Here is a 56,235-nt window from a genome sequence, read left to right on the forward strand (position 1 = left end):
CTGTCGGCCCCTGCCGGCTTCCGAGCCGGACGGCGCTCAGCCCTGGGAAGGGCCAGGCCTTAGGAAACATGACCTAGTGCCCCGGGGAGGGAGCCTCGGGGGGACGGCCGGCGGCGTGGCGGGCGTCGGCGAGGGCGACGGCAAGCAGTACGAGCCCGGCCACGACCGCAGCGAGCAGCGTCGGGACGAAATACAGAGGGACTGCGGCGACCGCCAGGGCGGCGATGGCGACGACGCGGCGGATGGAAAGCCGGTTGAACACGGCGCGTTCCAGACGGATACGGCCGTAGAGGAACAGTGCCGGACCGCCGAGGATCGCGACGAGCCACGCCGGCTCGGGCGGGCCGTCCGGGTGTTTCAGCACGATTTCGAAGCCGACAGCGGTGGCGACGATGCCCAGCACCATGACGACGTGGGCAGTGCCGATGGCGCGGCCAGCGGCGTCCCTGTCCCCCGCCGCGGCGACGGTTTCGGCGAGGACCTGGCCGGAGCGGTAGAAGTAGATGCGCCAGAGCAGCACCGTCGACAGGAACCCCACCACCAGCCCTGCGGCGGTCGCTGCGGTTACCGGCTGGTTGGTCAGCGTGGTACCGGCGGCGAGCACGGTTTCCCCGAGGGCGATCATCAAGAGCTGCTGGTAGCGCTCGGGCAGGTGGTGACGGCTGTCCGTGGCCCACGCACTGACTGGCGGCCCGGCCATCCCCGGTACCGGCCAGCGCAGCTGCGCGGCGACGACGTCAACGATTACCGCGGCCCCCCACAGGGCGGCCCGGGTGCCGCCGCTGACGGCCGCGCCGGCGAACCAGATCACCGCCGAGGCCGCGAACCACAGCACCGACCGGAGGTAAAGCTGCCGCAGGGGATGTCCGCGCAGCGCGGGCAGGAGGATGAGCGGCCGGCCGCACTGCAGGATCACGTACGGCAGCACGAAAGCCCACCCGCGTCCGACGAACGCGTGCGGCAGCGCCGTCGACATGACCAGCAGCCCGAAGGCACTGGCCAGCACGATCCACTGGATCTTGTGGCGGCGGGGGTCAAACCAACTGGTGATGTGCGCGGTCGTGATCCACAACCAGATCAGCGGCAGCGATAGCACCGGCAGGAAGGCCATCGCCCGCCACCGGACCACAACGTCTTCGCTGACGATGTCCCGCGCGACCCGGGTGACCACCCCGGCCAGAGCGAACACCAACACCAGGTCGACGAACAGTTCCAGGAAGTTGGCCTGCCGCACGTCCTCGCGACGTTGCAACAGGTCCTGACCCTGTCCACCGCCTTCCCGATGCCCCATAGCGCTCATACTCGCCGGGCACAACGCGGGCTGACCGGGGGTTGAACGTCGTACACCCAGTGGGAAGCCACCCACCGGTGACCGCCAACCACTCCTGGCCCGCGTAGCGCCCCCGATCAGGGGACGGCATGTCTCGTCCCACCCTCTCCCGGTTCACCCCCGATACGCCCCCGGACCCTGAGCGACGGCGGGTAGCGGCTGGACTCAGCGGGACCAGACAAGATCGGCCCCTGACCGCATTTCTGCTGATCAGGGGCCGTCTTCGCACCTGGTGGCGGGTAGAGGATTCGAACCTCTGTAGCTTTCGCGACGGATTTACAGTCCGCTCCCATTGGCCGCTCGGGCAACCCGCCAGGGCATACCACCGCCACTCGCGCGCGGCAGCGACGTCAAGGATAGCGGTTGCCCCCGGGGCAGTCACAACCGGGTACGGTCAGGGGGTCGTGCCGCTGGTCAGCGGGCGACGGTAGGTGACAGACCGCCGGACAGCAGGAGCATGAGCATGGCAGCGAACCCGTCGTTCGACATCGTGAGCAAGGTCGATCGCCAGGAGGTCGACAACGCCCTCCGTCAGGCGGAGAAGGAGCTCGCGCAGCGGTTCGACTTCCGCGGCACCGGCGCGGAGATCTCCTGGTCGGGCGAGGAGGCGATCAGCCTCCAGGCGGAGACCGAGGAGCGGGTCCGGGCGGCGCTGGACGTCTTCAAGGAGAAGCTGGTCAAGCGGAACATCTCGCTGAAGTCGCTGGACGCCGGCGATCCCCGAGCCTCGGGCAAGGTCTTCAAGATCGACGCCAAGGTCATCCAGGGCATCGACACGGACAAGGCCAAGGCGATCAGCAAGAAGATCCGCGACGAGGGCCCGAAGGGCGTGCAGGCGCAGATCCAGGGCGACCAGCTCCGGGTCACCGGCAAGAAGAAGGACGACCTCCAGGCCGTCATCACGCTGCTCAAGGGCGAGGACTTCGGCGTGGCCCTGCAGTTCACCAACTACAGGTAAGGAGGCCATGGTTGGCCTGGTGATCGGGCCGACCACGCCTTGTCACCTGGGCATACGTCGTCACCGGTGGTCGTCGTTGGTCGCTCACGATCAGCATCCGACGGCCCGGTGACGGTCTGGACCTGGCCCTCGTCGACCCGTCCGAAGCGCGGGCGCCCCTCGCCCGCCCTCGCTTGCAGCTCTGTACGACTCGGCTGTTCGTATTCGCCCGTGGCGAGCATCGGGTAGCTCGGTGGCAACGGATGTGATTAGCAGTTGATGGCCGTGTCCGTTGCTGTCGCCGCTGCTGTCGGCTGCGGCCCACATCCGCTGCAGGATCGTCGGGCAGGACAAAGACGGCGTGCTCACCGTCTCCACCGCTCCGGACGGTGTCGCCGCGGAGGATGGACAAGCGTTGTTTCGGGCACTTGAGGCCGCGATCGACCGACACGCGGTTCAGGAAGCCGTCGCTCTATCCCCTGAGCTACGAGGGCGCGAGCGCCCCGTGTAGCGACCTACGCGTTGACCCGGGGTGGCAGGGAGTGGTCTGCGCTGACTTGGCGTGACACTGGGCCGTGTTGCCCCGGGCGTGCCCGGCGCACCTGCAGGGCCGCCGCGGACGACAGGACGAGCAGGCCACCCGCTACCTGCACGGGGGTGAGGATCTCGCCGAGCGTGAACGCCGCCAGCGCCGTGGTGACGACCGGTTCGAACGTCGACAGGATGGCTGCAGTCGAAGGGCCCGTCCGCCGCAGACCGGCGAAGAAGGTCAACATCGCCAGGACGGTGGACACGACCGCGATGCACGCGAGCCACATCCATCCCTGCAGTCCGAAGCTGAGGTCGACCCCGTCCATCACGAGGGCGCGCGCGGCAAGTGTGAGGGCGGCTCCTGCCATCACCAGCGCGGACAGCATCACCGGTGGCAGCCGGTGCACGACGGTGTCGGCAACGAGGATGTAGACGGTGTAGGTGACAGCGGCACCGAACGCGAGGGCCACCCCGAGCAGATGGAAGTCCACACCGCCGGTCCCGAGAAGGACGAGCAGCGTCCCGCAGGAGGCGGCCACCAGTGCGGCGCAGCGGCCGGGTGTCAGGCTGTCCCGGCCCAGCAGGACGGCCGTGAGGGTCACCAGCAGCGGGTAGGTGTAGAAGACCAGGGACAGCAGCGAGGCGTCCATCAGCTCCAAGGCCGCGAAATACAGGGATGCCTGGGCGGCGTATCCGACGGCGCCCAGACCGAGGGCCGTCACCAGCACACCCAGGGTCACGTGAGCGGGACCCGTCTGTCGGTCAGGGCCCGCCGGGTCGCGCCGCAGACCCGGTCGCAGGAGCAGCAGCATCGCCAGCAGGCCGGCGGCAAGGCCGAAGCGCACCAAGAGCAGCGCTCCAGGCGAAACACCCGCGGCATACGCGAGCTTCCCGAAGATCGCCATAGCGCCGAAGCACGCGGCTGACAGAAGGCACAGTGCGGGACCCATGCCCTAGAGCATCGGCACCCACACACTCCAGGTCCAGTGATGACATGTGGACCGGAGTCGTTAGCATTTCTGCATGGTCGCGCTGGATCTTCGTCGGCTCCGTCTGCTCCGCGAGCTCGAGGAACGGGGGACTCTGGGCGCGGTCGCCTTGGCTCTCGGCTACAGCCCTTCCTCGGTGTCCCAGCAGTTGAGCGTTCTGGAAAAGGAGGTCGGCGCGCGCCTGCTCGAGAAGGCCGGGCGTGGTGTGCGGCTAACTGACGCAGGGCGACTGCTCGCACAGCACGCCAGAGTCCTGCTGGCAGCAGCCGAGGCGGCGTCAGCGGACCTGGCCGCACTGGCCGGTGAGGTGCGGGGCACCGTGCGCGCCGGCGGTCTGCAGTCAGTGGCTCGTCGCCTGCTGGTTCCCGCAGTGGCACGCATGATGGTCGAGCACCCGCAGGTACGCACCGAGGTCTCCGAGCTCGAGCTTGAACAGGCATTGCCGGGGCTGCGGCTTGGAGCGGTTGACCTGGTGATCAGCGACGAGTACGACGGCCACCCACGCCCCCGGCCGGCCGGGCTGCGGTTCACGCTGCTGCACGAGGAGCCGCTGAAACTGGTCCTGTCGCCCGGGCATCGGCTGGCCAAGCGTGGAGGACCCATCGCACTGTCCATGCTGCGGGAGGAGGTCTGGGTCGCCTCCGCCGTGGGGACCGGCCATCACGACATGGTCGTGGGAAGCTGCCGGTCCATCGGCGGCTACGAGCCCGACGTGCGGCACCGGTCCAGCGACGCGGACGTCCAGCTCGAACTCGTGCGCACCACCGGAGCCGTCGCGCTACTGCCGGCGCTGACACTGCCCGCGGCGGCAGACCCAGCCCTTGCTATCCGTGACATCGCCGAGGAGAAGCTCGGACGTCGACTGTTCATTGTCCTTCGAGACGGTTCCTCAGCTCCCGCGCTTTCGGCTTTCCTGGCCGTCGTGACGGAGCAGGCTCGCAATCTCACAGAACCGAAGACTAAGGCGTGAATGGCTGTGTAGTTCGCAAAGTCGAGTTGCGACGGTCGTCCCCAATCGACGCCACCCACGAACGCAAATGCTGACCCAGCGGCCTGCGGCCTCGGCGGTGACGGAGGGCAGGAGGTGTCGTACGACTTCCCGGACGAAACCTCAGCCCGCTCGACGGTCCACCGGATGATGACAACCCCCGGCCGGCACCTGGCGGGATCTCACGGAGGCCATCCAACAGGAGTCCAACCGCCAGACTCACTGGATGTGGACGCCGCGTCAGGTGGCGTTCGGGTCGCGTGACCCGCGTGGACGCGGCACCTGCCGGCGGCCCTGCGGATCGCGCGTATCGCCCGCGCCACGGCGGGAGGCGTTCTACGCTTCGGACAGATGGGGCACGTGCTTCTTCCGGTCTGGCGTGAGTGCCGCCAGGCGCCCTCGCCGAAGACGCCCCTCGCGTGGCAGGGGTTGAGGCATGCCGTTTGTTCGCGGCAGAAGGGCAGAAAGGCCCGCTCGACCTTCACCAGACTCGAAGCGGAAAGGTGCCCCCCATGGCCGTCAAGACCGAAGCGCGACCACGCGCCGCAGAGATCCGCCCGTTCACCGTAGAAATCCCTCAGGCGGAACTCGATGCGCTGCGTGCGCGCGTCGCGGCCACGCGCTGGCCCGAAAAGGAGACCGTGGCAGATCAGTCGCAGGGCGTGCAGCTCGCGACGATCCAGGCACTCGCGCGCTACTGGGAGAAGGAGTACGACTGGCGCAAGGTCGAGGCGAGACTGAACGCTCACCCGCAGTTCATCACCGAGATCGACGGGCTGGACATTCACTTCATTCACGTCCGCTCGAAGCATGAAGACGCGTTGCCGCTCATCGTCACGCACGGCTGGCCCGGCTCGATCATCGAGCAGCTGAAGATCATCGAGCCGCTCACCAATCCCACGGCCCACGGCGGGAGCCCGTCGGACGCCTTCCACGTGGTAATTCCCTCGATGCCGGGCTACGGGTTCTCGGGCAAGCCGAGCGAGCCCGGCTGGGGCCCGGAGCGCACCGCACGCGCCTGGACAGAGCTGATGAAACGCCTGGGCTACACGCGATTTGTGGCACAAGGCGGCGACTGGGGAGCGATCATCACCGATCTGATGGGGGTGCAGGCGCCGCCGGAACTGATCGGCATTCACGTCAACATGCCCGGCGTGTTTCCACCCGACATCGATTCGCTGCTCCAGTCCGACATCACCGGAGCGAACAACGCACTCGGCAAGCTACCACCGGGGCTCTCGCCCGAGGAAAGGCGCGCGAGCGAGCAGCTGGACTTCATATGGAAACACGTCGCCTACGGCCTCATGATGGCGACACGCCCGCAGACGCTGACGGGGCTCGCGGACTCACCAATTGGTCTCGCGGCCTTTCTGCTTGACCATGACGCAGCTAGCCTGGCGCTGATCTCCCGGGTATTTGCCGGACAGACCGAAGGCCTTACCCGAGACGATGTCCTGGACAACATCACGCTGTTCTGGCTGACGAACACCGGGGTTTCCGCGTCGCGTCTGTACGCGGAAAACAAGCTCTCCTTCTTCGCTACCAAGGGCGTATCCCCAACCATCCCCGTCGCCGTGAGCGTCTTCCCTGACGAGCTCTACCAGGCACCGAAGAGCTGGGCAGAACAGGCGTATCCCAACCTCATCCACTACAACAAGCTCAACAAGGGCGGGCACTTCGCGGCCTGGGAGCAACCGGAACTCCTCGTGGAAGAGGTTCGCGCCGGCTTCCGATCCCTCCGCTAGCTGACCATCTCCGAACGCCCGCACATGCCCTCGCTCGGCGGGGCCATCCGGTCCTCGTGAACTTCTGGACGCTGACGTGCATCAGCTGGCTGCGCCAGGAGCCGTATGTACGGGCGTGGTCGCAGGGCTACCGGAACGACGGGTTGGTCGTCATCGGCGTCCACATGCCGGAGTTCTCGTTCGAGCACGAGGTCGACTGGGTGCGACCGGCGGTCAGGGCGCGCGGGGCGACGGAGAGGAGGAAGAACTGACCGGCCTCGACCGTCGCCCGCCCGGGTAACGCGGGCCGCCCGTTTCCAGGCCACGGCCGCATATCCGAATTCACCAGCGCTGCCGGGTGGTACGAATGCTTCAAGCCTACGACAAAGCCGGCAGAACGGGCAGAAGATGACGACAAGCGGTGCCAAGCTGCTGCGAGGACCCGAGGAGCCGCCGACAAACTTTCTGGAGCTGTTCTTCGACCTGGTGTTTGTCGTCGCGCTCGCCCAGCTCTCGCACGGACTGATCAAGGATCTCCGGTGGAGCGACGCCTTCCAGACGCTGGTGCTGCTGTTGGCCATGTGGTGGGTCTGGATCATGACAGCGTCGACAACCGACTTGTATGACCCACAACGGGCGGCGATACAGCTGCTGGTCACCGTGACCATGCTCGGCAGCTTGGTGATGGTGGTCGCGGTGCCCGACGCGTTCGGCGAGCGAGGTCTGGTCTTCGCAGGCACGTACGTCGCCATCAATGTCGGCCGCCAACTCGTCCTCGTCCTCGCCCTGCGTGGCCACGAGTTGCAGAGCAGAAGCATCCGGGTGCTGTTCTGGTTCGGTGGGTCCGCGGTGCCGTGGATCGCTGGGGCGGTCGCGCACGGTGCGGCGCGTGGGGCGCTGTGGACGCTGGCGGTGGCTCTGGACTACGCGGCCGTCGCGCTCCGCTGGCCCACGCCGGGGCTGGGTCGCTCACCTAAGTCGGATCTGGGCGTCCTGGGCGAGCACCTGGCCGATCGCTTCCGGCAGTTTTTTATCATCGTGCTCGGCGAGTTGATCCTGGTTTCCGGTCTGACCCTTTATGGCAGCGGCTTCGCGGCTGATCGGAACGCGGCGTTCGTGGTGTCGTTCGCCACCACGGTGCTGTTCTGGCGGATCTACATCTACCGCGCCGGGGAACTGTTGGCCGAGGCTACCGCTACGGCCCCGGACCCGACCCGCGTCGGCCTCTGGGCGACATACTCCCACCCGATCATGGTGGCCGGCATCGTCGTCACCGCCGTCGGCGTCGAACTCGTCATCGCCCATCCACTCGGACACACGCAACCGGCCTGGGTCGCCGTCATCCTCGGCGGACCCGCGCTGTTCCTGGCCGGGCGTGGCGGCTTCGAATACACGGTGTTCGGCCGCGTGTCCCGGAATCGGCCGATCGGTGTGCTCGTGCTGGCCGCCCTGGCACCGGCGATGCTGTTCGTGCCGCCGCTGCTGGCCGCCCTCGCCGCGACCGCAGTCCTGGCAGGGATCGCCGTCACCGACGCGGCCCGCGCGAGAGGACGCCCACCCGAGCCACCGTCACCACCTGGCAAGCCGAAAGTGTCACCCACGTCTTGAGGCTGTTCTGTCCCGGATGTCCTCAGCTGATTGACATGATCGTTCTGACCGCGGCGCTAACTTTGCTTGCGTGGGCTACGACATGTTCGTTCAGCGGTTCGAGCGGGGCGATGCTGGCCCGATCGCGGGTGAGGCGTTCCGGGCCGTCTTTGAGCCCCACGTCGACCGCCGGCAACCTGAACTCAGCTACTGGCACATCAGCTTGGACGACGGCGGCACAGCAGACGTCTACGCCACCGTTGCCGACGACACGCTCGACAGTCTGATGATCAGCCGGTTCTCCCCCGGTCTGGTTCTCGACATGCTCGTCGAGTTCATCGGCCTCGCCGATGCGGTTGTGCTTCCACCTGGCTGCCCCACCTTGCTCGCTCACGAGGGACAGCGGCACCACCTTCCTGCAGAACTCCGCGCCGACGCTGTGGTCGTCCAGATGGGCGCGGACGTGGAGCGCGTCCTGGAGAGCTGCTAGGCGATATGTCGGCGCAGCCGAGCGGTACGGTCCGACCATCGGCTCAGCGCGAGAAGATCAACAGCAGGATCACCGTCAGGATGGCGCTGATCAGGATCGAGCCGAGACAGCCGACCCGGTTCGAGAAGAAGAGAAACATGGCGGTGAGGTACCCCGCCGAGTCCGGTTGAGACCCGCTCGGCCGCCCCGGGCGACATCATTCGGTGACCACGCGCACCTGGTCGAACTCGAACTCGCAGTTGTCGCCGCGCAGCCCGATCGCGCCGGCGCCGGTGATCGGCACCGAGTCGCCCTTGTCGGTGGCGGCCACCAGCATCCGGTCGTCCTGTCGCACGTCGATGCCGAGCCCGACGGGGTGGTCGCGATGGCCACCTCGAAGGACTGCCAGGCACCCGTCCGCACCTGGTAGGGCGCCTGGCCCATGGTCACGTACGTCCCGCCGTTGACGTCGCCACCGCTCAGCTTCTTCTTGATCACTATCCGGTCGTCGCGCCGGTTCAGCGACACCACGTACAGCTCGGTCTCGTCCTTCCAGCGCAGGAAGAGGTGCACGCCGTCGGTCTCCGACGCCGCCTCCCGCCCGGTGTCGGGCAGTCCGAGGTTGCGCAGCCGCAGCCGCCCGCCCGGCCGATCGAAGCGGCACCACGGACACCGTCACCGGCGCAGTCGTGATCGGACCGGAGACGCGGCATCACCCGAGCCTCCGGGCACAGTGACCGTCCGGCCCGCTGCCGGTTCCGGCAGGCCGGCGTACTCCCGGGGGCCGGTCAGGCGGCGACGGGCTGCTCGGCACGTACCGCGGTCGCCTCGGCGCGGGCGATGGGGCCGGCGGGCAGCGCGGCCACCGCGGCCCCGACGGCCACCGCCGCCCCGGCGAAGAGGAACGCCCACGGCACGCCGCCGGCGTGGTCCACGATCAGCCCGGCCACCGCGCCGCCGGCGGCGCTCGCCGCCACCGACATGGTCACCACCCAGGTGTACGCCTCGTTCAGCATGCCGGGCGGGGCGATCCGCCCGACCAGGGTGTTCTCCAGGGTGAGCGCCGGCGCGATGGTGGCGCCGCCGACCACCAGCGCGACACCCAGCGCCGCCGGCCCGGGCATCACCGCGAAGACGGCGAAGCTACCGGCCACCGCGCCGAGCAGCCAGGCGAACTGGCGGGTCATGTTGGCCGACGGCTTGCGTACGCCGAACCAGAAGCCCCCGGCGGCGCTGCCGACGCCCCAGACGGCGAGCAGGATGCCGGCGAGGCTCTCCGGGTCGGCGGTGGGCTGGCCGCCGGCGAAGGCGGGCACGATCACCCCGGCCGCGCCGAACGCGATGCCGAGGCTGGCGACGCACAGCAGCAGCGCGGGGAAGCCGCCCACCCGCAGCGGGCCGAGGCCCCTGGCGTGGTGCTCGCGCGGGTGCGGCTGCCAGCCGCGCATCACCCGCCCGAGCGCCACGGCGGCCGTGCCGACCAGGGTGACCAGTGCGGCGCCGACCAGCGCGGCGGCGGCGTCGGCGACGAGCACGAAGCCGGCCACCAGCAGCGGGCCGAGCACGAAGACGACCTCGAAGAGCGAGGTCTCAGCGGCCAGCGCAGTGTTGCGCAGGTGGTACCGCCCGGAGTTCGGGCCGGTGAGGTCGTTCCAGGCACCCCGGATCGCGGCGGTCAACGGCGGGTAGGTCGCACCGGCGATCCCGGCGGCGAGGTAGATCAGGCCGAGGCCACCGGCGTCCGATCGGCTCGCCCAGAGCAGGCCGAAGAGCGCCAGCGGGTGGGCGACGGCGGTGGCCAGCAGCACCCGGGTGGGACCGATCCGGTCGGCGACCCGGCCGGCGACGGGGCTGAGCGCGGCGCCGGAGAGGGCGTAGACGCCTCCGGCGACCGCGGCGAGCGAGTACCGCCCGGTCACCTGCTCGACGACGAGCAGCAGCGCCAGCGGGGTCATGCCGATCCCGAGCCGGCCGATGATGCCGAAGACCAGCAGCATCGGCGCGCCGGGGATCCGCCAGACGCCCAGGTACTGGCGCAGTGCGGCCACGGGTCGACCTCCAGAGGTGTAATGGGTGAGAGACGTTTCGACCCTAACGGCGGGCAGGACCGGAGGGAACCAATTTGTGCCCGGACACACGACTCCGCCCGCGTCCGGACGGACGCGGGCGGAGGTGTCGGGGTGGGTCAGCGCTGGAACTGCACCGGGCCGCTGTTGGCGGCCAGTTGCTCCAGTCGGGCGACCCGCTCCTCCATCCGGGGGTGGGTGGAGAAGAGCGCGGCGATGCCGCCGCCCCGCTTGAACGGGTTGTCGATCATCAGGTGGGCGGTGCTGGTGAGCTGACCCTGCGCGGGCAGCGGACGCGTCTGGGTACCCATGTGGATCTTCTTCAGGGCGCTGGCCAGGGCCAGCGGGTCCCGGGTGAGCTGGGCGCCGGAGGCGTCCGCCTGGAACTCCCGGCTCCGGCTGATCGCCAGCTGGATCACGGTGGCCGCGATCGGGCCGAGGATCAGGGTGAGCAGCAGCACGACCGGGTTCGGGGCGTCCTCGTCGTCGCCACCGCCCAGCGGGATGAACCAGGCGATGTTGGCCAGGGCGGTGATGATGCCGGCCAGACCGGCCGCCACGCTGGAGATGAGGATGTCCCGGTTGTAGACGTGCGACAGCTCGTGACCGATCACCCCGCGCAGCTCCCGGTAGTCCAGGATCTCGGTGATGCCCTGGGTGACGCAGACCGCCGCGTGGGCCGGGTTGCGCCCGGTCGCGAACGCGTTGGGCTGCGCGGTCGGGCTGACGTACAGGCGGGGCATCGGCTGCCGCGCCTCGGTGGCCAGCTCACGGACCATCCGGTACAGCTCGGGGAATTCGGCCTCGCTGACCGGTTGCGCCCGCATCGAGCGCAGCGCCAGCTTGTCCGAGAAGAAGTAGGACACACCGTTCATCAGCAACGAGACGACGACGGCGATGACGAGGCCGCCGCTGCCGCCGAACCAGTAGCCGACCGCGAGGATCAGCGAGGTCAACAGGCCGAGCAGCGCTGCGGTCTTCAGACGGTTGTGATGCACGATCGCTCCTTCGGTGCGCGGGCCACGCGGGACCCGCTGACCGGTCCAACGTCACCGGTACCCGTCAACCATCCTGCTCATGACTGTGAGTTGGCTGGAGGTCGCTGTGGGCGCGCTGCGAGCGCCGCCCCGCGCGCTTTGCGGCGTGTCGCGGCATCCCTCGGCCCGGACACCGCGACACGCCGCAGACCGTGCGGCCGGGGTGCAAGGGTGCGCGGGAGCCGAGACCGTGCGGTGGGGGCGAAAGGTGCCGGCGAAGGTCGCGACGGGTGTGGGCAGGGCGGAGGGGCGCCCGCAAGCAGGAAGAGGGGTCAGCGAGCGGCGAGGTCGAGGACGAACTGCGGGGCGAAACCGACCACCACGGCTAGCGCGGTGGCCAGGGCCAGCGCGGTGGTGACCGTCCAGGCCACCCGGCCGCCGGCAGTCCGCACCCCGCCTTCCTCGCCGGCTCGGTCGTCCCGGGCGTCGCCGGCGTACAGGGTGGCGGCGAGGCGCAGGTAGTAGGCCAGCCCGATCACCGCGTTGACCGCCACCACCAGGGCCAGCCAACCGGCGCCGCCGGTCAGCAGCGACCGGACCACGGTGACCTTGGCGAAGAGACCGGCCAGTCCCGGCGGCAGGCCGGCCAGGCCGATCAATGCCAGCGCGAGGGCCGCCGCCACCCACGGCTGCCGGCGGGCCGACCCGCGCAGGTCGTCGACCGTGCCGCCGTCAGCGCCGGCCGGGCGCAACGCCACCAGCGCCGCGAAGGCCGCCAGCTCCAGCAGCACGAAGAAGACCGCGTACGCGACCGCGGCGGCGTATGCCTCCGCCCGGGCCTCGTCGGTGCGCCCGGCGGCCAACGCCAACGCGCCCAGCGGGGCCAGGATGTAGCCGGCCTGGGCCACCGACGACCAGGCGAGCAGTCGGACCGTACGCCGCTGGCGCAGCGCCACCAGGTTGCCGACCGTCATGGTCAGCACGGCGAGCAGGGCGAGCACCGGGCCGGTGACGTCGGCCGGCAGCGCGCGCTGCACCACGGCGAGCAGGGCCACCACCCCGCCCAGCTTGGAGGCGGTGGAGAGGTACGCGGCCACCGGCAGCGGCGCGCCGTCGTAGGTGGCCGGCGCCCAGGCGTGGAACGGCACCGCCGCCACCTTGAACGCCAGCCCGAGCACCACCAGCGCGACGGCGGCGGTGGCCAGCGGCAGGTCGAGCAGCTCCGGGCGGTCGCCGAGGATCGCGCCCAGCCGGTCCAGGTGCAGCCCGCCGGTGACCGCGTAGAGCAGCGCCGCGCCGAGCAGGGTCAGGGTGGTCGCGACCACGCTGACCACGAAGAAGGTGACCGCCGCCTCGGCGCTGGCCAGGCTGCCCCGGCGCAGGCCGACCAGCACGTACAGCGGCAGGGTGAGGGTCTCCAGCGCGACGATCAGGGTGATCAGGTCACCGGCGGCGCCGAGCACCACGCCACCGGTCATCGAGCAGGCGAGCAGGAAGCAGAACTCCCCCGGCGGCGTCGGCCCGCCGCGCAGCAGCGGCCCGGAGAGCCCGAGCACCCCGAGGGTGAGCAGGGCGAAGACGGCGGCGACCAGAGCCGCCCGGCCGTCCAGGACCCAGGAGCAGTCGGCGCCGACGCAGAACGTCCGCCGGGTCTCCCCCGCGCCGACCAGCGCCGCGCCGGCGGCGGTGGCGACGGCGCCCGCGGCGGCCACGGCCACCGTCGCGCCGCGCCGGGCCACCATCAGGTCGGCCAGGAGCACGAGTACGGCGGTGCCGGCGGCCAGGTACGCCGGCAGCAGCGCCACGTTGTCCACGCTCTGCACGAGACTCATGCCGCCCACTCCCGCCGCCCGGCCACCCGGCCGCCTCCGCCCGCGACCCTCGCGCCGCACGTCCGCCGCGCGACGGTCCACGTCCGCCCACGACTGCGCGGTCCCGCCATGCCGTCCGTACCCACCGCGCGGCCGACGAGCGCGACCGGGAGGGCCCGCGCGCTCACTGGAGCACTCCCACCAGGGCGTCGACCGGCCCGGTGGCGAGGCCGAGCACGAGCGTGGGCGCCAGGCCGACCGCGAGCGCGAGCAGCACCAGGGGCGCCCAGGCGGTCAGCTCGGCCCCGGCCAGCCCGGGCGCGAGCCGGCCCACCGCCGGGCTGGGCCGCCCGTGGGTGACCTGCCGCAGCAGCCGCAGGAAGTACGCCGCGGTGAGCGCCCCGCCGACCGCGGCCAGCACGGCCAGCACGGTCCAGAGCGGCCCGCCCCGCCGGACGGCGGCGAAGACGGCGAACGCCTCACCCCAGAAGCCGGCCAGCCCGGGCAGGCCGAGCGAGGCCACCGCGGCGAAGCCGAGCAGCCCGGCGAGCCGGGGGGCGGTCTCCCGCAGCCCGGACAGCTCGGCGAGCGCGCCGGTGTGGGTACGGTCCTTGACCGCCCCGGCGAGGAAGAAGAGCAGGCCGGTGATCACCCCGTGCGCGATGTTGCCGATCAGGGCCGCCTGGATGCCGGTGGCGGTCAGCGTGGCCACCCCGAGCAGCACGAACCCCATGTGACCGACGCTGGAGTACGCGATCAGCCGCTTCAGCTCGTCCTGCGCGAGGCAGACCAGCGACCCGATCAGGATCGCCGCGACGGCGAGCACGCCGAGCACCGGGGCGGCCCACCGGGCGCCCTCGGGGGCGACCCCGACCGCGACCCGGATCAGGCCGTACGTACCCATCTTGAGCAGCACCCCGGCGAGGATCACGCTGCCGACGGTGGGCGCCTGGGTGTGCGCGTCGGGCAGCCAGGAGTGCAGCGGCCAGAGCGGGGCCTTCACCGCGAAGGCGAGCCCCAGCAGGGTGAACGCGGCCAGCTGGGTGCCCCGGGACAGCCCGGCCCCACCGGTGAGCGCGACGATGTCGGCGGTGCCGGCGGCGGCGACCACCACGTAGACGCCGACCAGCAGCAGCACCGAGCCGAAGAGCGTGTAGAGCGCGAACTTCCGCGCCGCCCGGCGCCGGTCCGCGCCGCCCCAGCCCGCGATGATCGCGTACATCGGGAGCAGGACGACCTCGAAGAACGCGAAGAAGAGCACCAGGTCGAGGGCGAGGAAGGTGCCGAGGATGCCCACCTCGACCACCAGCAGCAGCGCCACCAGTGCCCGCCCGCTCCCACCCGCCGGCACCCGCCAGAGGGTGTAGCCGCAGCAGAGCAGGGTGAGCAGGGCGGTGAGCACCACCAGCGGCCAGGAGATCCCGTCCACCCCGAGGTGGAAGCGCAGGTCCAGGCCGGGTACCCAGGGCAGGTCGAGCTGGTGCCACGGCTGCACCGCCGGCGCCGGGCCGTAGCCGAACCAGCCGTGGTCGCCGAACACCAGCAGCACCGCGCCGACCAGGGTCAACGCGGCCACCGCCGTGCCGACCAGCCGGGCCGCCCGCTCCCCGGGCGTCACCGCGACGAGGACCGCCCCGACCGCCGGCAGGGCCAGCACCGCGGCCAGCAGGAACTCTCCGAGACTCACGGCGCCACCTCGGTTCGCGACTGCGGGGCTCGCAACACCGGCTCACTCCTCGCGCTCACGGCGTCACCTCGGTTCGCGACTGCGAGGCTCGCAACACCGGCTCACTCCTCGCGCTCACGGCGTCACCTCGGCTCGCGACTGCGGGGCTCGCAACACCGGCTCACTCCTCGCGCTCACGACAGCCCTCCGATCAGGACGGTGGCCAGCCCGATCAGCAGCGCGCCGGCCAGTACCGCCGCCGCCGCGCGGGGCAGCGCCGCCCGGTGCAGCGCGGCCAGGCCACCGCCGAGGCCGGAGGCACCCCGGCCGCTCCCCTCGACCAGGCCGTCCACCCCCACCTCGTCACCGGTACGCGCGAGGCGGGCGAGCGCCCTCGCCGGGCGTACGACGAGGGCGTGCTGGACGTCGTCGAGCCGGAACGCCCGGGCGAAGACCGGCCGCAGCGGGCCCAGCGCGCGGGCCGGGTCGGCGGCCGGGTCCCGGCGCCAGCCGGCCCAGGCCAGCCCGGCCCCGAGCAGCAGCAACGCGGTCGGCAGCAGCAGCGCCGGCCCGACGTGGACGAGCAGCGCCTCGCCCGGCGCCAGCGTCGGCACGGTCGGGACGAACAGCCGGTCGGCGAACGACTGCACGAAGCCGACCAGCCCGAGCAGCGCGGCCGGGACCGCGAGCAGCAGCACCGGCCAGCGCATCGCGGCCGGCGGGTCGTGCGGGCGCAGCAGCGGCATCCGGGGCTCGCCGAGGAACGTGCGCAGCAGCAGCCGGGTGGCGTACCAGGCGGTGACCACGACGCCGAGCAGCCCGGCCAGCCAGACCAGCCAGCCGACCCAGGCCGGCGCGGGGCCGGTGCCGTCCAGGGCGGCGGCCTCGGCGACGGCGAGCACGCCGTCCTTGCTCCAGAACCCGGACAGCGGCGGCACCCCGGCCAGCGCGCCGAGCCCGATCAGGGTGCACCAGAAGGTCACCGGCATGTCCCGGCGCAGGCCGCCCATCCGGGACATCAGCGTGCTGCCGACGGCGTGGATCACCGCACCGGCGGCGAGGAAGAGCAGCGCCTTGAAGGCGGCGTGGGTGAGCAGGTGGAACAGCGCGGCGGCCGGCGCGCCGACGGCGAGCGCCCCGGTCATGTAGCCGATCTGGGAGACCGTCGACCAGGCGAGCACCCGCTTGAGGTCGTCCTGCGCGGTCGCCGCGAAGGCACCGAGCAGCAGGGTGATCGAGGCCATCACCCCGAGCACGGCCAGCGCGGTCGGGGTGGCCTCGAACAGGGGATAGAGCCGGGCCACCGCGTACACGCCGGCGGCGACCATGGTGGCCGCGTGGATCAGCGCGGAGATCGGGGTCGGGCCGGCCATCGCGTCCGGCAGCCAGGTGTGCAGCGGGAACTGCGCGCTCTTGCCGGCCACCCCGGCCAGCAGCAGCAGGCAGGCGGCGGTGAGGGTGCCGGTGGCGTGGTCGTGGGCGAGCACGTCGGCGATCCGGAAACTGCCCGCCGAGACGCCGAGCAGCGCGATGCCGAGCAGGAAGCCGACATCGCCCACCCGGGTGACCAGGAACGCCTTCATCGCGGCGGCCGGCGCCTCGGGCAGCCGCCGGTCGTGGGCGATCAGCAGGTAGGAGCAGAGGCCCATCACCTCCCAGCCGACCAGCAGCATGACCAGGTCGCCGGCGACCACCACCAGCAGCATCGCGGCGGTGAAGAGGCTGATCTGGGCCGCGTACGGCGGGTAGCGGTGGTCGACCTCGACGTCGTCGTGCGGGCCCCGCTTCAGGTATGCGGTGGAGTAGACCTGCACGGCCAGCGCGACCGCCGCGACGGCCACCGCGACCAGGGCGGCGGTGCCGTCCAGCCGCACCCCGAGGGTGACCCGCAGCCCGCCCAGGTCGATCCAGGTGGTGGAGGTCTCGACCGGGTCGCCGACCCGGGCCAGCAGGACCAGCGCGATCAGCAGCGCCCCGGCCGCGCCGGCCACCCCGAGGCCGATCGCGACCCGCCGGGCCCGGTCCTCCCCGGTGGTCGCGCCGCGCGGCGACGGTGGCAGCAGCAGCCCGATCAGGCCGGCCACCATGGGTACGGCCGGCAGCGCGGCCCCGAGCAGCCCGGTCACCGGTCCCCCTCCGGCCGGTCGGCGTGCCCGCCCGACGGCCGCTCGACCCCGGCTGCGGCGGCGAGCGGCTCGGCCGGCACGAGCGCCGGAGCCTCGGTCAGCGGCACCTCGTCCACCGCGACGCTGGCCCGCAGCCGGTAGAGCTGGAGCACGATGGCCAGGCCCACGCCGATCTCGGCGGCGGCCAGCACGATCACGAAGAGCGCGAAGACCTGCCCGCCGTGCGGCAGGGCGGCCTTCGCCGTGGTGTCGGCGGTGACCAGGATCAGGTTGACGGCGTTGAGCATCAACTCGACCGCCATCAGCACCAGCACCGCGTTGCGGCGGCGCAGCACGCCGTAGCCGCCGAGACCGAACAGCAGCGCGGCGGTGACGTACGGGATGACCGGTCTCACCGGCGGCCGCCCTCGTCGACGGCCGCGGTCGGGTCGGGGCGGCGGCCGATGTCGGGGCGAGACAGGACGATCGCGCCGACCAGGGCGGCGAGCAGCAGCACCGAGAGCACCTCGAACGGCAGCACCCAGGAGCGGAAGACCTGTTCACCCAGGCGCTCGGCGGTGCCCGCCGCCGGCAGCTCGACCCGGGTCCAGCGGAACGCGTCGACCAGCAGCACGGCCAGCCCCAGCCCGCTGCCCGCACCGATCAGGGCGGCCGGCCAGCCGGGACGGTCCAGGTCGTCGGAGGCGCCGATCGGGGCGCGGGTCAGCATCACCGCGAACAGCAGCAGCACCACCACCGCGCCCACGTAGATCAGCACCTGCACCCAGGCCACCAGTTCGGCGGTGAGCACCAGGTAGTCACCGGCCAGCGCGCCGAGGCAGACCACCAGGTAGAGGCCGGCCCGCACCAGGTGCTTCGTGCCCACCACCAGCACGCCCGCCCCGACCGCCACCGCGCCGAGGGCGAGCAGCAGCACGTCCGCACCGGTCATCAGGGCGTACCCCCGTCGGCGGCGGGGCCGGGCTCGGGGCGTACCACGGTGGGGCGGGCGGCGGAGCTGGTCGGGGCCGCGGCCTTGCGCGCGGCGGTGGCCTCCTCCTTGGCCGGCTCGCCGTTGTGGTCGTGCGCGGGCGGCGGCGGGACCGTCCCCATCCACTGGCCGAGGTGGTCCTTGTCGTGCAGCAGGTTCTTGATGTCGTACTCGGCGTACTCGAATTCGGGCGACCAGTAGAGCGCGTCGAACGGGCAGACCTCGACACAGATCCCGCAGTACATGCAGAGCGAGAAGTCGATGTCGAACTTGTCGAGCACGTTGCGCTGGCGGGGGCGGGCGGCCCCGGCCACCACCACCTCCTCCTTGTGGGAGTCGATGTAGATGCACCAGTCGGGGCACTCCCGGGCGCAGAGCATGCAGACCGTGCAGTTCTCTGCCAGCAGCGCGATCACGCCCCGGGAGCGCGGCGGCAGCTCGGGGGCGACGTCCGGGTACTGCTGGGTGGTGGACCGGCTGGTCATCGTCTTCAGCGTTACCGCCAGCCCCTTCACCAGCCCTTCGCCGGGAATGCCGCTGCGCTCGCTCATGACGCTCATCCTGCCCTGTGCCCCCGGCGAGCGCGACCACCACCCGGCTGTTGGCGGCGGTACCGTGACGGTGGGGAGAACGACGCACCGGGAAGGACCCGTCGATGACCGCCGCGCTGCACGACGACTACCCGCCGCCGGGCGAGTGGACCACCGACGACCTCGACGCCCTGCCGGACGACGGCCGCCGCCACGAGCTCCTGGACGGAACCCTGCTCATGTCGCCCTCCCCCACGCGACTCCACCAGTCCATCGCGCTGCTGCTCGGGGCAGCCCTACAAGAGAGCTGCCCCGCCGACCTCGACGTGACCCAGGCCGTCGAGGTGCGGCTCTCCCGGACCCGCGCGTTCATCCCCGACCTGCTCGTCACCCAGCTCGACGCCGCCGAGCGGAACCCGTCGCACTACCGCCCTCACGAGGTGCTGCTGGTGGTGGAGATCGTCTCCGAGGGCTCCCGGAGCGTGGACCGGGTCCTGAAGCCCGCCCTGTACGCCGAGGCGGACATCCCCTACTTCTGGCGGATCGAGACCGCCGACGGGATCGTCGTGCACGCGTACAAGCTGGACCCGGTGAAGCGGGTCTACGTCGAGCAGGCCCGGATGACCGACGGCATCCTGCTGCCCGAGCCGTGGGAGATCGACGTGCCGCTGGCGCGGATCACCCCCCGCCGCGCGTGACCTGATCCGGGGCTCCGCGCGGGACGCCGCGGACGTTGTTGATCATCTATGCTGCTCCGGCCGACGTACGAGGGAGCCACGGCCGGATGAAGAAGACCACGACCCGGGTGACGGCGGCACTGGCCGTCCTCGCCATGGTGCTGTTCGGAGCGACGGCCGCCCAGGCCGAGCCCGGTGCCACGATCACCGGAACGGTGACCGACCGGGCGACCGGTGCGCCCCTCGCCGGCGCCTGCGTCTCGCTGATGTCGACACCGGAACTGGCGCTGGCGACGCGCTGCACCGACACCACCGGCACCTACACCTTCACCGGGGTCACCGGGCAGTCCTTCTGGGGAGTGAACATCCGGGCCCGGGCGACCGGCCGGCCCGACGTCTGGTGGCCGAGCGCCCCGGACTACTTCAACAGCGAGCGGCTCCACGTGGAGCCCGGTACGACCGGCCGGGCCGACCTCAGCATGGTCACCGAGGTGGGCGGCTTCCACGGCCGGATCACCCACCCAAACGGCAGCCCCGCGTACGCCAGTGAGGTGACCGCGGTCGCCGTCGACGGCAACTGGCGGGCCCGGGCCCTGACCGACAACGAGGGCCGGTACCGGCTGGCCGGCCTGCCGGTCGGCGCGTACCGGCTCGGCGTGGGGCCGGAGGGCTGGGTCCCGCAGCAGTGGGTGCCGGGCAAGGTGAACCAGGGCGACGGCACCGTCTTCACGGTCACCGCCGGCGGCAGCACCTCGGTCGACGAGAGGTACCTCTCCGTCGCACCGCCGACGAGCATCGGCAACGGCACGATCGCCGGTCTGGTCACCGCGCGGGCCACCGGGGAGCCGGTCGCGGGCGCCTGCGTGACCGCCGTCAACGCCGACCTCGGCGGCGAGGTCGGCCGATCCTGCACCGACGCGAGCGGCCGTTACCGGATCGAACGCCTGTGGTACCAGTACCGCTACCGGCTGCGGGTCCAGGCCGAGGGCTTCCCGGAGCAGTGGGCCAAGGACGCCAACGACTTCGACAACGCGACCCTCTACCCGGTCTCGGGCGAGGAGGTCACCACGGTCGACGTGGCGCTGCGGGTCGGTGGCGGCACGATCCGCGGCCGGGTCACGCCGGAGGAGGGCGGCACCATGCCCTGGTCGCTGTCCGTGGTGGCCAGGGCGGTCGACGACTCGTGGCGGGGCGGCGTGATCGCCGTCGACGGCGAGTACCGGCTCGACCGGGTGCCGCCCGGTGACTACCGGGTCTACTTCTACGCCGCCGGCCGGACCCGCCAGTTCCACCCGGGCGTCGCCACCGCGGAGGAGGCGGCCATCGTCCACGTCGCCGAGGGCGGGACCACCGTCGTCGACGAGCGGCTCGTGCCCGCCGGCTCGGTCGAGATCGACCTGGTGGACAAGAGCACCCGCGGCCCGGTCAGCGGCTGCGTCGAACTGGTCGAGTCGGTCGAGAAGGCCTGCACCCCGAGCGGCTCCAACCGGGTCACCTTCCCGGTGGTCTGGGCCACCACCCAGCGGGCGGAGACCGCGCGGGTGACGCCGGGCCCGGGGTACTGGCAGCGCTCGGTCGGCAACATCCAGGTGACGTCGGGCAAGGCCACCCGGCTAACCCTGGAGATGGAACCCGCGGCCACGGTGAAGACCAGCGTGGTCGACGGCGCGGGCAACAAGGTCGCCGGGGTCTGCGTCAAGCCGGTCTCCGGCCACTCGGTCCCGACCACCCCGCTCCGCCAGGAGAACGAGAACCGTCGGTACTGCTCGGACGCCTCGGGCGCGGTGACCCTCGGCCCGCTGCCCGCCGGCCCGACGCAGCTCTTCGTGCAGTCGACCAAGCCGTGGGGCGCCCAGTGGTACGCCACCACCGGCGGCACCGGCGACCGGCGCACCGCCACCACGCTGAACCTCGTCGCCGGGACGGTGACCAGCACCCCGCCGATCCGCCTCGACCGGGCCGGCTCGATCACCGGAACCGTCAACGGAGCGGACGGCAAGTTCGTCGAGGGCTGCGTACAGGCCGGCGCCGACCAGCCCGACCTGCCCGGCGGCGCGGCCAAGGGGTGCACGGTGTTCACCAACCCGTACGAGGGCCGGTTCACCATCAGCGGACTCGGCCCGTACCGGTGGCCGTTGCAGTACACCGGGCAGTGGATCGGCGACGACAAGCCCTTCGCGCTGGCCTGGTCCGGCAACGCCACCAACCGGTACCTCGCCACCCCGGTGCAGGTGAAGGCGGACGCAACCGTGACCGCCCCGCCGGTCACCCTGCGCTACGACGGCAGCATCCGGCAGTTCGACGTGGGCGCCGGCGCGGGCACGTACTGGTCGGTCGAGGCGTACCACCCGAGCACCGGAGACCTGGTGGCGGTCTACCGTCGGGCGTACGACCAGGCGATGGTCGGCCTGCCGGCCGGTCCGCTGCTGCTGCGCTACGTCCCGAGCAGCGGCAAGCCGTGCTGGTACGTGGCCGGCGGCGCGACCGGGGGCGCCGGGAGCACTCCCCGGCCGACCGTGGTGACCCTCGCCGCGCAGCAGGTCATCGACAGCGTCCGCCTGGTGCCGGGCAGCACCTGCCTGGCCGTCCCGGTCGCGACCCGGGAAGGCCCGTCGAAGCCGGGCTGAGCCCCGGCGCGTCCGCGGCCCGTGCCGGCGTCCCCGCGAAGGGCGCCCGCGCGGGCCGCGGTCGTTCCCGCCGCAGTACACCCCGGAGCGCGGGCCGGGCCGCGCCGGGTCAGGTCGGCGGCAGCATCTCCACGCCGAGCTGCTGGAGGAGCTGGAACAGCTCGTTGACGCTCCACACGTCGACGATCCGCCCCTGGGCGTCGAAGCGCAGGAACGTCGCCCCCGAGTAGCTGACCACCTGCCCGGTCGGCGGCACCGGGCCGAACTGCCCGGCCTGGGTGCCGGCCGCCCGCCAGCGCACCGCCACCCGGTCGCCGGCGGCCACCACGTCCACGATCTTGTAGCGCAGGTCGGGGAAGGCCGCCCGGCGGTCCCGGTGCCAGGCCAGCGTCGCCTCCGGCCCGGCCCCGCCGAGCCCCGGGCACTCCGCCCCGATCAGCTCGTACGCGGACTCCTCGCGCCCGCCGTTCCACACGTCGGCGACGAACCGCCGCGCCAGCGCCGCCAGATCGATCATCCGGGCAGCCTAGCCGGGCCGCGCCGGGGCGAAATGCGGCCGTGCGACCGCGGAGACGGACGGTCACCGGACCAGGGCGCGGGGGATCGGCAAAGATGGGACGGGACACGACGAACGGACTCCAGGGGGCGAAGTGGGCGAGGCGGCAGGCGGGACGACCGGCGGCAAGTACGTCGAGCCGGGCGGTGAGTTCACCCGCGACCAGCGCTACATCGCCACCCGGATCACCGCCGACGGGCGGGACGGCTACCCGGTCGAGCCGGGGCGGTACCGGCTCGCGGTCAGCCGCGCCTGCCCCTGGGCGAACCGGCTGATCATCGTGCGGCGGCTGCTCGGGCTGGAGGACGCCATCTCGATGGCGGTGGCCGGGCCGACCCACGACGCCCGGAGCTGGACGTTCGACCTGGACCCGGGCGGGCGTGACCCGGTGCTCGGCATCGAGCGGCTCCAGGAGGCGTACTTCGCCCGCTTCCCCGGCTACGAGCGGGGCATCACCGTGCCGGCGATCGTGGACGTGCCGACCGGGCAGGTGGTCACCAACAACTTCGGGCAGATGAGCCTGGACCTGTCCACCGAGTGGACGGCGTACCACCGCGAGGGCGCGCCGCAGCTCTACCCGGAACGACTGCGCGACGAGATCGACGAGGTGGCCGCGGTGCTGTTCCGGGACGTCAACAACGGCGTCTACCGGTGCGGCTTCGCCGGCAGCCAGGAGGCGTACGAGAAGGCGTACCACCAGCTCTTCGACCGGCTGGACTGGTTGACCGAGCGGCTGGCGGGCCAGCGCTACCTGGTCGGCGACACCATCACCGAGGCGGACGTGCGGTTGTTCACCACCCTGGTCCGCTTCGACCCGGTCTACCACGGCCACTTCAAGTGCAACCGCAGCAAGCTGACCGAGATGCCGGTGCTGTGGGCGTACGCGCGGGACCTGTTCCAGACCCCCGGCTTCGGCGACACGATCGACTTCGACCACATCAAGCGGCACTACTACGAGGTGCACCGGGACATCAACCCGACCGGCGTGGTGCCGCTCGGCCCCGACCTGTCCAACTGGCTCACCCCGCACGGCCGGGAGGAACTCGGCGGACGGCCCTTCGGCGACGGCACTCCCCCGCCGCCCCCACCGGCCGGCGAGCGGGTCGACCCCGCCCACACCCCGCTGCGCTGAGCGGGGGCGGCTAGAGCGCGACGCGAACGGCGGCGGTGAGGACCAGCTGGGCCAGGGAGAGCGGCACCAGCACCAGCCAGCAGAGGCGTTGCAGCTGGTCCTCCCGCAGCCGCGGGTACGAGACCCGGAGCCAGATGATCACGAAGGAGACCGCGAAGACCTTCAGCAGCGTCCACAGCCAGCCGAGCTGACCGTCGGCGAACGGGCCCTGCCAGCCGCCGAGGAAGAGCACGGTGGTCAGCGCGGCGATCACCACGATGCCGACGTACTCGGCGAGCAGGAAGAAGGCGAAGCGCAGGCCGGTGTACTCGGTCATGTAGCCGAAGACCAGCTCGGAGTCGGCGATCGGCATGTCGAACGGGGGCCGCCGGATCTCGGCGAGCCCGGCGACGAAGAAGACGAACATCGCGGGCGCCTGCCAGAGCAGCCACCAAGGCTGCCACGCCTCGACGATGCCGGAGAGGCTGAGCGTGCCCGCCGCCATCGCCACCGAGGCAGCGGAGAGCACCAGCGGCAGCTCGTAGCCGAGCAGCTGGGCCGCCCCGCGCAGACCGCCGAGCAGGCTGTACTTGTTGGCCGAGGCCCAGGCCGACATCAGCACCGCGACCACGCCCACGCCCACCACGGCGAGGACGAAGAAGAGGCCGATGTCCAGCGGCTGCCCGACCAGGTCGTCCGGGCCGAGCGGGATGACCAGCAGAACCAGCAGGTAGGGCACCAGGGCCACCACCGGGGCGAGCCGGAACACCGCCCGGTCCGCCTCGCGCGGGGTGACGTCCTCCTTCTGCACGAACTTCACCCCGTCGGCGATCAGCTGCGCCCAGCCGTGGAAACCGCCCGCGTACATCGGGCCGAGCCGGCCCTGCATGTGCGCCATCACCTTGTGTTCGGCCTGGCCGACCACCAGCGGCAGGGTGAGGAAGGCGACCAGCACGCCACCGACCCGGATCACCAGCTCCAACCAGGTGGGCATCAGGCCGTACCTTCCTCGTCGCGCGGCGCCGGGCGGTCGCCGGTCGCGGGCTCTCCGGCCGCCGCCGGGCCGTCGCCGGTCGCCCCGGCCCTCGGGGTACGCGCCGCACCCGCGCCCGGAGCCGGCCGGGCGGGCCGCTCCCGGACCGGGCGGGCCGGGGTACCGCCGCGCGGCCCCTCGCCCACCCCGGCCGCCCCGGCGGGCGTCGGCGTGGTGCCCCACTCCCCCGGCGCGGGCACGCCCGGCGGCCGGATCGGCCGGCGACCGCCGCCGGCCTCCGACTCGCCCGGCTCCTTCGCCCCCGGCCAGGGCTTGGCCACCCGGGAGGCGAGCACGAACTCCTTGCGCAGCGGATGCCCCTCGAACTCCGGCGGCAGCAGCAGCGGTGCCAGCCCGGGGTGACCGGCGAAGTCGATGCCGAACATCTCGTGGGTCTCCCGCTCGTGCCAGGCGGCGCCCGGCCAGAGGTCGACCACCGAGGCCACCGTCGGCGCCTCGCGGGGCACCCGGGTGCGCAGCAGCACCCCGTGCCGGTGGGTGGTCGACCAGAGGTGGACCACCACGTCGAACCCGTCGGCCAACTCGTCGACCGCGGAGAGCCAGTCGAAGAAGTCGCAGGCCAGCCCGGCGTCGTCGCGCGCCGCGCGCAGCGCGTCGGTCCAGCTCGCGAGGGGTACGTCGACGGTGGCGCGGGCGTGCGACTGACCGCCGGAGACCGACGCGGTGGCCTCGACCGGCGCGAGCAGCGCGACCACCCGCTGGCCGACCTCTTCCGGAGTCATGCCGCTGATCCTAGGGCCGACGGCGCGCGGCCGTGTCGGGCCGCCCGGGCGGGCATCTGGCCGCTTTACCGGCGGGTGGACGCCGGAGGGGGAAAGATGGTCACCGTGCGCGCTGTCACTGTGACTCCCGGAGTGCCCGACTCGCTGCGACTGGTGGACGACTGGCCCGAGCCGGCGCCCGAGGAGGGCGCGATCCTGGTCGAGGCGCTGGCGATCGGCATCTGCGGCACCGATCTGGAGATCGCCGCGGGTGAGTACGGCGAGGCCCCGCCCGGCCAGGAGCGGCTGGTGCTCGGGCACGAGTCGCTGGGCCGGGTGCTGGAGGACCCGACCGGCACCCTGCAACCCGGCGACCTGGTGGCGGGCGTGGTCCGACGCCCCGACCCGGTGCCCTGCCCCAACTGCGCCGTCGACGAGTGGGACATGTGCCGCAACGGGCAGTACACCGAGCACGGCATCAAGGGCCTGCCCGGCTTCGCCCGGGACCGGTGGCGGATCCAACCGAAGTTCGCCGTCGGCCTGGACCCGGCGCTCGCCCCGGTCGGGATGCTGCTGGAACCGACCAGCGTGGTGGCGAAGGCCTGGGACCACATCGAGCGGATCGGCGCCCGCGCCGAGTGGAAGCCGCAGACCGCGCTGGTCACCGGCGCCGGGCCGATCGGCCTGCTGGCCGCGCTGCTGGCCACCCAGCGCGGCCTGGCGGTGCACGTCCTCGACCGGAACACCACCGGCCCGAAGCCGGACCTGGTCCGGGCGCTCGGCGCGACGTACCACACCGTGCCGGTGGCCGAGCTGGACTTCGAACCGGACGTGGTGGTCGAGTGCACCGGCGCGCCGCCGGTGCTGCTGGACGCGATGTGCAAGGCCGGGCCGATCGGCATCGTCTGCCTGACCGGCGTCTCCAGCGGCGGCCGGAGCATGGACTTCGACGCGGGCGCGCTCAACCGGGACCTGGTGCTGGAGAACAACGTCGTCTTCGGGTCGGTCAACGCCAACCGGCGGCACTGGGACCTGGCCGCCCAGGCGCTCTCCCGGGCCGACCAGTTCTGGCTGAACTCGCTGGTCACCCGCCGGGTGCCGGTGTCGGCGTACGCCGAGGCGTACACCCACACCGGCGGAGACATCAAGACGGTGCTCGACTTCACCGCCTGAGCCGGCGGACGGCTCAGATGCCGGGCAGGCGGCCGTTGCGGAACAGGTCCACGAAGAGCTGGTGGTCCTCCCGGGTCCGGACGCCGTACGTGTGCGCGAAGTCGACGAGGTGGGTGACGAAACCGGCCTCGTCGGTGTCGACCGCCGCCACGATCGACTCCTCGGTGGAGTAGTCCACCAGGTCGTGGCTGGACTCGTCGTCGGCGACCGAGTGCATCCGGGCCACCGCCCGGCCCAGGTCGCTCAGCACCCCGGCCAGCTCGTCCGGCTCGTTGACGTCCGCCCAGTCCAGGTCGGCGGCGTACGGGGAGACCTCGGCGACGAGCTGGCCGGTCCCGTCCAGCTCGGTGAAGCCCAGCCACGGGTCGGCGTGCGCCTGCAGTGCCCGCTGCGACTCGGCCGTACGGTGGCCCTGGTGCCGGAAGTAGCCGCGGACCCGCTCGTCGTCGATGTGCCGGGCCACCGCGGGCACCTGCGCCTGCTTCATGTAGATCACGACGTCGTTCTCCAGCGCCTGGGTGTGCCCCTCCAGCAGCACGTTGTACGACGGCAGCCCGGCCGAGCCGATGCCCACGCCCTTGCGCAGCACCACGTCCTTGATGTGGGCCGCGACCGGACGTAGCCGCGCGGTGGTCTCGGGCAGCGTGGTCAGGTAGTGCTCGAAGGCCGCGCAGACCTTCTTGCGGGTGGCCGCGTCGATCTCGAACACCCCGTCGCCGAGGGAGAAGCGGCGCTCGTAGTTGTCGATGGTGGTCTGCGTGGCGAGCAGGTCCACCCGGGTGTTGAGCCGGGCCTGCTGGAGCACCCGGCGCAGCACGCCGTCGGCGTTGTCCAGGGTGATCGAGCCGATCGCGTCATCCCCGCCGGCCGCGATGGCCCGCAGCTCGGTCAGGTACGACCGGGCGAACCGGGCGACCAGCTCGCTGATCACCTGGTCCGACAGGGCCTTGGCGTAGCAGAGCAGGGCGACGCTGGCCGCCAGGCGCTTGAGGTCCCAGGAGAACGGCCCGACGTACGCCTCGTCGAAGTCGTTGACGTTGAACACCAACTGCCCGGAGCCGTTCATGTAGGTGCCGAAGTTCTCCGCGTGCAGGTCGCCGTGGATCCACACCCGGCTGGTCCGCTCGTCGAGGAACGCCTCGTCGGCGAAGTCGCCGCGCTGGTCGGCGTAGAACAGGGACGCGCTGCCCCGGTAGAAGGCGAACGGGGAGGCGGCCATCTTGCGGAACTTGCGGCGGAAGGCCGCCGGGTCGAGTGCCATCGACGCACCGAACTCCTCGGTGAGCACGTCGACGATGAAGGCGGAACGCTGGTCCGCGGACTGGGTCATGGACCGCAGGCTAACCCCCGGCCGCCAGCCGGGGCGCTCGTCCGAGCGAGCGAGCCGGGTGGCCGGTCCGGCGGGTGGGCACCCACCGGACCGGCCGATCAGCCGGACGGACGGTCGAGTCAGCTCGGGGCGGAGGTGCGGGTCTGCGAGCCGGTCACCGGGGCACGGCCGCAGGTGCGGGTGGTGTCCGCGGCGATGGTGGTGGTGGCGCCGGCCTTCATCGCCACGGTGGTGGCGTTCCGGACGCCGTACCAGCACTCCTTGTCGACCCAGTACTCCACGTAGACGTCCTGGGTGCGGTGGCCTCGCACGGTGAACGCGCCGCCGCTGCCGTTGCCGAAGTAGCCGTACGAGGCGCTGGCGATGTCGCCGGTCCGCGCGTTGTACGTCCAGACGTAGCCGGTCGCCGTCGGATTCGCCGGGTCGGTGACCTTGCCGGCCAGCACGCCGCCGGCCACCAGCTTGGCGTCGACCGTGGCGGTGCCGCCCGGGGCGACCTTGGTCTGCGTGGCGGCGAACCGGTCGGCGACGTCGCCGGACCACTGCCAGGCGTACCCGCTGTTGGCGCTCGGCGCGAACTCGATCGGCCAGCGGTACGGGCCGAGGTCGTCGATGGTGTAGCGGCCCTCGGCGTTGGCGCAGTTGTTGCCGAAGATCGCGCCCTGCCCCGGGTGGAACGCGAACGGGTAGGCGCAGACGCCGGGGACCACCGCGCCGGAGGCGTTGCGGATCGTCCCGGTGATGGTGCCGGGCGGGTCCACCCGGATCGTCGGGATGGTGATCGTCTCTCGGGCCTTCAGCGTCACCGACAGCGCCTCGCGCTGATCGCCGCTGCCCCCGTTCGCGGTGACCCACTGGTCGCCGTAGCGCTTCGCCGGCGGCTGGTACGGGTTGGTCGGCTGGAAGGCGTAGAGCTGCCAGACGGACAGCTGGTTGTCCTCGAACGGGCCCACCTCCAGGTGGCCGTCGTCCGACGAGCAGTACTGGCGCATGTGCGCGGACTGGCCGCCCCACTTCGGTTGCACGAGGTGCACGCAGATGCCGCCGACCGGCTGCCCGGTCGCCGCGTCCTGCACGGCGGTCGCGAACGCCGCGCCGGGGCGCAGCTGGAACGAGACCCGGGTGACCTGCCCCCGGGTGACCGGGTAGTAGTCCTCGGTCTCGTCGATCGAGAAGTACGACGCGCCGGCGCTGACGGCGAGCTTCCAGTCGCCGGGCCGGACCCGGGGAATCCGGACCAGGCCGTTGGTGCCGCAGGCGTCCGCGTCGTTGCCGCCGGTGCCGAGGACGCTCAGGCAGGGCCGGCGCACCGGCATGCCGGTCACCGCGTCGGTCACCCGCGCCTCCACCGTGCCCATCGGCAGGAAGCTCTCGTCCACCACGAGGGCGTCGCCGTCGGCGAGCGTGAAGACGGTGGCCTCGTCCCGGGTCTCCTTCTGCGGCACCCACTGGTAGCCGCGCACGTTGTCGGAGATGGAGATCCGGTAGCGGCCGGGCGGCAGGTTGTTCAGGGCGTAGCGTCCGGCGCCCAGGTCCCAGGTGTACGCGATGGCTTCGTAGTAGAAGTCCTCGCCGTAGATCGTGATGGTCGCGTCGGTCGCCGCGCCGTACTCGTCGGTGATCCGGCCGCTGATGCCGGCCGACCCGCGGCTGAGGGTGACGTCCCGCTCGACGAGCTCGTCGCGGGGGAACCAGACGGTGTCGGCGTTCAGGTGGTCGGGGGCGTTGTACCACCACTCGGTGCGGAAGCCGTCGGCGTGCATCCGGACCTTGTAGCTCGACGTGTCCGCCGGGCTGGGGATGGTGTACCGGCCCTCGGCGTTCGAGCAGTACTCGGCCGCGACGGCGGTGGGCGAGCTGTGCAGGGCGAAGCAGGCGTTCGCGACGGGCGTGCCGTCGGAATCGCGGACGACGCCGGTGTAGCCGACGGTGTCGGCGGCTGCCGGAGCAGCGGTGAGAGGAACTATGGCGAGCGCCGCCAGGAGGGCGGCCCCCGTTGCCCGCATGGATCTCATGTCAGCAAGATAACGACGCCGGCCGACATCGAAGATCATCCGGTCGGCCCGGAAAGCGCCGCCGGTCGGGTCCGGTGGCGGCTCAGGGGGCCGGCGGGCGTACCGGCGGGGAGGTGAGCGAGCTGACCGAGCGGGGCGGGGAGTCGGGGCGCGGCGCGGAGTCCGCCGGCGAGGCGAGCGCGTCGGGGCGGGCCACGCCGCCGATCCCGGACTGCTCGGCGGCGATCTTCTCCTGCAGGCGGAGGATGCCGTGCAGCAGCGCCTCCGGCCGGGGCGGACAGCCGGGCACGTAGACGTCGACCGGGATGAGCTGGTCGACGCCCTTGGTCACCGAGTACGAGTCCCAGTACGGGCCGCCGCAGTTGGAGCAGGCGCCGAACGAGATCACGTACTTCGGCTCGGGCATCTGGTCGTAGAGGCGCTTGATCGCCGGGGCCATCTTGTCGGTGACCGTGCCGGAGACCACCATCAGGTCGGCCTGCCGGGGGCCGTGGGCGAACGGGATCACGCCCAACCGGATGAAGTCGTGCCGCCCCATGCTGGTGGCGATGAACTCGATCGCGCAGCAGGCCAGGCCGAAGTTGAAGACCCAGAGCGAGTAGCGGCGGCCCCAGTTCAGCACGAACCGGATCGGCTCGCCGAGCACTCCCGGCAGCTGCACGACCGCCCCCCTCCTGTCCCGGACAGTCAACCACAGGGCCCGGCGGCGACTCCGGTAGCGCCCGGGGTCACCAGGTCGGGCGTTGCAGCAGGCTGACGAACTCGACCAGCAGCCGCTCGCGCAGCGCCGGCGGGGCGGCGTCCAGCAGGGTGTTCACCACGGCCATCCGCTCCGGCACGCCCTGACCCCCGTCGAGGCCGAGCCCGGCGGCCAGGCCGGCGACCAGCTCCGGGGTGAGCGCCTGCGGGGTCAGCGCGGTCGCCAGCCCCCGCAGCTCGGCGGGGAGCCGGACCGGACCGGCCGCCCGGGTCGCGGCCACCGCGGCGGTCAGGTCCGGGCCGAACTCGGCGACCCGAGGCGCGACCGAGGCGGTCACGGTCAGGTGCACGCTCGGCGGCAGGTCCGCGTACCGGAGCTGGGGTTGGGTGTGCCAGCCCCGGGCGGTCAGCTCGTCGACCAGCACGAAGAGGTCGAGTTCCGGGTCGGCGGTGGTGAAGCAGACCACCGTCGACTCCGGCTCGGCCATCAGCCGCAGCCCGTCGACGCCACGCACGGCGTCGGCCAGCGCGGTGACCGCGTCCCGGGTCGCGGCGGCCAGCCGCAGGTAGCCGGCGTCGCCGAGGTGCCGCAGGGTGGCGTACGCGGCGGCGATCGGCCCGCCCGAGCGGGTCGAGGCGAGCACCGGGTTGACCATCGTGTACCCGGGCCAGTCCGCGTACGCGAAGTACTGCGGGGCGCGCAGCGCCGGGTCGCGGTGCAGCAGCACCGACACGCCCTTCGGGGCGTACGCGTACTTGTGCAGGTCCACCGAGATCGAGGTGACCCCGTCGACGGCGAAGTCGAACGGCGGCACCGGCACGCCGAGGCGGCGCAGGTAGGGCAGCGTCCAGCCGCCGAAGCAGGCGTCCACGTGGCAGCGCACCCCGGCCGCCGCGGCCGCCGCGGCGATCTCCGCCACCGGGTCGACGACGCCGTGCGCGTACGAGGGGGCGGAGCAGGCCACCAGCACCGTCTCCGGGCGGATCGCGGCGGCCACGTCGGCGCCCGCCGGGCGCAGCGTCCTCGGGTCGACCGGCACCGTGTCGAGGGTGACCCCGAGCAGGTGGGCGGCCTTGGCGAAGGCGGCGTGCCCGCTGGCCGGCACCACGATCCGGGGCGCGGTCAGCTCGGGGCGGGCGTCCCGGGCGGCCTTGACTGCGAGGATCAGCGACTCGGTGCCACCGCTGGTGACGCTGCCGACCACCTCCGGCGCGGTCGTGCCGGGGCCGCCGCCGAGCAGCCGGGCGGCCGCTGCGACCAGCGCGTTCTCCATCGCCAGCAGGGACGGGAAGGCGGTCGGGTCGAGCCCGTTGACGTGCGCGCTGGCGGCGTGCGCGGCGGCGGCCAGCTCGTCCAGGCCGGGCACGGCGGGGTCGTAGACGTAGGCGAACAGCCGCCCGCCGTGCGTCGGCCGGTCGAGGGCCCGCAGCTCGCGGATCTCCGCCAGCACCCGCTCGGCGGGTACGCCGTGCTCGTCGATCATCGGTCGCCCTTCGGGTCGGGGTCCAGGGTCCAGCCGCGCAGCAGCAGCACGGCGAGCCCGACCAGCAGGGCGGGCAGCACGGTGAAGCCGAGCAGCACGCCGAGCCGGGCCTGGTCGGACTGGGCCGCCGCGGTGCCGGTGTCGGAGGAGACGTAGCCGGAGACCTGGAGCACCAGGCCGAAGAGGCCGGGGCCCAGCGCCAGGCCGAAGGTCTCCCCCGCCGTCCACAGGCCGGTGAAGACGCCCGCCTGCCGGCGGCCGGTCCGGGCCGTCTCGTGGGCGACGCAGTCCGGCAGCAGGGCCAGGGCGAAGACCTGCTGGCCGGCGTACCCGACGCCGAGCAGCGCGACCACCGCGTAGACGGCGGCGGCGGGCAGCGCGGGCGCGGCGACCAGGGCGAGCGCCCCGGCGGCGAGCAGCAGCGAGGCGGCGACCAGGGCGGTCCGCTTCCCGAGCCGGGCGCCGAGCCGGGACCAGAGCGGCATCACCAGCAGCGCCGGCCCGACGAAACAGGCGAAGAGCAGGGTCGGGCCGTTCTCCGGGTCGCGCAGGATCTGGTCGGCGAAGTAGCTGACCCCGGCCAGGATGGTCGCCACCCCGGCCGACTGGATCACGAAGCAGAGCAGCAACGCCCGGAACGGCCGGTTGCCGGCGGCCACCGCGAGCTGGGCGCGCAGCGTCGGCTCGGTCTCGGTCACCGCGCCGGTCGCGACCGCGCGGGTGCCGAGGAAGGCGCCTACGGCGCCGAGGGCGATCAGCGCGGCGACGAAGAGGCCCATCCACCGGTGCCCGGCGAGGCCGTCGCCGGTCGCGGTCACCACCATCGGGGCCACCGCGCCGGAGACCAGGATGGCCAGCGCCAGCACCGCGATCCGCCAGGTCATCAGCCGGGTACGCTCCGCGCGGTCGCCGGTCAGCTCGGCCGGCATCGCCACGTACGGCACCTGGAAGAAGGCGAACGCGGTGGCGGTGGCGAGGAAGGCGACCGCCACGTACGCCCCGGCGGCGGGACCGGCGCCGAAGGGCGCGGCGAAGATGGCGGCGAAGAGCACCGCGAGGGCCAGCCCAGCGCCGAGCAGCCACGGCCGGCGCGGCCCCCAGCGGGAACGGGTGCGGTCGGAGAGCCGCCCGGCCACCGGGTTCACCAGCACGTCCCACGCCTTGGGCAGCAGCACCAGCAGGGCGGCCACCCCGGCGGCCACGCCCAGGGTGTCGGTGAGGTACGGCAGCAGCAGCAGCCCCGGCACGGTGCCGAACGCGCCGGTGGCCAGCGAGCCGAGGGCGTAGCCGGCGTGCACCCGGCGCGGCAGCGGGTCCGGTCGCCGCGCCCCGGTCGGGCCGGCGACCGAGGGGTCGGCTTCCGCCGGCGGCGCGTCCATGGGGCCGAATGTTACTCACGTTATGGCCGGGGTCACATTCCCTCTTCCGGCCACCAGCTCGCCGCCGACATGTCCACCCCGGCGGCCCGCAACGGGCAGCCCTCGGCCCGCAACCGGGCCCGCGCCTCGACCTCGTGACCGGGCGGCAGCCGGCCGGCGGAGGTCACCACCCGGTGCCAGGGCACCCCGCCGCCGTGCCGGGCCATGATCGAGCCGACCAGCCGCGCGGAGGCCCGGCCCGAGCGCTCGGCGAGGGCGTCGGCGACCGCCCCGTACGACATCACCCGGCCCGGCGGGATCCGCTCGACCAGCGCGAGCACCGCCTCGACGTACTCCTCAGGCGTCATGACCGGCCACCATATGGGAAGCCTGCCGGGTCGCGCGGGACCGACCGCGCAGAATGGGCGGGTGCGTGAAGCAGTCACCCAGGCCCGGCGGATCGTCGTCAAGATCGGTTCGTCCTCGCTGACCACCGGCGGCGGTGGGCTGGACGACGCCCAGGTCGACGCCCTGGTGGACACCCTCGGCGCGCTCGCCGCCCAGGGGCACGAGGTGGTGCTGGTCTCCTCCGGCGCGATCGCCGCCGGCCTGGCCCCGCTCGGGCTGGCCCGGCGTCCCCGCGACCTGGCCACCCAGCAGGCCGCCGCGAGCGTCGGGCAGGGCCTGCTCATCGGCCGGTACGCGACCGGCTTCGCCCGGCACCGGCTCACCGTCGGCCAGGTGCTGCTCACCGTCGACGACGTGACCCGGCGGGCGCACTACCGCAACGCGTACCGGACCCTGCGCAAGCTGCTCGACCTGCGCGCGGTGCCGATCGTCAACGAGAACGACACGGTCGCCACCGAGGAGATCCGCTTCGGCGACAACGACCGGCTGGCCGCGCTGGTCGCCGCCCTGGTCGACGCCGACCTGCTGGTGCTCCTCTCCGACGTGGACGCGCTCTGGACCGGGGACCCGACCCAGCCGGGCAGCACCCGGATCACCGAGGTGCGCGGCGAGGCCGATCTGGCCGGCATCGACATCGGCGGCGCGGGCCGCTCCGGGGTCGGCACCGGCGGCATGGTCACCAAGGTCGAGGCGGCCCGGATCGCCACCGGCTTCGGCATTCCGGTGGTGCTGACCGCCGCGCCGCTGGCCGCCGAGGCGCTGGCCGGCGAGCCGGTCGGCACCTTCTTCCACCCCAGCCGGCGGCGGCCCGCGGCCCGGCTGTTCTGGCTCGCGCACGCCACCGCGCCCCGGGGGCGGCTGCACCTCGACCCGGGGGCGGTGCAGGCGGTGGTGGGGCGGCGCAAGTCGCTGCTGCCGGCCGGGATCACCGCCGTGGACGGCGCGTTCACCGCCGGCGACCCGGTCGACCTGGTGGACGCCGACGGCGCGCCGGTGGCCCGGGGGCTGGTCAACTACGACGCGGTGGAGCTGCCGGGGCTGCTCGGCCGCTCCACCTCCGAACTCGCCGCGGCGCTCGGCCCGGCGTACGAACGGGAGGTCGTCCACCGCGACGACCTCGTGCTGCTGTGAGGAGTTGCCGATGAGCGAGCGTCAGCGAGCGAATCATCAGTTCAGCGCGGTGGTGCCTCATGGCGGCACGGAGCGCAGCGGAGTGCCGGCATGAGCGTCAGCGAGCAGGCCCGTCGGGCCCGGGACGCGGCGGGCGAGCTGGCGGTCGCCACGCGTACCGCCAAGGACGCCGCGCTGCACGCGATGGCCGACGCGCTGGTGGCGCGTACCCCGGAGATCCTGACCGCGAACGAGGCGGACCTGGCGGCCGGGCGCGAGGCCGGGCTGAGCGCGGCCGTGCTGGACCGGCTGGCGCTCGACGCGGGCCGGGTGGCGGGCATCGCGGACGCGCTGCGCCAGATGGCCGCGCTGCCCGACCCGGTGGGCGAGGTGGTCCGCGGCTCGACCCTGCCCAACGGGCTGGAGCTGCGCCAGATCCGGGTGCCGTTCGGGGTGGTCGGCATCATCTACGAGGCCCGGCCGAACGTGACCGTGGACGCCGCCGGGATCTGCCTGAAGTCCGGCAACGCCGCGCTGCTGCGCGGCTCCTCGTCGGCGGCGCACTCGAACGCGGCGCTGGTCGCCGTGCTGCGGGACGCGGTCGCCGGGGCCGGCCTGCCGGCGGACGCGGTGCAGCTGCTCGACGCCACCTCGCGCGACTCGGTCAAGGAGCTGATGCGGGCGCGCGGGCTGGTCGACGTGCTGATCCCGCGTGGCGGCGCATCGCTGATCCGCACCGTGGTCGAGGAGTCGACGGTGCCGGTGATCGAGACCGGGGTGGGCAACTGCCACGTCTACGTCGACGCCGCGGCGGACGTGGCGAAGGCGGTGGCGGTCACCCTCAACGCGAAGACCCAGCGGCTGTCCACCTGCAACACCGCCGAGTCGCTGCTGGTGCACGCGGCCGTCGCGGACGCCTTCCTGCCGCCGGCGCTGGCCGCCTTCGCCCAGGCCGGGGTGACCGTGCACGGCGACGACCGGGTGGCCGCGTTCTCCGCCGCGGTGGTGCCGGCCACCGAGGAGGACTTCGCCACCGAGTACCTCTCGGCGGACATCTCGGTGGCCGTGGTCGACTCGCTCGACGCGGCGGTCGCGCACATCCGCCGCTACGGCACCGGGCACACCGAGGCGATCCTCACCGACTCCGCCGCGGCGGCCCGGGAGTTCGTGGCCCGGGTGGACGCGGCGGCGGTGATGGTGAACGCGTCGACCCGGTTCACCGACGGCGGCGAGTTCGGCTTCGGCGCCGAGATCGGCATCTCCACCCAGAAGCTGCACGCCCGCGGCCCGATGGGTCTGCCCGAGCTGACCTCGACGAAGTATGTGGTCACCGGGGACGGGCACCTGCGCGGCTGACTGTCCGGGATGGACGGGCGCACGCGGGGGTGCGCGGGGCCGCTAGTCTGAGGCCGGTTCGGCACGGCTTGTCTGGGGAGGCGGCATGCTGGGCGAGAGCGCCCTGGAAGAGCAGCTGGCGCAGGCGCGCGCCGCGCTGCGGGAGGTGAGCCGCACCGGCACGCCCCGGGAACGGGTCGAGTCGGTGGGCGAGGCCGCCGACGGTCGGATCCGGGTCACCCTCGGCACCGACGGGCGGGTCAGCGCCGTCGACCTCGACCCCCGGGTGCTGCGCGAGGGGGCGGAACACCTCGCCGAGGAGTTGCGTCGGGCGGTGAACGCGGCGCTCGACGGGCAGGACGACCCGGCCGCGGCCGAGCCGATGCCCGACCTCGCCGCGATGACCGCCACCGTCGAGCGCCTCCAGGACCAGGGCCTGCGCCAGATGCGCGAGATCAGCCAGGCCATCAGCGAGACCATGCGCAAGATCCAGCAGCGGAGCTGACGATGGAGAACCTCGAGGTCGACATCGACGCCCTGCGCCGCGGCGCGGACGAGCTGACCCAGGCCAAGGAGGAGGTCCGACAGGCCTTCGAGACGTTCCAGGCGGCGCTGGGCAGCTACGCGCAGGCCTTCGGCGGCGACGAGATCGGCATGCTGGTCGGCGTCGCCCACCAGGCCTGTGTGGACGCCCTGACCGAGTGCCTCAGCACCAACGTCGCCGAGCTGGAGAGCTACGCCGACGGCCTGCACGGGATGGCCGAGAACTACCGGGCCGTCGAGGAGGACGTCACCGCCTCGTTCAGCTCGATCCTCGGCTCGCTGGGCGGCTGAGTCCCTCCGCACGTACGAAAGGAGTCGCCGTGGGCCTGACGCTTCCGGGCGAGCTCGCGTCCCTGCTCTCGATGATCGGGTACGACTGGCCGGAGTCCGACGAGACCGCGATCTTCCAGCTCGCCGGCGAGTGGACCGGCATGGCCGACCGGATCAACGGCTCGGTCGCCCGGTTGGACTCGGCGGCGCGGACGGTGCTGGAGACCAACCGGGGCGAGAGCATCACCGCCTTCGCCAGCGAGTGGAACGACAAGGAGTCGGCCGCCCGCAACATCGCCGACGCCACGAACCCGACGAACGTGATCGCCATCGGGCTGATGGCCGCGGCAGGCGTGGTGCTGGCCCTGAAGATCCAGGTGATCATCCAGCTGATCCTGCTGGCCATCCAGATCGCGCAGGCGATCGCCACGGCGGTGGCGACCTTCGGCGCGTCCCTGCTGGAGATCCCGATCTTCAAGATGATCACCGGGCTGATCGTCGACCAGCTGATCGGGCTGGCGGTGGACACGGTGCTCAATGGCTAAGAAGCGGACCAGCCCGCCCCGGCAGGCCCAGGCCAAGGGGGCCCGGATCGTCTCGGCGTACCTGGAGAACGCCGACGTGTTCCGCACCGCCAAGGCCGCCGGAACGAAGGTCGACGGGCCGGCCGTGCTGGTGCTGCGCAACCGCCCCGACTTCGACAAGCGGGACTTCGACCGCAAGGCGGCCGACCTGCGCCGGCTCGGGGACGACGGCTCGCTGAAGAAGGCGAAGTCGGACCGGGACACCAACAAGGTCTACGACCCCTCGACCCAGAAGAGCCGCACCCGCACCAACATCTACCGGGACCGGATGATCCGGAACCTCACCAAGGACGGCCGTCTCAAGGCGGACATGGGCACCCCGGAGACCAACAAGTACCTGGCCAACAAGACCCTGGTGGACCGGCTCTACGCCGGCAAGGGGCCGATCACCGCACGCGGCCAGGGCCTCGACCCGGACCACATCCACGAGCTGCAAATGGACGGAAAGGATATATACGATAACCTCAGGCCGATGGACGCCTGGACCAACCGTGAACTCGGCAGGGAAATCTCCGTGGCGCTACGGGACGTCCCCGAGGGCACCCCGATCATCGTGCGGGTGATCGAGTGAGCAGCCCCGACCTCCCCGCCGGCCTGGACCGGATCGCGGCGAAGCTCGCTCGGCTGCGCCGGCTGGAGGCCGAGCAGGGCTTCGGCGTGGTGCTCGGCGAGCCGGCCCCGCTGGAGCCGCTGCCCGAACTGCCCCGCGTGGCCGAGGTCTACGGCCTCTTCGGCCGGCTCGAGGGCGACAACTTCCGGTTCATGCCGCCGGAGGAGATCCTGAGCCCGGCCGCCTGGGCGGCCCGCACGGTCAACGAGTTCGACCCGATGGGCAGCCCGCTGGCGGTCGGCCACGAGGTGCACAGCATCCCGCCGGGCCTGCGTGCGGAGATCAAGGCCGGCGCCCCGATCTACCTGGACACCGAGGATCTCGACGTCTACTGGATGGAGCCGGACGACTACGTCTTCCTCTACGAGCACCCCGACGAGGAACCGGAGTTGACCGTCATCGCCCCGGACGTCGTCACGTTCTTCGACGAACACGTGCTCGGCCCCGGCTACCCGGCGCTCGTCGGGACCGTGCTCGGTCCGGGCGTGGCCGAGCGGCGGCTGCGCAAGGGGCCGCACACCGGCGAGTACGCCGACAACTGGCGACGCCTGCTGATCGCCGCCGATCTGTCCTCCTGAATCCCCCGTCGACCCGCGAAGGACCGTCATGGCAGCTGATCCCCGGTTCACGGCACTGTGGAGCGAGGACGAGCTCATCCCGTACCCGCGCGAGGCGTGGCTGGAGGGCGGGTTCAGCCCCGAACTGCTCCCCGCCGGCGACGAGATCCCGCTCGACGTGGCGGTCGTCTACACCGCCTTCCTCGAAGGCGACATCGAGCTGTACGACACCATCCAGCTCAGCACCGAGGACGGTTCGCTGGACGTCCGGCTGATCGTGGTGGGCGCGGTGGCCGACAACCCCGACCTGCTCTACGTGCTCGACCCGCGCAACGGCGAGATCCTCCAGTTCGACCTGGACCAGCAGGACATCCAGGGCGTCAACAGCAGCTTCCGCACCTTCGTCGAGTTCCTCTACCAGTTCGCGCTCTTCGTCGAGGCGGACGAGGGCAAGGCGGGCCGGGCCGAGCGGGCCGAGACGCTGCGGATGGTGCTGGAGAGCATCGACCCGGCCGCGTTCGCCCCGGACGGCTGGTGGCCGCTGGTGATCAGCCAGTTGAAGTGACCGTCCGGCAGGCCCGGATCGCCCGCAGCGTGGTGTGCACGTCGAACTGGTGACCGTCGTCGCTGTCCCAGCCGCCGTCGCTGCGCTGGGTCTCGGCGAGCCGGCGGCGGGCCGAGACCAGCAGCCACTGCTCCTCGCCCACCTCGACCCGGCGCAGCGTCGCGGCCAGCCAGGCCACGTCGGCCGGGGACATCTTCGGGATCCGCTCGGCCAGCACCGCCTGGATCCGCGCCGACTCGTAGTACATCTCCTGCCGGTGCAGCACGGCCGCGCTCAGCCAGCCGGCGGGCAGGAAGGACGGCCAGCCGCCGTCGGGGGTGAGCTGCGCGGCAACCGCGTGCGCCGCCGCCTGCACCACCCCGGCGTACGCGCCGCCGACGCGGTGGTCGAGCGGGCCGGCGGCGCGGGCGTCCAGGCCGGCCACGGTCAGCCAGAACCCGGCGTTGGCGGTGAGGTAGAACCGGGCCTCCGGATCGCCCGGCCGGGCCCACTCCGGGGCGAGGCCGGCCAGCGACGGATCCTCGTCCCAGCCGCCGTCGGGCAGCTGGCGGGCGGCGAGCCAGTCCAGCGCGTGCCGGGCCGCCGGGCGGCCGAGGGCGCCGAGGTCGTCCAGCTCGGCCAGGCGGAAGCAGGTCGCGTCGACGGAGCCGACCGCACCGTCCAGGACGGCCGGCCAGCCGCCGTCGGGCGTCTGCCCGGCCTCGGCGGCGTCGAGCAGCTCGACCGGCACCGCCGCGCCGGTGCGCAGCCGGGAGAGACGCGCACGGTCCACCGCGTCCCCGTGCGCCACGACGAAGCCGATAGCGGCGTCCATGTCCACCACGGCGGTCACGCTACCTGCGGAAAGGTGATCGCGCCTCGGGGAATCGGCCGAGGCCGGGGCGGGTGAGTGGCCCGCCGCCGGCCCCGGCCGTCGCTCAGTACGCGGGCAGCGAGGGATCGATCTGCTTGATCCAGGAGAGCACACCACCCTGGACGTGCACCGCGTCGCGGAACCCGGCCGCCTTGAGGGCGGCGAGCGCCTCGGCGGAGCGGACGCCGGACTTGCAGTGCAGCACGATCTGCCGGTCCTGCGGCAGCGTCGCCAGCGCCTCGCCGGAGATGATGTCGCCCTTGGGGATCAGCGTGGCGCCGGGGATGCGGACGATCTCGTACTCGGCGGGCTCGCGGACGTCGACCAGGAAGATGTCCTTGCCGGCGTCCTGCCACTCCTTGAGCTCCAGCGCGGTGATGGTGGCGTCGATCACCGCCTCCTGCGCCTCCTCGGAGACCGCGCCGCAGAAGTCCTCGTAGTCCTCCAGCAGGTCGGTGACCGTCGGGTTCTCGCCGCAGAGCACGCAGTTCGGGTCCTTGCGAACCTTGATCTTGCGGTACGACATCTCCAGGGCGTCGTAGACCATCAGCCGGCCGACCAGCGGCTCGCCGATGCCGGTGAGCAGCTTGATCGCCTCGTTGACCTGGATCGAGCCGATCGACGCGCAGAGCACGCCGAGCACGCCGCCCTCGGCGCAGGACGGGACCATGCCGGGCGGCGGGGGCTCCGGGTAGAGGCAGCGGTAGCAGGGGCCGTGTTCGGCCCAGAACACCGACGCCTGGCCGTCGAAGCGGTAGATCGAACCCCAGACGTACGGCTTGCCGAGGAGCACCGCCGCGTCGTTGACCATGTAGCGGGTGGCGAAGTTGTCGGTGCCGTCGACGATCAGGTCGTACTCGGCGAAGATCTCGCGGACGTTCTCCCGGTCCAGCGCGGTGTTGTGGATCCGCACGTTCACCAGCGGGTTGATCTCGCGGATCGAGGCCGCGGCGGACTCCGCCTTCGGGCGGCCGACGTCGGAGACGCCGTGGATGACCTGCCGCTGGAGGTTGGACTCGTCGACGGTGTCGAAGTCGATGATGCCGAGCGTGCCGACGCCGGCCGCGGCGAGGTAGAGCAGGGCGGGCGAGCCGAGACCGCCGGCGCCGACACACAGCACCCGGGCGTTCTTCAGCCGCTTCTGCCCCGCGACCCCGACGTCCGGGATGATCAGGTGGCGCGAGTAGCGGCGGATCTCGTCAACGGTCAGCTCGGCGGCGGGCTCGACGAGCGGGGGCAGCGACACGGTGGACTCCCCGGGATCGGCTGGTGGCGAACCGCGCCATTGTCGCTCGCCGAGGGTCCGGTCGGCCATGAGCAGTGACACGTAGCCCGACATGCGGGAGCGGGAATAACTCAGACACCGGGGACGAGCGCGCCCTCATGGCGCACCCCGCCGACGTACGGCCAGGCGTTGGCGACGCAGCCGTCCAGGCCGTACGTCTGCTGCTGCATGACCGGGGCCGGCTCGCCGGGGCCGGGGCAGGCCTGGTGCTCCTCGCCCAACTCGTGGCCGACCTCGTGGTTGACCACGTACGTCCGGTAGACGGCCAGCGGGGCACCGTAGTCGGGCACCGCGTCCATCCAGCGGGCCAGATTGATGATCACCTGACCGGGCAGCCGGCAGGAGGTGTACCGCTCGGTGATCAACCCGCCCTCGGCGCACAGCCGCTCGGAGGTGGCCGGGGTGGCCAGGTAGACGGTGAAGTCGGCGGCGGCGGCCTCGGGCACCCGCTGCACCCGCAGTTCGCCGGAGGCGATCCAGCTGCGCCGGTCGGCGAGCACCTCGTCCACGGTGTCGGCGAAGACGTCGACGTCCTGCCCGGTGCCCTCCTCGACCGCCACCTGGTAGCGGCGCAGCGGGCCGTCGTACCCGCGCACCGGGGAGCGCCCGTCGGCGGCGGCGAAGCGACCGGAGCCGCTGGTCGGGTACGCGGTGGGCGGGGCGTCCTCGTCGGCGCTGAACGGGTGTGCCCGGGACAGCCCGGCGGACGCCGGTACGGACGGCCCGTCGTCGGACCGGACGAGGGCGACGCCGGCGACGGTCGCGCCGAGCGCCACCAGGCCGAGCAGGGCGGCACGCCGCCGGCGGCGGCGCATCCGGACCAGCCCGGGTCGGGTGTCGCCGGCGGTTCGGTCGGCCGGGTCGGCCGGTTCCGGTTCGCCGCCCGCGGCGAGCGGGGAAAACGGGGTCACCCGATCAGCATGACAGACTAATCGGGCATATCATCGCTTTTCCGGTCGGTTACGTGAGTATGTTTCAGATCGCGCGGCGGGGCTCAGACCGGACGGCCGGTGTACGGCCGCCCGTCGAGGTACGGCCACGGGTTGGCGGTGCAGCCGTCCAGGAAGAGCGACTGCTGCTGCATCACCGGCGCCGGCCGGCCCGGCCCCGGGCAGCGCTCGTGGTGGTGCCCCAACTGGTGGCCCACCTCGTGGTTGACCACGTAGGTGCGGTAGAGCGACAACGGCACACCGGCCCGTACGAAGTGCGGCACCGAAGTGCGCCATCGGTCCAGGTTGATGATCACCTTCCCCGACGCCCGACACGACGTGTACGGCCGGCCGCCCACCCGGATGTCCACTCCCCCGGCCCGACACATCCGCCCCGCCGTGGTCGCGGTGGCCAGGTAGACCGTGAAGTCGTACGCCTCGCCCGCCGGCACCCGGCGCAACCGCAGCCGCCCGCTGTCCACCCAGCTCCCCGGCCCGGCCAGCGCCGCCTGCGCCTCGTCGGAGAAGGCGTGCACGTCCTCACCGGAGCCGTTCTCCACCGCCACCCGGTACCGCTGCACCGGGCCGCCCCGCCCCAGCACCGGCCCGGCCCGGTCGTCGTACCCGAAACTGCCCCGCCCGGCGGACGGCACCGGGCCCGCGAGCTGGAGCAGCGGGGCCGGGCTGGTCGCGGACGGGCTCGGGGTGACCACCGGCAACGGCGACGGGGTGAGCGGCGCGGCGGTCGGCCGGGGGGCCGGCGTCCCGGCGGCGAGCGTCTCGGCCAAGGCACCGGGACGGCCGGCGGAGAGCGCTCCGCCCGCACCGACCACCACCGCGAGCATCGCCAGCAGCAGGACCGTCCAGCGACGGCCCCCGACGGGCGCGCGGCGGCCACGGGGGGTCGCACGCGCGCGGTGACCGTGGGGGAGGAACTCGGGCATCCGGGTCAGCCTGCCATGTCGGAGCGCCTCCCGGCCTCCTCCGTTTCGGCGAGCAGGTGCAGCACCGCCCGCGCCACCGTGCGCGGCACCTCCACCTGCGCGACGTGGCCGACCCCTTCGAGCATCATCAGCCGGCTGTCCGGGATCGCCCGGGCCGCCTGCGGCGCCACCCGCACGTCCACCAGCTTGTCCTGCAGGCCGCCCACCACCAGCGTCGGCGCCTGCACCGCCGCGGCGATCCGCCACATCGACCCCGGCCCCGGCAGGTACGAGCGCAGGAAGCTGGAGACCAGGCCGCGGAACGTCCGGACGTACGCGGCGGTGTAGTGCGCGGCCTCGTAGCGCACCCGGATCTCCTCCAGCGCCTCCTGCCGGCGCTGCTCGCTGATCCGGCTCAGGTCGGCGAAGCACGCCTCCAGCACCTGCTGGGCCATCACCTCCGGAGCGAGCTGGGCCAGCCGCCAGGCCGCCAGCCGCTCCCCGCGGGGGATGGCCAGCAGCGGCAGCATCCGCCCCTGCAACGAGCGGCGGAAGTCCAGGAACGGCAGCGCCGGGGAGACCAGCGTGAGGGTACGCACCAGCTCCGGCCGCAGCCCCGCCACGTGCACCGCGATCGCCCCGCCGAGGGAGTTGCCGAACAGGTGCACCGGCCCCCGGTCGGAGTGCTCGATCCAGCGGACCACCCGCTCGGCGAAGGCCGGGATCGTGTAGCGCCGCCCCGGCTCGCTGCGCCCGAACCCGGGCAGGTCGATGGCCTGCCCGTCGAGCCGGTGGGCGAGCAGACCGGCCAGGTCCGTCCAGTTCTGCGACGAGCCGCCCAGCCCGTGCACGTACAGCGCCGGCTCCGCGTCCGCTCTCGTGGCCGGGGTGTCCCGGACGTAGGTGACCGTGCCGTCGAGGCGTACCTCCCGGCCCGGCCAGGGCGGCGGAACGTGGTGCGGGGGCAGCAGGTGCTCGGGCCAGAGGGCGGCTCGCTTCATGCCTCCCAGTGTGCCCAGCACGACCCGCCGGCGAACCCCGCACCGCTCAGGCCAGCAACGCCTCCAGGCGCCGGTTGACGGCGGCCAGCGTCGCGCGGACCACCGCCTGCCGGGGATCACCGGCGACCAGCGCGGAGCCGGCGAGCTGCTCGACCCAGCCGTCGCAGACCAGCAGCACCACCACGGTGGCCACCTCGCAGTTGCCGAACGGCACCACCGCGGCGTGCTCGACGAAGCACCGCCCGCGCTCGGCCGTGCCGTCGACGCCCCGCAGCAGCTGGTCCACCGCCGCCGCGGCGGCGACGGCGCAGAGCCGCAGGACGTACCCGTCCACGGCCGGCCCGGTGGAGTGCCCGGCCGCCGTCTCGCCGCCGGCGAGCAGGCGTACCTCGACGGTGGCCTCGAGACCGAAGGTGCTCACCTGGACGTGGTCGATCACCACCCGCGGCCCCGGCGCGCCGCCGGTGTCCAGCGGTCGGGAGGGCGCGCTCTCCGTCGTGGTCATCTGCCCACCGGAGTACGACGTGCCGAGCGTGGCCGGGCTGCCGGTGGCCGGCGGCGCGGAGGCCGCGCTCGCCTCCTCCACACTGGCCCGGCCCCGGTGCGCGGAGACCTGCCGGCGCCGGCGCGGCACCCCCTCGACCGTGCCCGGGTAGTCCTCGATACGGCCGGGGGCGGCGGTGGCCGCCTCGGCCGTCGGGCGGGCCCCGGGCGGCTGGTCGGCGACGCCGCGCCCGGTGCCCGTCGGTGCGCGACCCTCACCCGACGGATCGGCCGGACGGGACCGCCTCGACGGGCCGGCCCCGGGCTCCTGCCGGCGCAGGTCGCCGGGGCGGGACTCCGGGTCGCGCGGCCGGGCCGGCGCCTCGCCGGGGCGCGGCTCGGCGCCCCGCGGCTCGGGCGCGCGGGCCTCGGGTGCCCGAGTCTCGGCGGAGCGGCGGCGCAACGGCGCCGGGGCGGGTGTCGTGCCGGGCAGGTTCTGCGGGGCCGCGGCCAGCCCCATCCGCTCCTGGAGCAGTCGGGCCACCATCCGGCTCACCTCGGCCGGGTCGGCCCCGTCGGCGAGGTCCAGCCGGAGGCTGTGCGCGCCGGCCGGGGTACGGCGCAACGCGGCGTCGCGTACGCCGGCCACCTCCCGCACGGCGTCCAGGATGGCGTTGACGTCGAAGCCCTCCGGCCGCTCCCGCAACGGGGCGGGCTCGTCGTCGCGGCGCAGGTGGGTGGCGATGCGGGCGAGTTCCGGGGTCTCGGCGGGTGGCTCCACGGCTGGCGGCTCCGGCACAACGGGCACGTCCGGCTCGGCGGGGACGCGCTGCGGCAGCACCACCGCGCCGGGCTCCGGCGTCCCGTCCTCCACGGCCGGCGCGGCCGGAGGCGTCGGATCGGGTGCGGAGCGGCGGGCCGCGTAAGGGGGTGCGCTCGTCGGAGCGGGCGCGGAGGAGGTGCGGTCCAGGCGGCGTGGCCCGCTCGTGGCGGGGTCCGGCGCGGCGCCGGGACCGGTGGGGGTCGGCTGGTGGCCGGGAAGCTCCGCCGGGGCGCTGGCGGTCTCCGCCGGCACGGACCGGAGCCGGAACGGCCGGTCGGCCCGGTCGGTGGTCGGACTGCTGTCGGTGGCCGGCGCCTGGGCGGGCGGCGCGCTGTAGGGAGCGGCCGCGCTTGCGGGAGGCGCGCTGTAGGGGGCGGCCCCACTTGCGGGAGGCGCGCTCCGGGGCGCGGCGGCCGGCGGGGCGCTCCAGGGCGCGGCGGCCGGCGGGGCGCTCCAGGGCGCGGCGGCCGGCGGGGCGCTCCAGGGCGCGGCGGCCGGCGGGGCGCTCCGGGGCGCGGCGGCCGGCGCCTCGGCTCGCGGCGGGGCGGGCGTCGAGCCGTAGGACCCGTTGCTCGGTGCGGCGCGGTAGGAGCCGCTGGGCTCCGGCCGGCTGTACCACCCCGTGCCCGGTGCCGACCCGAATGACCCGGCGGTCGGTGCCGAGCCGGAGGGCTCGGTGGTCGGTGCCGAGCCGTACGACCCGGCTGGCGGCGCCGAACCGTAGGAACCGCTGGCCAGCGGCGCGCCGTAGGCCGTACCCGCCGGGCGTTCGCCGTGCGGCCCGGCAGCCGGCGGAGCGCTGGCGGGCGGGGCACTGGCGGGGGCGACGACTGGGGGCGCGCTGGCGGGCGCGGCGGCCGGCGGGGCGCTACGGGGCGCGGCGGCCGGCGGGGCGCTACGGGGCGCGGCGGCCGGCGGGGCGCTACGGGGCGCGGCGGCCGGCGGGGCGCTACGGGGCGCGGCGGCCGGCGGGGCGCTACGGGGAGCGGCGGAGGGTGGCGCGGCGGCGGATCGGGAACCGGCCCATCCGGCGGCTCCGTCCACGGCGGATCGATCCGGGCCCGACCGGTCGGTCGACGGCTCCCGTTCGCCCCGGGCCTCCCGCTCGGCGCGGGTCGGCTCGTACGGCCGGGGCTCCTCGGACCGCACCGGCTCGTAGGGGCGCGCGGGTTCGGCCCGGACCGGCTCGTACGGCCGCGCCGGCTCGGCGCGCACCGGCTCGTACGGCCGGGCGGGCTCGGCCGACCACTCCGCCGTCCGGTCGGACCGGGACCGGCGGCTCGTCGGCGGCTCGTCCTCGCGCGCCCACGGCGGCGCCCAGCCACCGCCCCAGCTCGGCCGGTTCCAGCTCGGGCCGGACCAGTCCGGTTCGTCGGCGGGACGGTGACCGGCGTAGGGCTGCTCGGCGTGCGGGTCCGGCTCGCCGCGCCCGGCGGCCGCCTCCTCGCCGCCGCGGGCCCCGGCCGGTTCGTCCGGTGAGCCGCGGTGGGGACGGTCGGCCCGGGCGCGGGACACGTCGGGCGGGAACTCTTCGGCCTCGGCCCGGTCGGGCTGACTCCGGTCCGGACGGGGTGCGTGGAAGCCCGGCGGGACCTCGAAGCCGGAGGCGGCGGTGCCGACCGGCGGGACCTGCACGGCCGGTGGCGCGGACGTGGGTAGGCCCCCGTCCGCCCAGCGGCTGAGCCGGGGTGGCTCCTCCGAGGAGTGCCGCGCGGCGGCGTCCGGGTCGGCCGATCCGGGCTGCTGCTCGGTCGAGGGCACCGGCCGCTGCGCCGGTACGACCAGTCGGTCGCCATCGGCGTCCCGCCGCAGGTCGGCGCCGAAGCGCGGGGCGTCGGCGGGCGGGGCGCTCACCGGGGACGGCCGGCCGCGCGGCTCCTCGCCGGGGTGGCCGACGCCGTTGAGGTGGGCGCGCCCGTTGCGCGGCGCGGGGTCGGGCTCGGGGTCGGTCAGCGGCGCCGGCAGGTCGCCGTGGCGCGGGGAGGAGGCGTCCCAGCCGATGGTCGGGCCGGGCCGGTGCCAGGGGGCGACGGTGTCCCGGTAAGCGGGGGCGTCGGCCCCGCCGGACCACCCGGTCGCCGGGGGTGCCCACCCGCTGACGGAACGGGCCAGGTCGTCCTGCTGACCCGTCCCGTCACCGTGCTCTCCCGGGGTGGCGGCACCGGGTTGCCCTGTTTCACTCACCGCGCGCTCCTTGGTCGCCCTCGCTGAGGCTACCGTGTGGTGACAGTGGCGATAAGTTACAGCGGCGGGCCAATTCCGGGACCGGGGTACATGCCCCAGACCGGTACGGGGTAAAAGTGCCGGCTCGTACGAAGAAACTCGGAGGTTCCCATGACCGCTGTGGGGAACGGTGCGCAGACCGCCGGCCGGCCCACCAGGCTGCCCCGCTCGGCGCGACGTAAGCAGCTGCTCGCGGCGGCGCAGGAGGTGTTCGTCGCGCAGGGTTACCACGCCGCCGCGATGGACGACATCGCCGAGCGGGCGGGCGTCTCCAAGCCGGTGCTCTACCAGCATTTTCCCGGCAAGATGGAGCTCTACCTGGCGCTGCTCGACACGCACTGTGACGCCATGGTCGCCAAGGTGCACGACGCGATGAGCGGTACCAACGACAACAAGGAGCGGGTCGGGGCCTCGGTCCGGGCGTACTTCGACTTCGTCGACCACGAGAGCGAGGCGTTCCGTCTCGTCTTCGAGTCGGACCTGCGCAACGACCCGGCGGTGCGGCAGCGCGTCGAGCGGGTCGAGCAGGGCGCCATCGCGGCGATCACCGACACCATCATCTCGGACACCGGCGTCAGCCGGGCGCACGCCGAGCTGCTCGCCTCCGGTCTGGTCGGGGCGGCCGAGACCGCCGCCCAGTTCTGGCTGGCCGGCGGTCGCCAGGTGCCCAAGGCGGAGGCGGAGGCGCTGGTCGCGGCGCTGTCCTGGCGTGGGATCGCGAGCTTCCCGTTGCAAGGTGAGTCAGCCTGAACATCCGGCCCCGAGATCGGATAGCCTTCCCATCGGCGGCTCTTTCGCCCACCTGAGGAGGCACAGTGGAGGTCAAGATCGGCGTGCAGTACGCGCCGCGCGAGCTGGTTCTGGAGAGCGCGCAGTCGCCGGCCGAGATCGAGCAGATCGTGACCGACGCCTTCGGCAAGGACGAGGGGACGCTGTCCCTGACCGACGAGAAGGGCCGGCGGGTCATCGTGCCGGTCAACAAGGTCGCCTACGTCGAGATCGCCGAGGCGTCCCCGCGGGCGGTCGGGTTCACCGTCCGCTGATCCGGTCCGGCCGCCGCGGCGGGTGCGCCCGCCGCGGGCCGGGCCCGACCGGGCGGGTCAGTTGTTCAGCCCGACGGCGGCCATCCGGGCGGTGTGGTTGGCGGTGAGCCGGCGGAACGTCGCCTGCACGTCCGTGCCGTCCCGCGCGATCAGCGCGGTCAGCGCGCCCCGGTCCGCCGCCGCGACCCGACCCGCCTGGGACAGCGCCTCGCCGACGAGCCGGCGCGCCCACATCGACAGCCGGTTGGCCACCCGCGGGTCGGCCTCGATCGCCGCGCGCATCTCGGCCGCGGCGAACTCGGCGTACCGGGACTCGTGCAGCACGTCCAGGACGAGCTGCCGGTCCGGCTCGGCCAGCGTGTCGGCGATCTCGCCCAGGAAGTCGTCGGTGATCGCGTCGCCGACGTACGCCTTGGTGACCGCCTCCAGCCAGTCCTTCGGCTCGGTCGAGTCGTGGTACGCCTGCAACGGCCCGACGTACGGCGCCATCGCGTCGTCGGGTGACGCCCCGAGCGCGGCCAGCCGGTCGGCGAGGCGCCGGTAGTTGCCGATCTCGGCGGCGGCCATCTCGCTCAGCGCGGCCCGGCGGCGCAGGTCGGGGGCGAGCCGGGCGTCGGCGGCCATCCGGTCGAAGGCGAGCAGCTCGCCGTAGGCGACCAGGCCGAGCAGGTCGACCACGGCCTCGGGTGTTGTCGGGGCGGACACGAGCGCAGGGTACCGCCCAAACCGCCACACCGAGACCCCGCAACGGTGACCCAGATCACAATTGTCACCCCCGGAGAAGGCCCGGTCACCGCGCTCCGGGACGCGCGCGGGGCGGCTCGGGTAGTATGGAGCAGTTGCCGCGGGCGCCGATCTGATCGAAGTCCTGCCTGCGGCGCGCGTGCGGCCCGGTCCGGCTCGGCGAATCCGCCCCCGACCGCGTGGCCCGCGCCATACCGAACGCGCCCTGAGGACAAGACGGGGCGCACCACGAGAGGGCACCCCCAGATCCAGATGAGCGAACAGATTCTCGAAGAGCTGGGTGGCCACGAACTGGCCCCCACCGCCCCGGTCCGTCCGGAGGCCCCCACCTTCGCCGCGCTCGGTGCGCGGCCCGAGACCGTCGAGGCCCTGGCCGCGGCGGGCATCACCCGCGCCTTCGCGATCCAGGAGTACGCGATCCCGATCGCGCTGCGCGGCACCGACATGATCGGCCAGGCGCCGACCGGCACCGGCAAGACCCTCGGCTTCGGCGTACCGCTGCTGGAGCGGGTCTTCGCGCCGGGCGAGGGCAGCGACGGCGTGCCCCAGGCACTGGTCGTCGTCCCCACCCGCGAGCTGGGCATCCAGGTCGCCAAGGACCTCGCCGCCGCGGGCCGGACCCGGGGCATCCGGGTGCTGCCGATCTACGGCGGCGTGGCGTACGAGCCGCAGATCGACGCGCTGCGCAAGGGCGTGGAGATCCTGGTCGGCACCCCCGGCCGGCTGATGGACCTGCAGAAGCAGAAGCACCTGCGGCTCGACCGGGTGCGCGCGCTGGTCCTCGACGAGGCCGACCGGATGCTCGACCTGGGCTTCCTCGACGACGTCGAGAAGATCCTGGCGATGCTGCCGGAGGACCGGCAGACCATGCTCTTCTCGGCCACCATGCCGGACCCGATCGTCACGCTCTCCCGGCGCTTCCTGCGCCGTCCGATGACGATCCACGCCGGGCACACCGCCGAGACCGGCCCGTCGCCGCAGACCCAGCAGCTGGCCTACCGCACCCACTCGATGAACAAGGTCGAGATCGTGGCCCGGATCCTCCAGGCCGAAGGTCGCGGGCTGACCATGATCTTCACCCGCACCAAGCGGGCCGCCGACCGGGTGGCCGAGGACCTCGACTTCCGCGGCTTCGCGGTCGCCGCCGTCCACGGCGACCTCGGCCAGGGCGCCCGGGAGCGGGCGCTGCGGGCGTTCCGCGCCGGCAAGATCGACACTCTGGTCGCCACCGACGTGGCGGCCCGGGGCATCGACGTCAGTGGCGTCACCCACGTCATCAACTACGACTGCCCCGAGGACCAGGACACCTACACCCACCGGATCGGTCGTACCGGCCGGGCCGGGGCCACGGGCGTCGCGGTGACCTTCGTCGACTGGGACGACATGCCCCGCTGGCGGATCATCGACAAGACGCTCGGACTGGAGATGCCGGAGCCGCCGGAGACGTACCACACCTCTCCGCACCTCTACACCGACCTCGGCATCTCCACCGAGATCACCGGCACCCTGCCGACCGCCGAGCGGACCCGGGCCGGGCTCTCCGCCGAGGTCGAGGAGGACCTGGGCGGCCGGCCGCGGCGCGGCGAGAGCGGCCGGGGCTCCCGGCGCGGCGACAGCCGGGGCGAGAGCCGGGGCGAGAGCCGGGGCCGAGGCGAGCGCCGACGCGGCGGTCACTCCGACGCCGGCACGCCGGACGCCGACGCGCCGGCCGACGCCGCCGCCGAGGAAGGCACCCGCACTCCCCGCCGCCGGCGTCGCCGCCGGGCCGGCGAGGCGGTCGCGGGCGAGTCGACCGCGGCGGTCGGCACCGACGCCGGCTCCCCGGAGCCGGCCGTGGCCGCCGCCGAGGGCGACCCGTCGAAGCCGCGCCGTCGCCGTCGCCGCCGTGGCGGCTCCGGTGCCGGTACCCCGGCCGAGGCGATCGCCGACTGACCGCTGCCAGACCCGACGTCCCCCGCACCGTTCACCGGTCCGGGGGACGTCCCCTTTTCCGGTGCCGGCTTTCGACGGTTCTCCGGCGGGGCTACCTAGCGCGCCACCGGTCGGCACCGCCCGACTCGGCCCGATGACACCCGACGCCAATCCCCGGACCGGACTCCGACCTGGCGTCCGTCCCCAGGGAGCTTGCCCGCAGGCTTTGCTCTGCTGCCTCGACCGCAACACAAAACCGCCTGCGGTGTTGCCGTCGAGGCAGCAGAGCAAAGCGTTCGCAGCGGGTGCCTCGGTGTCGGGCCGACGCGCCGGAGACCGGTGTCCGGCGCGGCGGACGAGCGACGCACGGCACCATGCGGTGGCCTGCCGACGGGCGGCCCGGACCAGGAAGGAAGATGGTGGGATGCCGGAACCGTTGGACGCCGCCCTGACCGAGGTCCGGGCCCTGCTGCTCGACCCCGCGCTGACCCGCGCGGTCGCCGCCGGTCGCCGCCGTGGGCAGCGCCCCTCGGTGGTCCGCGCCGAGCTGCGCCCGGTCGCGCTCAAGGCCGGCCCCCGGTTGCAGATCTCCACCTCCGACGGCGCCCGGCCGTACACCCGCAACGTGGCTCCGGGGGCGGAGGCCGGCGCAGCGGTCGACGCGCTGCTGGCCGAGCCGTTCGGCAACTGGCACGTGGAGACCGCGGACGCCACGCTCCAGCTCCGGGTGACCAAGTCCGGCGAGGCGCAGGTGCACCGGGCCGCCGCGAGCCGCCCGGACGCCGAGCCGGGTGGCCACGACCGCGCCAAGGAGTACCTGCTCGACCCGGGCGACCCGATCTTCGCCGAGATCGGCGGCTCGGCCGCCAAGCGGCGCCAGGTCGACGCGTTCCTGCGCGCGCTCGCCGCCACGCTCCCCGACGAGCTGACCGGCCCGCTGCGGGTGGTGGACCTGGGCTGCGGCAACGCGTACCTGACCTTCGCCGCGCACCGCTACCTCACCCAGCGGGGGCTCGACGTCGAGCTGGTCGGCGTGGACGTCCGGGAGGACCAGCGGCGGCGCAACACCGAGCTGGCCGAGCGGCTCGGCTGGGCCGACCGGGTCTCGTTCGTGGCCGGCACCATCGCCGACGCGGTGGTCGAGCCCGCCCCCGACCTGGTGCTGGCGCTGCACGCCTGCGACACCGCCACCGACGAGGCGCTCGCCCGCGCGGTGCGCTGGGACGCCCGCTGGGTGCTCGCCGCCCCGTGTTGCCACCACGACATCGCCGCGCAGCTACGCGCGCACCCGGCTCCCGCGCCGTACGAGCTGCTGACCCGGCAGGGCATCCTGCGGGAACGCTTCGCCGACGTGCTCACCGACTCGCTGCGCGCCGGCCTGCTCCGGCTGCACGGCTACCGGGCCGAGGTGGTGGAGTTCGTCGACTCCCGGCACACCCCGCGCAACCTGCTGATCCGCGCCCGCCGTACCGGCACCGCGCCGACGCAGGCGCAGCGGGCCGAGTACCGGGACCTGGTCGACCAGTGGCGGATCACCCCACGCCTGGAGACGCTGCTGACCGAGGCCGGCCCGACAGCCTGAGACCGGCCGGCCCCGACACCCGTCCGACCGCCTGAGGTCGGCGGTGGCGCGGGTCAGCGACGGCGGTTGCCGCCCCGGTCCCGCCCGGACCGCTCGCCCCCCGGGGCCCGCTCGCCCCCCGGGGCCCGCTCGAACACGGAGATCCGGTCCCGCGACGATCGCTCGTCCTCGCTCGGCGCGGTGGGGAACGGGACGACCTTGCCCGACGTCTCGGCGTTGCCGGCGGCGGCGAACGCGTTCCAGGAGATGTCGACCAGCAGCCGCTTCAACTCGGCGTGCCGGACGGCGGCGCTGTGCTGCAACGCCAGCCGGATGCCGAGCACCACGCCGACCAGGGTGGTGGTGATCGCGCCGGTGGCGGCCAGCACGTGCGCGCCGGTGGCGTCGTCGCCGGTCAGCACCAGCACCAGCAGCCAGATCCAGAAGCCGAGGGCGAACACGCCGGCCTTGGCCACGAAGAACATACTGACCGCACCCGGGCGGTGCGGCGCCGGAAGGACGGGGTCGGCCATGCTGCTCCTCAACGGTGCGCCGGGACTCGTCAGCGCCACGTCGCTGGTGGCGCCGGCGCGTCGAGCTTAGTTGATATCTGACTATCGACGCTGGACACAGAACCGGCACAAATGCCGGGATGGGGTGCCCACCGACGCCGAAGTCCTGTCGGCGGGACCTTCGGGTCGATCGGTCGACTGCTCCGACGCCTTGTCGTACTACCCTGGGAGGGCGCACCGAATCTGGGCTCCGGCCGGAAAGGGAAGACCCCGCAGGAATGGGTTCCGCAGAGGTATCACCACAGATGGCCTTCGCACGTTTCGTGCGACGTGCCATCGACGACGCCCGCGACGAGCGGGGTTGGACGGTGAGCGACCTGGCGGCGCACACCGGGGTCGGTCGCTCCACCGTCTTCCGCTGGCTCGCCGGCGACTGGCAGGACTATCCCGAGCTGGCCAAGGTGCGCGGGTTCTGCGCCGCCCTCGACCTGCCCGTCGCGGCGGCGTTCCGGGCGCTCGGGCTGCCTGACGCCGGTCCCGCGCCGCGCCGCCGGGTCGACGACTCCCCCGTCGAGGCGGACGTGCGGGTCATCCTGGAGCGGCTGGCCGACCCGACCGTGCCGGCCGAGGAGAAGCACCACATCCGCGACCTGCTCCGCTACCTGGCCCGCCGCCCGGTCCGCCGAGCCGGCTGAGCGACCGGTCCCCCGGCCACCCGGCCGTCGTCGTCAGGGCACGGTGACGGTGAACTCGGCGGTGCGCACCACGCCCGCCACCTGGAAGTCCAGGTACATCCGGTAGCGGCCGGGCCCGGGGGCGGTCACCCAGAAGGTGACCGGGTCGCCCGCCGGCGTCGCGACCGGGTGCACGTGCAGGTAGCCCAGGTCCCCCTCACGGAGGGCGACCAGGTGGCCGTACGCGCCGAGGTAGCGTTCCAGCGCGGCGGGGGCGCCACCGGCGCTGACGGTGAAGCGCAGCGGGAGGGCCTTGCCGACCTCCGGGGCGCCCTCGTACCCGACGGTGAAGCCGTCGACGGTCGTGGTGGTGGCCGGGGCGGGCAGCGGCCGAGGGGCGTAGCCGCCGGGCGCGACCAGGTCCACCCCGAGGGTCGCCGCCGTCTGCCGGCCATCGTCGGCGACCGCGGTGAAATCGGCGTACGCCCGCCAGACGCCCGGCTGCCCAAGGGTCAGCGGTACGGACCAGGTGCCGTCGGGCGCCATCGTCGGGTGCAGGTGCCGGTACCCGCTGAGGTCCCGGCGCACCACGATCAGGTGCATCGGCTTGTCGTGGACGACGGCGAACCGGGTGACCGGCCGGCGCCGCTCGTCGCGTACCTGGAAGCGGAACTCGCCGGCCCGGCCGACGCCGAACTCCACGGCCGACGGGGTGAGCGTGTAGCCGCCGGAGCTGACCGAGAGACCGCCCGCGCCGCTGTCGGCGGCCTGGTCGGCGCCGGCGCCGTGGTCGTGCGCGCCCGTGCCGGGGGCGTGGGTGTGGTCGGCGCTGGCCGCGGCGGCGCTCGTCGCCGAGGGCGTGCCCGAGCCGGGGTTGGCCCGGCCGAGGCCGAAGCCGAGCAGCACCGCGAGCACCAGCCCGCCGACGGTCAGCGCCAGCCGCAGCGTGCTCCGGTCCGCCCCCACCGGCGGCCCGTCGACCGCACCGGTCGGGAGCGCGTCGATCAGCTCAGCCCGCTCGTCGTCGGCCGGACGCACCCCGAACACCGGTGGACCCGCGTCGTTAACCGGAGGCGCGTCGGCCGGGCCGGGCCGCCTGCCCTCGACCGGGTGCCCGCCGCGCACCGGGTGCGCGTCGGCCGGGCCGGGCCGCCCGCCCTCGACCGGGTGCCCGTCGCGCACCGACGGACGCGCGTCGGCCGTCGGCTGGGCGTCGGTCACCCCCGAGCGCTCGCCGCCGACGGACTCGGGCGGGACCGGCGGGGTGGGCGGGTGCTCAGGCACCGCCGACGGCCAGTTCGTACCCCGCCTCGTCCACGGCGGCCCGGACCGACGCCTCGGACAGCGGCGCGGTGCTGGTCACCGTCGCGGTGCCCGCGGCCAGGTCGACCCGCACCTCGTCGACGCCCGGCAGCGCGGACAGCTCCTCGGTGACCGCGCGCACGCAGTGCTCGCAGGTCATCCCGGTGACGGCATAGGTCTGCGTGACGGTTCCCTCGGCCATGCGCCCACGGTACCGCCGACCCGGCTGCCGTCCGCCGTCCGGACGCCGAGCGTGGCGACGGTCCCAATCCACCCGGGCCGGGAACTTTCCGCCCGCACCCGCTGACGACCGGCGGGAACACGTGCGACCGCGGTGCGCCGGGTCGACCGCGAGGGGCCCCTCAGCCGGCGACGGCGAGGGCGAGGGGGAGCACGTCCGGGGCGCCGGCCCGGCGCAGCAGCCCGGCCACCATGGTCAGCGTCCAGCCGGAGTCGACCAGGTCGTCCACCAGCAGCACCGGCCCGTCCAGTCCGGCCAG

53 protein-coding genes, 1 tRNA gene and 1 pseudogene (1 of these 55 cut by a window edge) are annotated in these 56,235 nt (G+C 73.5%); 23 read left to right on the forward strand and 32 right to left on the reverse strand.

Annotated features, from left to right (window positions below):
* Positions 1-73 precede the first annotated feature (73 nt).
* Together ACTWM8_RS27270 and ACTWM8_RS27275 are read right to left on the reverse strand one after the other, a co-directional pair.
* A complete protein-coding gene (locus ACTWM8_RS27270) occupies positions 74-1,291 on the reverse strand; it encodes a low temperature requirement protein A (protein WP_446211438.1) in 1,218 nt (405 codons plus the stop codon).
* 269 nt (positions 1,292-1,560) lie between these two features.
* Positions 1,561-1,644 (reverse strand) — tRNA-Tyr (locus ACTWM8_RS27275).
* A 149-nt stretch (positions 1,645-1,793) separates the two neighbouring features.
* On the opposite strand from ACTWM8_RS27275, the gene ACTWM8_RS27280 reads away from it, so the two are divergent.
* On the forward strand, positions 1,794-2,288 hold the full coding sequence (locus ACTWM8_RS27280; protein WP_446211439.1) for a YajQ family cyclic di-GMP-binding protein: 495 nt from the start codon (positions 1,794-1,796) through the stop codon (positions 2,286-2,288).
* Between the two features lie 494 nt (positions 2,289-2,782).
* On the opposite strand, the gene ACTWM8_RS27285 is transcribed toward ACTWM8_RS27280, so the two are convergent.
* Positions 2,783-3,748 (reverse strand): DMT family transporter, encoded by a 966-nt coding sequence (locus ACTWM8_RS27285; protein ID WP_446211440.1) that lies wholly within the window; start codon positions 3,746-3,748, stop codon positions 2,783-2,785.
* A gap of 73 nt (positions 3,749-3,821) precedes the next feature.
* Between ACTWM8_RS27285 and ACTWM8_RS27290 the strand changes: the two genes are divergently transcribed.
* The 5 genes from ACTWM8_RS27290 to ACTWM8_RS27310 all read left to right on the forward strand — a co-directional run bounded on the left by ACTWM8_RS27290 (position 3,822) and on the right by ACTWM8_RS27310 (position 8,576).
* Positions 3,822-4,757 carry a LysR family transcriptional regulator gene (locus tag ACTWM8_RS27290; RefSeq protein WP_446211441.1) on the forward strand — a complete coding sequence of 312 codons (936 nt, stop codon included), beginning with the start codon at positions 3,822-3,824 and terminating at the stop codon, positions 4,755-4,757.
* Between the two features lie 530 nt (positions 4,758-5,287).
* Positions 5,288-6,520: an epoxide hydrolase family protein gene (locus ACTWM8_RS27295; protein ID WP_446211442.1), complete on the forward strand. Its 1,233-nt coding sequence runs from the start codon at positions 5,288-5,290 to the stop codon at positions 6,518-6,520.
* 56 nt (positions 6,521-6,576) lie between these two features.
* Positions 6,577-6,771: a hypothetical protein gene (locus ACTWM8_RS27300; RefSeq protein WP_446211443.1), complete on the forward strand. Its 195-nt coding sequence runs from the start codon at positions 6,577-6,579 to the stop codon at positions 6,769-6,771.
* A gap of 136 nt (positions 6,772-6,907) precedes the next feature.
* Complete coding sequence (locus ACTWM8_RS27305) at positions 6,908-8,107, forward strand: low temperature requirement protein A (protein ID WP_446211444.1); 1,200 nt, start codon at positions 6,908-6,910, stop codon at positions 8,105-8,107.
* 70 nt (positions 8,108-8,177) lie between these two features.
* A complete protein-coding gene (locus tag ACTWM8_RS27310) occupies positions 8,178-8,576 on the forward strand; it encodes a hypothetical protein (RefSeq protein ID WP_446211445.1) in 399 nt (132 codons plus the stop codon).
* Between the two features lie 196 nt (positions 8,577-8,772).
* On the opposite strand, the gene ACTWM8_RS27315 is transcribed toward ACTWM8_RS27310, so the two are convergent.
* From ACTWM8_RS27315 to ACTWM8_RS27355, 9 genes are all read right to left on the reverse strand, one after another.
* On the reverse strand, positions 8,773-8,910 hold the full coding sequence (locus ACTWM8_RS27315; protein ID WP_446211446.1) for a hypothetical protein: 138 nt from the start codon (positions 8,908-8,910) through the stop codon (positions 8,773-8,775).
* Positions 8,911-9,343: 433 nt separating this feature from the next.
* Positions 9,344-10,603: an MFS transporter gene (locus ACTWM8_RS27320; protein WP_446211447.1), complete on the reverse strand. Its 1,260-nt coding sequence runs from the start codon at positions 10,601-10,603 to the stop codon at positions 9,344-9,346.
* Positions 10,604-10,740: 137 nt separating this feature from the next.
* A complete protein-coding gene (gene htpX, locus ACTWM8_RS27325; RefSeq protein ID WP_446211448.1) occupies positions 10,741-11,619 on the reverse strand; it encodes a zinc metalloprotease HtpX in 879 nt (292 codons plus the stop codon).
* 311 nt (positions 11,620-11,930) lie between these two features.
* Entirely contained in the window at positions 11,931-13,430 is a 1,500-nt protein-coding gene (locus tag ACTWM8_RS27330) for an NADH-quinone oxidoreductase subunit N (protein WP_446211449.1), read from the reverse strand.
* Positions 13,431-13,593: 163 nt separating this feature from the next.
* Positions 13,594-15,096 carry a complex I subunit 4 family protein gene (locus ACTWM8_RS27335; RefSeq protein ID WP_446211450.1) on the reverse strand — a complete coding sequence of 501 codons (1,503 nt, stop codon included), beginning with the start codon at positions 15,094-15,096 and terminating at the stop codon, positions 13,594-13,596.
* 173 nt (positions 15,097-15,269) lie between these two features.
* The gene (locus ACTWM8_RS27340) at positions 15,270-17,162 is read right to left on the reverse strand and encodes an NADH-quinone oxidoreductase subunit 5 family protein (protein WP_446214696.1); all 1,893 of its coding nucleotides are present in this window, start codon (positions 17,160-17,162) and stop codon (positions 15,270-15,272) included.
* Positions 17,163-17,197: 35 nt separating this feature from the next.
* Complete coding sequence (gene nuoK, locus ACTWM8_RS27345) at positions 17,198-17,596, reverse strand: NADH-quinone oxidoreductase subunit NuoK (protein WP_446211451.1); 399 nt, start codon at positions 17,594-17,596, stop codon at positions 17,198-17,200.
* Positions 17,593-18,132, reverse strand: a complete 540-nt coding sequence (locus tag ACTWM8_RS27350) for an NADH-quinone oxidoreductase subunit J family protein (protein ID WP_357909942.1) — start codon at positions 18,130-18,132, stop codon at positions 17,593-17,595. The genes nuoK and ACTWM8_RS27350 overlap by 4 nt, the downstream gene beginning before the upstream one ends.
* On the reverse strand, positions 18,132-18,722 hold the full coding sequence (locus ACTWM8_RS27355) for a NuoI/complex I 23 kDa subunit family protein (RefSeq protein WP_446211452.1): 591 nt from the start codon (positions 18,720-18,722) through the stop codon (positions 18,132-18,134). Before ACTWM8_RS27355 ends, ACTWM8_RS27350 begins: the two co-directional genes overlap by 1 nt.
* Before the next feature lie 104 nt (positions 18,723-18,826).
* On the opposite strand from ACTWM8_RS27355, the gene ACTWM8_RS27360 reads away from it, so the two are divergent.
* Both ACTWM8_RS27360 and ACTWM8_RS27365 read left to right on the forward strand, forming a co-directional pair.
* Positions 18,827-19,399, forward strand: coding sequence for a Uma2 family endonuclease (locus tag ACTWM8_RS27360; RefSeq protein WP_441142301.1), 573 nt, complete (start codon positions 18,827-18,829; stop codon positions 19,397-19,399).
* A gap of 86 nt (positions 19,400-19,485) precedes the next feature.
* Positions 19,486-22,005: a carboxypeptidase regulatory-like domain-containing protein gene (locus tag ACTWM8_RS27365; RefSeq protein WP_446211453.1), complete on the forward strand. Its 2,520-nt coding sequence runs from the start codon at positions 19,486-19,488 to the stop codon at positions 22,003-22,005.
* Between the two features lie 109 nt (positions 22,006-22,114).
* On the opposite strand, the gene ACTWM8_RS27370 is transcribed toward ACTWM8_RS27365, so the two are convergent.
* Complete coding sequence (locus tag ACTWM8_RS27370; protein ID WP_446211454.1) at positions 22,115-22,522, reverse strand: ester cyclase; 408 nt, start codon at positions 22,520-22,522, stop codon at positions 22,115-22,117.
* A 133-nt stretch (positions 22,523-22,655) separates the two neighbouring features.
* Between ACTWM8_RS27370 and ACTWM8_RS27375 the strand changes: the two genes are divergently transcribed.
* Positions 22,656-23,693, forward strand: a complete 1,038-nt coding sequence (locus ACTWM8_RS27375; protein ID WP_446211455.1) for a glutathione S-transferase family protein — start codon at positions 22,656-22,658, stop codon at positions 23,691-23,693.
* A 10-nt stretch (positions 23,694-23,703) separates the two neighbouring features.
* Here ACTWM8_RS27375 and nuoH read toward each other — a convergent pair whose 3' ends face one another.
* Together nuoH and ACTWM8_RS27385 are read right to left on the reverse strand one after the other, a co-directional pair.
* Entirely contained in the window at positions 23,704-24,666 is a 963-nt protein-coding gene (nuoH, locus tag ACTWM8_RS27380; protein WP_446211456.1) for an NADH-quinone oxidoreductase subunit NuoH, read from the reverse strand.
* Positions 24,666-25,448, reverse strand: coding sequence for an NADH-quinone oxidoreductase subunit C (locus tag ACTWM8_RS27385; RefSeq protein WP_446211457.1), 783 nt, complete (start codon positions 25,446-25,448; stop codon positions 24,666-24,668). Before ACTWM8_RS27385 ends, nuoH begins: the two co-directional genes overlap by 1 nt.
* Positions 25,449-25,553: 105 nt before the next feature.
* Here ACTWM8_RS27385 and ACTWM8_RS27390 point away from each other — a divergent pair, with 105 nt between their 5' ends.
* Positions 25,554-26,600, forward strand: coding sequence for a glucose 1-dehydrogenase (locus tag ACTWM8_RS27390; RefSeq protein WP_446211458.1), 1,047 nt, complete (start codon positions 25,554-25,556; stop codon positions 26,598-26,600).
* Positions 26,601-26,613: 13 nt separating this feature from the next.
* On the opposite strand, the gene ACTWM8_RS27395 is transcribed toward ACTWM8_RS27390, so the two are convergent.
* From ACTWM8_RS27395 to ACTWM8_RS27420, 6 genes are all read right to left on the reverse strand, one after another.
* Positions 26,614-27,930 (reverse strand): DUF2252 domain-containing protein, encoded by a 1,317-nt coding sequence (locus ACTWM8_RS27395; protein ID WP_446211459.1) that lies wholly within the window; start codon positions 27,928-27,930, stop codon positions 26,614-26,616.
* Positions 27,931-28,049: 119 nt separating this feature from the next.
* Positions 28,050-29,945 carry a hypothetical protein gene (locus tag ACTWM8_RS27400; protein ID WP_446211460.1) on the reverse strand — a complete coding sequence of 632 codons (1,896 nt, stop codon included), beginning with the start codon at positions 29,943-29,945 and terminating at the stop codon, positions 28,050-28,052.
* An 82-nt stretch (positions 29,946-30,027) separates the two neighbouring features.
* Positions 30,028-30,606 (reverse strand): NADH-quinone oxidoreductase subunit B, encoded by a 579-nt coding sequence (locus tag ACTWM8_RS27405; protein ID WP_446211461.1) that lies wholly within the window; start codon positions 30,604-30,606, stop codon positions 30,028-30,030.
* Positions 30,607-30,673: 67 nt separating this feature from the next.
* Positions 30,674-32,128, reverse strand: a complete 1,455-nt coding sequence (locus ACTWM8_RS27410; protein ID WP_446211462.1) for a pyridoxal phosphate-dependent decarboxylase family protein — start codon at positions 32,126-32,128, stop codon at positions 30,674-30,676.
* Positions 32,125-33,507: an MFS transporter gene (locus ACTWM8_RS27415; RefSeq protein ID WP_446211463.1), complete on the reverse strand. Its 1,383-nt coding sequence runs from the start codon at positions 33,505-33,507 to the stop codon at positions 32,125-32,127. Before ACTWM8_RS27415 ends, ACTWM8_RS27410 begins: the two co-directional genes overlap by 4 nt.
* A 32-nt stretch (positions 33,508-33,539) precedes the next feature.
* Positions 33,540-33,854: an MGMT family protein gene (locus tag ACTWM8_RS27420; protein WP_088960207.1), complete on the reverse strand. Its 315-nt coding sequence runs from the start codon at positions 33,852-33,854 to the stop codon at positions 33,540-33,542.
* A gap of 61 nt (positions 33,855-33,915) precedes the next feature.
* Here ACTWM8_RS27420 and proB point away from each other — a divergent pair, with 61 nt between their 5' ends.
* The 8 genes from proB to ACTWM8_RS27460 all read left to right on the forward strand — a co-directional run bounded on the left by proB (position 33,916) and on the right by ACTWM8_RS27460 (position 39,468).
* Positions 33,916-35,025, forward strand: coding sequence for a glutamate 5-kinase (gene proB / locus ACTWM8_RS27425; protein WP_446211464.1), 1,110 nt, complete (start codon positions 33,916-33,918; stop codon positions 35,023-35,025).
* 90 nt (positions 35,026-35,115) lie between these two features.
* Positions 35,116-36,360 carry a glutamate-5-semialdehyde dehydrogenase gene (locus tag ACTWM8_RS27430; protein ID WP_446211465.1) on the forward strand — a complete coding sequence of 415 codons (1,245 nt, stop codon included), beginning with the start codon at positions 35,116-35,118 and terminating at the stop codon, positions 36,358-36,360.
* Positions 36,361-36,445: 85 nt separating this feature from the next.
* A complete protein-coding gene (locus ACTWM8_RS27435) occupies positions 36,446-36,844 on the forward strand; it encodes a YbaB/EbfC family nucleoid-associated protein (protein ID WP_350797924.1) in 399 nt (132 codons plus the stop codon).
* A 2-nt stretch (positions 36,845-36,846) separates the two neighbouring features.
* Entirely contained in the window at positions 36,847-37,173 is a 327-nt protein-coding gene (locus tag ACTWM8_RS27440) for a WXG100 family type VII secretion target (RefSeq protein ID WP_446211466.1), read from the forward strand.
* Positions 37,174-37,202: 29 nt separating this feature from the next.
* Positions 37,203-37,697, forward strand: a complete 495-nt coding sequence (locus ACTWM8_RS27445) for a WXG100-like domain-containing protein (protein WP_358000258.1) — start codon at positions 37,203-37,205, stop codon at positions 37,695-37,697.
* A complete protein-coding gene (locus ACTWM8_RS27450) occupies positions 37,690-38,307 on the forward strand; it encodes a hypothetical protein (RefSeq protein WP_446211467.1) in 618 nt (205 codons plus the stop codon). Before ACTWM8_RS27445 ends, ACTWM8_RS27450 begins: the two co-directional genes overlap by 8 nt.
* The gene (locus tag ACTWM8_RS27455) at positions 38,304-38,924 is read left to right on the forward strand and encodes a hypothetical protein (RefSeq protein WP_446211468.1); all 621 of its coding nucleotides are present in this window, start codon (positions 38,304-38,306) and stop codon (positions 38,922-38,924) included. Before ACTWM8_RS27450 ends, ACTWM8_RS27455 begins: the two co-directional genes overlap by 4 nt.
* Before the next feature lie 28 nt (positions 38,925-38,952).
* The gene (locus ACTWM8_RS27460; RefSeq protein WP_446211469.1) at positions 38,953-39,468 is read left to right on the forward strand and encodes an SUKH-4 family immunity protein; all 516 of its coding nucleotides are present in this window, start codon (positions 38,953-38,955) and stop codon (positions 39,466-39,468) included.
* Here ACTWM8_RS27460 and ACTWM8_RS27465 read toward each other — a convergent pair.
* The 6 genes and pseudogenes from ACTWM8_RS27465 to ACTWM8_RS27490 form a co-directional block, all read right to left on the reverse strand.
* Positions 39,452-40,282, reverse strand: coding sequence for a squalene--hopene cyclase (locus ACTWM8_RS27465; protein WP_446214697.1), 831 nt, complete (start codon positions 40,280-40,282; stop codon positions 39,452-39,454). The two genes, ACTWM8_RS27460 and ACTWM8_RS27465, sit on opposite strands and share 17 nt — an antisense overlap.
* Before the next feature lie 103 nt (positions 40,283-40,385).
* Positions 40,386-41,636: an adenylyltransferase/sulfurtransferase MoeZ gene (gene moeZ, locus ACTWM8_RS27470; RefSeq protein ID WP_377608475.1), complete on the reverse strand. Its 1,251-nt coding sequence runs from the start codon at positions 41,634-41,636 to the stop codon at positions 40,386-40,388.
* A gap of 41 nt (positions 41,637-41,677) precedes the next feature.
* On the reverse strand, positions 41,678-42,517 hold the full coding sequence (locus ACTWM8_RS27475; protein ID WP_446211470.1) for a DUF3152 domain-containing protein: 840 nt from the start codon (positions 42,515-42,517) through the stop codon (positions 41,678-41,680).
* 83 nt (positions 42,518-42,600) lie between these two features.
* Positions 42,601-43,479: a DUF3152 domain-containing protein gene (locus ACTWM8_RS27480; RefSeq protein ID WP_446211471.1), complete on the reverse strand. Its 879-nt coding sequence runs from the start codon at positions 43,477-43,479 to the stop codon at positions 42,601-42,603.
* A gap of 5 nt (positions 43,480-43,484) precedes the next feature.
* Positions 43,485-44,459: an alpha/beta fold hydrolase gene (locus ACTWM8_RS27485; protein ID WP_446211472.1), complete on the reverse strand. Its 975-nt coding sequence runs from the start codon at positions 44,457-44,459 to the stop codon at positions 43,485-43,487.
* Between the two features lie 46 nt (positions 44,460-44,505).
* Positions 44,506-46,121 (reverse strand): annotated as a pseudogene (locus tag ACTWM8_RS27490) (hypothetical protein); the annotation flags it as partial.
* Positions 46,122-48,099: 1,978 nt separating this feature from the next.
* Here ACTWM8_RS27490 and ACTWM8_RS27495 point away from each other — a divergent pair.
* A complete protein-coding gene (locus ACTWM8_RS27495; RefSeq protein ID WP_446211473.1) occupies positions 48,100-48,738 on the forward strand; it encodes a TetR/AcrR family transcriptional regulator in 639 nt (212 codons plus the stop codon).
* 65 nt (positions 48,739-48,803) lie between these two features.
* Positions 48,804-49,031 (forward strand): DUF3107 domain-containing protein, encoded by a 228-nt coding sequence (locus tag ACTWM8_RS27500; RefSeq protein ID WP_088960194.1) that lies wholly within the window; start codon positions 48,804-48,806, stop codon positions 49,029-49,031.
* A gap of 57 nt (positions 49,032-49,088) precedes the next feature.
* Here the strand turns inward: ACTWM8_RS27500 and ACTWM8_RS27505 are convergent, their stop codons facing one another.
* The gene (locus tag ACTWM8_RS27505) at positions 49,089-49,736 is read right to left on the reverse strand and encodes a ferritin-like fold-containing protein (RefSeq protein WP_446211474.1); all 648 of its coding nucleotides are present in this window, start codon (positions 49,734-49,736) and stop codon (positions 49,089-49,091) included.
* Between the two features lie 291 nt (positions 49,737-50,027).
* Here ACTWM8_RS27505 and ACTWM8_RS27510 point away from each other — a divergent pair, with 291 nt between their 5' ends.
* Both ACTWM8_RS27510 and ACTWM8_RS27515 read left to right on the forward strand, forming a co-directional pair.
* Positions 50,028-51,707 carry a DEAD/DEAH box helicase gene (locus ACTWM8_RS27510; protein WP_446211475.1) on the forward strand — a complete coding sequence of 560 codons (1,680 nt, stop codon included), beginning with the start codon at positions 50,028-50,030 and terminating at the stop codon, positions 51,705-51,707.
* A 403-nt stretch (positions 51,708-52,110) separates the two neighbouring features.
* The gene (locus tag ACTWM8_RS27515) at positions 52,111-53,268 is read left to right on the forward strand and encodes a class I SAM-dependent methyltransferase (RefSeq protein ID WP_446211476.1); all 1,158 of its coding nucleotides are present in this window, start codon (positions 52,111-52,113) and stop codon (positions 53,266-53,268) included.
* 53 nt (positions 53,269-53,321) lie between these two features.
* Here the strand turns inward: ACTWM8_RS27515 and ACTWM8_RS27520 are convergent, their stop codons facing one another.
* Positions 53,322-53,732 carry a hypothetical protein gene (locus tag ACTWM8_RS27520; protein ID WP_446211477.1) on the reverse strand — a complete coding sequence of 137 codons (411 nt, stop codon included), beginning with the start codon at positions 53,730-53,732 and terminating at the stop codon, positions 53,322-53,324.
* Between the two features lie 305 nt (positions 53,733-54,037).
* Between ACTWM8_RS27520 and ACTWM8_RS27525 the strand changes: the two genes are divergently transcribed.
* Positions 54,038-54,454, forward strand: coding sequence for a helix-turn-helix domain-containing protein (locus ACTWM8_RS27525; RefSeq protein WP_154941761.1), 417 nt, complete (start codon positions 54,038-54,040; stop codon positions 54,452-54,454).
* 33 nt (positions 54,455-54,487) lie between these two features.
* On the opposite strand, the gene ACTWM8_RS27530 is transcribed toward ACTWM8_RS27525, so the two are convergent.
* The 3 genes from ACTWM8_RS27530 to ACTWM8_RS27540 all read right to left on the reverse strand — a co-directional run.
* Positions 54,488-55,717 (reverse strand): hypothetical protein, encoded by a 1,230-nt coding sequence (locus ACTWM8_RS27530; protein WP_446211478.1) that lies wholly within the window; start codon positions 55,715-55,717, stop codon positions 54,488-54,490.
* Complete coding sequence (locus ACTWM8_RS27535) at positions 55,710-55,937, reverse strand: heavy-metal-associated domain-containing protein (RefSeq protein ID WP_088960188.1); 228 nt, start codon at positions 55,935-55,937, stop codon at positions 55,710-55,712. The genes ACTWM8_RS27530 and ACTWM8_RS27535 overlap by 8 nt, the downstream gene beginning before the upstream one ends.
* A gap of 160 nt (positions 55,938-56,097) precedes the next feature.
* On the reverse strand, positions 56,098-56,235 hold the final stretch of the coding sequence (locus ACTWM8_RS27540; protein WP_446211479.1) for a DEAD/DEAH box helicase. The gene runs 1,983 nt beyond the window's last position; only the last 138 of its 2,121 coding nucleotides appear in the window; the start codon falls outside the window, past its right edge — the gene reads right to left on this strand; its stop codon occupies positions 56,098-56,100.

The sequence above is a fragment of the Micromonospora sp. IBSANI012 genome (assembly GCF_052814045.1).

Coding starts and splice junctions, on each gene's coding strand:
- ACTWM8_RS27430 (WP_446211465.1), top strand. CDS start 35,116: ATGAGCGTCAGCGAGCAGGCCCGTCGGGCCCGGGACGCGGCGGGCGAG.
- ACTWM8_RS27270 (WP_446211438.1), bottom strand. CDS start 1,291: ATGGGGCATCGGGAAGGCGGTGGACAGGGTCAGGACCTGTTGCAACGT.
- ACTWM8_RS27365 (WP_446211453.1), top strand. CDS start 19,486: ATGAAGAAGACCACGACCCGGGTGACGGCGGCACTGGCCGTCCTCGCC.
- ACTWM8_RS27330 (WP_446211449.1), bottom strand. CDS start 13,430: ATGAGTCTCGTGCAGAGCGTGGACAACGTGGCGCTGCTGCCGGCGTAC.
- ACTWM8_RS27435 (WP_350797924.1), top strand. CDS start 36,446: ATGCTGGGCGAGAGCGCCCTGGAAGAGCAGCTGGCGCAGGCGCGCGCC.
- ACTWM8_RS27495 (WP_446211473.1), top strand. CDS start 48,100: ATGACCGCTGTGGGGAACGGTGCGCAGACCGCCGGCCGGCCCACCAGG.
- ACTWM8_RS27305 (WP_446211444.1), top strand. CDS start 6,908: ATGACGACAAGCGGTGCCAAGCTGCTGCGAGGACCCGAGGAGCCGCCG.
- ACTWM8_RS27525 (WP_154941761.1), top strand. CDS start 54,038: ATGGGTTCCGCAGAGGTATCACCACAGATGGCCTTCGCACGTTTCGTG.
- ACTWM8_RS27400 (WP_446211460.1), bottom strand. CDS start 29,945: ATGAGATCCATGCGGGCAACGGGGGCCGCCCTCCTGGCGGCGCTCGCC.
- ACTWM8_RS27280 (WP_446211439.1), top strand. CDS start 1,794: ATGGCAGCGAACCCGTCGTTCGACATCGTGAGCAAGGTCGATCGCCAG.
- ACTWM8_RS27360 (WP_441142301.1), top strand. CDS start 18,827: ATGACCGCCGCGCTGCACGACGACTACCCGCCGCCGGGCGAGTGGACC.
- ACTWM8_RS27415 (WP_446211463.1), bottom strand. CDS start 33,507: ATGGACGCGCCGCCGGCGGAAGCCGACCCCTCGGTCGCCGGCCCGACC.
- ACTWM8_RS27515 (WP_446211476.1), top strand. CDS start 52,111: ATGCCGGAACCGTTGGACGCCGCCCTGACCGAGGTCCGGGCCCTGCTG.
- ACTWM8_RS27295 (WP_446211442.1), top strand. CDS start 5,288: ATGGCCGTCAAGACCGAAGCGCGACCACGCGCCGCAGAGATCCGCCCG.
- ACTWM8_RS27465 (WP_446214697.1), bottom strand. CDS start 40,282: ATGGACGCCGCTATCGGCTTCGTCGTGGCGCACGGGGACGCGGTGGAC.
- ACTWM8_RS27535 (WP_088960188.1), bottom strand. CDS start 55,937: ATGGCCGAGGGAACCGTCACGCAGACCTATGCCGTCACCGGGATGACC.
- ACTWM8_RS27290 (WP_446211441.1), top strand. CDS start 3,822: ATGGTCGCGCTGGATCTTCGTCGGCTCCGTCTGCTCCGCGAGCTCGAG.
- ACTWM8_RS27420 (WP_088960207.1), bottom strand. CDS start 33,854: ATGACGCCTGAGGAGTACGTCGAGGCGGTGCTCGCGCTGGTCGAGCGG.
- ACTWM8_RS27410 (WP_446211462.1), bottom strand. CDS start 32,128: ATGATCGACGAGCACGGCGTACCCGCCGAGCGGGTGCTGGCGGAGATC.
- ACTWM8_RS27485 (WP_446211472.1), bottom strand. CDS start 44,459: ATGAAGCGAGCCGCCCTCTGGCCCGAGCACCTGCTGCCCCCGCACCAC.
- ACTWM8_RS27450 (WP_446211467.1), top strand. CDS start 37,690: ATGGCTAAGAAGCGGACCAGCCCGCCCCGGCAGGCCCAGGCCAAGGGG.
- ACTWM8_RS27355 (WP_446211452.1), bottom strand. CDS start 18,722: ATGAGCGAGCGCAGCGGCATTCCCGGCGAAGGGCTGGTGAAGGGGCTG.
- ACTWM8_RS27395 (WP_446211459.1), bottom strand. CDS start 27,930: ATGACCCAGTCCGCGGACCAGCGTTCCGCCTTCATCGTCGACGTGCTC.
- ACTWM8_RS27340 (WP_446214696.1), bottom strand. CDS start 17,162: ATGGTGGCCGGCCTGATCGGGCTGCTGCTGCCACCGTCGCCGCGCGGC.
- ACTWM8_RS27460 (WP_446211469.1), top strand. CDS start 38,953: ATGGCAGCTGATCCCCGGTTCACGGCACTGTGGAGCGAGGACGAGCTC.
- ACTWM8_RS27480 (WP_446211471.1), bottom strand. CDS start 43,479: ATGCCCGAGTTCCTCCCCCACGGTCACCGCGCGCGTGCGACCCCCCGT.
- moeZ (WP_377608475.1), bottom strand. CDS start 41,636: ATGGCCGACCGGACCCTCGGCGAGCGACAATGGCGCGGTTCGCCACCA.
- ACTWM8_RS27370 (WP_446211454.1), bottom strand. CDS start 22,522: ATGATCGATCTGGCGGCGCTGGCGCGGCGGTTCGTCGCCGACGTGTGG.
- ACTWM8_RS27520 (WP_446211477.1), bottom strand. CDS start 53,732: ATGTTCTTCGTGGCCAAGGCCGGCGTGTTCGCCCTCGGCTTCTGGATC.
- ACTWM8_RS27385 (WP_446211457.1), bottom strand. CDS start 25,448: ATGACTCCGGAAGAGGTCGGCCAGCGGGTGGTCGCGCTGCTCGCGCCG.
- ACTWM8_RS27350 (WP_357909942.1), bottom strand. CDS start 18,132: ATGACCGGTGCGGACGTGCTGCTGCTCGCCCTCGGCGCGGTGGCGGTC.
- ACTWM8_RS27510 (WP_446211475.1), top strand. CDS start 50,028: ATGAGCGAACAGATTCTCGAAGAGCTGGGTGGCCACGAACTGGCCCCC.
- ACTWM8_RS27440 (WP_446211466.1), top strand. CDS start 36,847: ATGGAGAACCTCGAGGTCGACATCGACGCCCTGCGCCGCGGCGCGGAC.
- nuoH (WP_446211456.1), bottom strand. CDS start 24,666: ATGCCCACCTGGTTGGAGCTGGTGATCCGGGTCGGTGGCGTGCTGGTC.
- ACTWM8_RS27285 (WP_446211440.1), bottom strand. CDS start 3,748: ATGGGTCCCGCACTGTGCCTTCTGTCAGCCGCGTGCTTCGGCGCTATG.